This is a genomic window from Streptomyces sp. NPDC016640 (genome assembly GCF_043076215.1).
Taxonomy (GTDB): Bacteria; Actinomycetota; Actinomycetes; order Streptomycetales; family Streptomycetaceae; genus Streptomyces.
This window is the reverse complement of the sequence record NZ_JBIBRG010000017.1, coordinates 115343-171247: the sequence shown is the minus strand read 5'-3', so window position 1 is coordinate 171247 and position 55905 is coordinate 115343. Positions and strand designations below refer to the sequence as shown.

Below are 55905 nucleotides of genomic sequence, written 5' to 3'. Positions count from 1 at the left end.
GGCATCACAGCCGGACCACACCTGGAGCGCAGTCGCTGAGAGGGAGACGTGAATGAAGGTCCGCCGTCCCGAACACCTGGTCATGCGGTGGCTTCCCGAGGGACTGGAGGTCGGCGTCCCGGGGCGGGCGCAGTGGATCAAGCTCTCGGACGATCTGCGCAAGGTACTGGACCGGGCCGGGGACGGAATCGATCTGGATGACCTGGCGGGCGCGTTCGGCCCACGGCACGAGGCCCAGGTGCGCCGGGCGGTGACCGGTCTGCTCCGGCTCGGGGTGCTCGCCGCCGTGGACGAGAACTGCCGGGTTCCGGCCCTGTGGCAGCGTTGGGGTGGCTCGGCGCAGCGCTTCCACGTCGAGGCGCGGGATGTCGACTATCTCGTCGACTCGCCCCGACGGGCCGACGAGGCGGAGGCGATCCTTGCCGAGGGCGACGCCCCCCCGGCGTTCAAGGAGTATGCGGACAGCCCTGTCGTGCTGTTGCCGCGCAGGCCCCTGCCCCTGACCACGCCTGTGGACGACGCCTTCGCCGGCCGTCGTACCCATCGCCGGTTCGCGGACGTCCCCGTCTCCCTCGACCAGCTCGGAACACTGCTCTTCCACAGCTTCGCACCGCACCGGTTCATCGACGGCGGGGACTTCGGGGTGCAGCAGTGCCGGGTGAGCGCTTCGGCCGGCGGCCGTCACGAAGTCGAGGCGTACCTCGTCGTCCACAACGTCACCGGCGTTCCGCCCGGCCTGTACCACTACTCGGTGGTGCGCCATGCGCTGGAACTTCTGGACGACCGAGCCGACCGGGCGCGACTGGCTGACCTGACCTATCACCAGGAGGCCTCGTACCAGGGTGCGTTCACCGTCCTCACCACGGCCGTCGCCAACCGCCTGGCCTGGAAGTACCGTCACCCACGCGCCTATCGCCTGTGGATGTACGACGCCGGGCACTACGGCCAGACCTTCGCGCTGGCCGCCACGGCTCTGGGGCTCGGCCCCTTCCAGACCGTCGCCTTCGCCGACAGTGAAGTGGAGCGGTTTCTGGGTGTCGACCCCGACGAGGAGTTCGCCGTCTATCTGTTGGCCGCGGGGGTTCCGGAGGCGCCCGCCTCCCTGCTCCCTGCCGACTTCGCCTTCCCGGGCCCGGGAGCGGTGCGATGACACAGCGGTTCACCGTGGTTCGTCCCCCGCACCGGGCCCTCTGCCGCAGGAGTGGGTCATGAGTCTGAAGCGCTGTGTCGCACTGCCGCCGGACGAGTTCCGCGCGTCGGTGTTCGGTCACACGTACGTGCACACCCGGGCCGCCGATCTGGCGGGCGACTTCAGCGACCTGTTCTCCCCGCACGCCTTGGAGGAGCTGCTCTCGGGCGGGTTGCGCACCTCTTCGCTACGACTGGTGCGTGACGGCGTGGAAGGTGACGTGACCCGGGGCTGTGTCGCCGAATCGGGTGACGCTCCCGGAACCCCGCCGTTCCCCGACACCGACGGCGTTCGTCACGCGCTCGCCTCGGGACAGACCCTGATCGTGCGCTCCCTGCACCGCTTTCACCCTCCGATACGGCGCTTCGCGCATGAACTGGCGGCCGAGATCGGGCACCCCGTCAAGGTCAACGCGTTCGTCACACCGCCCGGCTCGCAGGGGGTGGATCTGCATTTCGACGTCCAGGACGTGCTGGTCCTGCAGATAGCGGGCGACAAGCGATGGCTGTTGCGTACGCCGCCGCTGCCCGACCCCCTGCCGGCCCACGCCTGGTTCGACGTTCCGGCGCGGCGGCGGGAGGAGATGCGAGCGGCCAGCCGACCGCTCGCGGATCTGGTGCTGCGGGCCGGCGACAGCCTGTACCTGCCGCGGGGGACGATGCACTCACCGATGGCACGGAACACGTTGTCCATCCATCTCACCGTCGCCGTCTCGACGATCACCCGACACGATCTGCTCGCCGAACTCGTGCGCAAGGCGGTCGACGACGACTGGATGCGCGTCGGCATCGACACCGACGGGCTCGTCACCGACCCCGAACTCGCGCGGGACCTGCTCAGGGAAGCCGGCGAGCGGCTCACGGCGCTGGCCGCCGGCGCGGATCCGGAAGACGTGCTGTGGGCGCTTCGCAAAGCGGCGTTCCGGGAACAGACGCCGGAACCCGTGCCTTTTCTGCCCATGCCGGAGGGCATACGGCCGCAGGGTGTTCACCGACTGCGGGCGGGCGTGTACTTTCACACGGCTTCCGTGAAAGATGGAGTTCAGCTGTCGGTGGGAAACCGTCGGGTCCGGCTGCCCGTGTCGGTCTCGCCCTTCCTGACAGCGTTGCACCGTGATCAGGTCGCGGACATGACGGGACTCACCGCGGCCCTGGGCGAGGACAACGCGCGGAAGGTGGTCGCGGCGCTGGTCGACATCGGCCTGCTGCTGCCTCCCTCCGCCGCGCCCTGGCATGCCACCACACCGCAGGAGGCGGTGCAGCCGGACGGCGCACCGGGAAGAGAAAGCGATCCGGACGACTCATGACGGAAGACACCACTGCGGCCGGCCGCGTCGACGAGGACGCGGCAAACAGCGGGAAGTTACGGGATCACCCGCAGTTCCTGCGGATGTGGGCGGGACAGGCCAGCGGGGCCGTCGGCGACCAGGTGTTCCCGGTGGCTCTCAGCCTGTACGTCCTGCATGAGGGAGGCGGTGCGGCGCAGGTCGGCCTGGTGCTGGCCGGCCGCGGCCTGGCCCTGGTGGTGTGTCTGCTGGCCGGTGGTGTGATCGCGGACCGGTTGCGCCGCACCCGCATCCTGATCGCAGCCGACGGTTTTCGCTCGGTCGTCCTGCTCATCACCGCGATCTTCCTCACCTGGCTGCCGCTGGGCTTCCTGCCTCTGATCACCGCCGTGGTCGGCGCCGGCGAGGCCCTCTCCCGACCGGCGTCACGCTCGCTACTGCCGAACCTGCTGCCCGACGGCCTCCTGGAGCGTGGCAACGCCCTGGTCTCCGCGGCGCAGCGAGGCGCGGCCGTCGGCGGTGCGCTGGTCGGAGTGACCACGGTGACCCTGATCGGGGTGCGGCCCGCGTTGCTGGTGACCAGCGCCGTGTTCGCGCTGGCCGCGTTCTGTGTACTGCGGGTGCCGGACTCCAAGCCCTCGGCGACCGCCCGTGCGTCCGTACTCGGTGAGGTGGCCGCCGGGCTGCGGGCCATTCGCCGGCGTCCCTGGGTGATGGCCGTCATGGGCACGGTGTGCCTGCACCTGTTCGCCGGCTCGGCGACCGCGCTCACGCTCCTGCCGATCGTGGCGCGGCGCGACTTCGGCGGCGATGTGGCGTACGGCGTCGTGCTGGCCGCCATGGGGGCCGGCGCCCTCCCGGCGATCGCGCTGGCGGGGCGCTGGCGGCCCAGGGCCCGGGGAGCCGTGTCGATGCTCGCGCTGACCGGGTACGCGCTGGTGCCACTGAGTCTGGCCGCGCCGTTCCCGCTGCCCGTGGTGATGCTCTGCTTCGCGCTGGGCGGCTTCGTGGTCGAGCTCTACTTCGTGTACTGGATCTCCGCGTTGCAACGCGCCTTCCCCGACACGCTCCTGGGCAAGGTCTTCGCCCTGGACCAACTCGGCGCGTACGCGCTCCTGCCGGTCGGATTCGCGCTCGTCGGCCCCATGGTCTCCTGGCTGGGCATGACCGGCACCCTCGTCGCCGGGGGCGCCGTGGTCGCCGCGTCGAGCCTCCTGTGCCTGACCGTGCCCGGCGTACTGCACTTCGAGAACCGCACCGCCTCCTAGGAGGGGTGCCCGCCCGGGGAGTCGCGGTGCCCCGTGTGGCCGGGGCGAGGGGCGCGCCCCGGCCGGGTGGACTCACTTCTCCGGGCGGGACTCGCCGACGGGGAGGGGCCGGGGGTTCCGGCCGGTCCCGGGGCCGCGTGGGTGGACCCTGGCGAACAGGGGGACGCTCCACCGGTCGCACGCCTTCCCGCCCGCGCCCGGGCGGCCCCGGATGCGGGCGGGAAGGTGACCGTCGGCGGGGACGGCGTCCTCGTTGTCGCGCACTCGGACAAGCGGGACGCGGCCCGAACCGCAAGAAGACCCACGGCCACCATCCGCTGCCGGGATTCGTCCCCCACGACCCGGGCGGGACCGGCGAACCCGTCGCCCCCCGCTGCGGGCGCGGAGAACGACTCCGCGCAGTGCGCCGACACCGTCGCGGCGATGTGCCGGCGGTCGGCGGTCATGCGGACCCCCGTCATCCGCAGCAGCGGACGCCCGGTCCCGGCCGTCCGCAGGGCCGGATTCCGGCACGGGCTGCGGGACATCGCCTCACGGGCCTCGGCGGACAGGGGTGCCGTGTCCTGGTGGACGACCAGGTGCGGCGGGGCGGAACGCACGGGCCGCGACGCGGTTGCGGGCGTGGCCGGCATCGGCTGCGGTCCGGCCGGCACGGGGTCCTCGCCGCACCGCAGTCCGTCACGCACGCCACGGACGGCTCCCGGTGCGGTGCCCGCCTTCTCCGCGATGCCACGCAGTGGCGCGGACGGATCCCCGGCGATGAACCGGGCCGCGATCCCCCACCCCTCGGCACTGCCGAGCGGGCGGATCCGGCCTTCGACGGCGTCGAGCCTGCGCTGGTCGGCGGGGCTGCTCGTGCCGAAGCGGGCCTGGGGGCGCGCCGCGGAGGCGGGAGGAACCCCGGCCGCCGCACGGCTGGGGTTCCTCGAGACGGTGAGTGCCGGTCAGCGGATGGAATCGCCCACACCGTGAACCGCTCGCCCACACGCCCGCCGACCGCGCCACATCACGGTCACCGTGGATCGGGAAGGTCAGCGCCGCAGGGTGAGGACGCCCGGCCGCCACGGCAGCCGGTTGTATTCGCCGCCCGCGTCGGGGGCCTTGCCCTGGTAGAGGAACTGCAGGTTGCAGGGGTCGATGGTCATGGTCTGGTCGGGGTTGTTGCGGACCAGGTCACCGTGGCTGATGTCGTTGGTCCAGGTGGCGCCGCTGTTGGCCTTGCCCGCGAAGGGGTTGCCCTCGCTGGCGGCCTGCGGGGTCCACGAGCCGCTGAGGCTGGAGGCCGTGAACGAGCGGAAGTAGCGCCCGTTCGCGCCCATCGCCTCGACGATCATGAGGTACTGGTTCTGGCCCTGGACCTTGTAGACCTGCACCCCCTCGAACAGGTTGGCCTTCGTGTCGCTCATGATCGTCGTGTACGACGAGCCGAAGTTCCCCGGGAAGTTCCCGATCGGCATGCTCGCCCGGTAGATCTTGCCGTTGTCACCGGCGAAGAACAGGTACATGTTCTGGCCGTCGGCGATCAGGGTCTGGTCGATCGGGCCGGTGTCGGAGCCGGAGATGCTCCCGGTGAACAGCGGCTGCGGGGAGGACCAGCCGTTGGGGTTGGTGGGGTCGCTCGACGTGCGGTAGATGAAGGGCCACGCACCCCACTGGTACGCCAGCACCCAGATGTTCTTGGGCGCGAAGTAGAACAGCGTGGGCGCCACCGCGGCCTGGTTCATCCCGGTCTGGCCGGCCGACGCCATGTCCGACCAGTTCGTGAAGGGACTGAACATCATCGAGCCGTACGACGATCCCGACACGTTCGACGCGTAGACCAGGTGCCTGCCGTTGTGCGTCACGGTGGTGAAGTCCTTCACCGCGGCCCACCCGTTCGCCGGCTGCGCCAGCACACCCGTCGACGTCCACCGGTACGTCGAGGGCAGGGAACACGCGCCGTCCGTCGGCGGCGTCCCGGTCAGACCGGTCCACTTCTGGTTGCTGCCGCCGTTGCACGTCCAGATCTGCACCGCCGTGCCGTTGGCCGTACCGGCGCCCGCGGCCTCCAGGCACAGCCCGGACTCCACGCCGACGACCGTGCCGTCGGAGTTCACCCGCCACTGCTGGTTCGCACCGCCGGAGCAGGTCCAGATCTGCACCCGGGTACCGGCCGCGGTGGCGTGGCCCGGAACGTCCAGGCACTTGTCGCCGTACACGGTCAGCTGGCCGGCGTCCGTCGACGTCCACTGCTGGTTGGTCCCGCTCCAGCAGTCGTGGATCTGCAGGTACGTGCCGTCGGTCCGGCCGGCGCCCGGCACATCGAGACACCGGTTCGAGCCGACACCGCGCAAGGCGCCGCTGGCAGCCGCCTGAGCCGGGGTGGCGACGAGCAACGCCGCCAGCGCGGCCAGGGCCGCGACCACGGCGGCGAGCACCGCGGACGGATGCCTGCGGCTGAAACTTCCTCTGTGCATAAGGACTTCCCCAACCTTGAGCAGGTGGTTCCGGTCGGCTTCGTCAGAGGCCGGCCGGACTGTCGGTGCGGTGCGGTGTGCGGCGGTCCGTGAGCACCACGGCGGACCGCTCGTGACGTCCCGCTCCTTCGCGGCCTCCGGAAAGACCGGTGGCGGCCGCCGGAGCGCGACAACGAGGGATCGACTGATGAGTACATGACATATACATGCGGCGGACTCCTTGCGGCTCGGCCTTCGGGGGGCGGCCCGAAGATGCCCTGCTGTGCGGTGGAGCGACTCCGGCGCGTTCGCAATGTCGAACAGAGGTCGAAGTGTCGATCGATCTGAATGATAAGGAGCCGACGAACGACGTCAATACCTCTCGCATGTGTCGCTACAAACATCGAAACATTCCGCATGGCCCATCCGCGAAACAGCGCACGTCACACCGTCAAACGGCCTGTTCGCTCCGCCACTTGGCGTCGGAGCGGAGCGATCTCGCGGACGGCGTCGGCACCCGGTCCGCCGTGTCTCCAGCATCCGTGACACATCGGTTTCCGAACGGCGGCCGAAATTTCGGCCTTTCCCGTCAGGTGACGGGAAAGGGACATCGGGCGTCCGGACGGTCCCGGCGGACGACCGCGCCTCCTCCTCGCGATCGCCGTGCCGACGGTCACCGCGTCCGTGACCGCCCCCCTCCAGCACGCGGCGCCCCGCTTCCACGCCGAGGAACCGCCCGGCCGCGGAGGCGAGGACCTCGCGCTGTACCGGAAGAAGTCCCGGCGGCGTCCGCCGGAGTCGCTGGACGGGCCGCAGGCCCTCACCCGGGGGTCGTGGGGCTGCCGCTGCACACGATCATGCCCAGGGGAGCTCCGGGAGCCCTGGCGTCGCACCGCCCGCAGTCGGGAGGGTGAGGACCATGGTGAGGCCGCCGCCGGGGGTGTCCTCGGCGGTCAGGGTGCCGCCGATGGCCTCGGTGAAGCCGCGGGCGACCGCCAGGCCGAGTCCCACGCCGGCACCGCGCGGGGCGTCGCCGTGGCGCTGGAAGGGTTCGAAGATCCGTTCCTTGGCCTCGTCGGGCACGCCCGGGCCCCGGTCCACGACCCGCAGCTCCACCCGGTCGTGCAGGGCGCTGGCGGTGACCCGCACGGGCCGGTCGTCCGGGCTGTACTTGACGGCGTTCTCCACGATGTTCGCCACGGCGCGTTCGAGCAGCCCGCGGTCGACGGCGATCATGGGCAGGGTCTCGGGGATGTCCAGGTCCACGCTGTCCTCGGGCACGCCGCCGAGGGCCATGGGTACGACCTCGTCGAGGTCGGTCTCCCGGATCAGGGGAACGACGGTGCCGGTGTTGAGCCGGGACATGTCGAGCAGGTTGCCGATCAGCGCGCCCAGCCGGTCGGCGCCTTCCTCGATGCCTTCCAGGAGCTCGGCGCGGTCCTCCTCGGACCATTCGACGTCGTCCGAGCGCAGCGAGGTGACGGAGGCCTTGATGCCGGCCAGCGGGGTGCGCAGGTCGTGGCTGACGGCTGCGAGCAGCGCGGTGCGGATGCGGTTGCCCTCGGCGAGCCGACGGGCGTCCTCCGCCTCGCCGAGCAGCCACTGCCGGTCGAGGACGACCACGGCTTGGGCGGCGAAGGCGCCGAGGACCCGGCGGTCCTCGGCGGGCAGCACGCGGCCGGAGAGGGCGAGTGCCATGTTCTCGTCGATCGGCATGTCCACATCGGCGTCCTCGGGGCGAGCGACGGGCTCGGCCCCGACAGCGCCCACGCAGGTCCAGGGGGCGACCTCGGTGGTCCGTTCCAGCAAGGCGACCGACTCCATGGCGAAGGTCTCGCGGAGCCGTTCCAGCAGGGCGTCGAGGGAGTCCTCGCCGCGCAGGACGCTGCCTGCGAGGAAGGAGAGGGTCTCGGACTCGGCGCGCAGCCGGGCCGCCTGGTGGGTGCGGCGGGCCGCGAGGTCGACCACGGAGGCGACGGAGACGGCCACGCCGACGAAGACGACGATGGCGACGATGTTGCGCGGGTCGGAGATCGTCAGCCGGTGCAGGGGCAGCGTGAAGAAGTAGTTCAGGAGCAGGGATCCGACGGCCACGGACGCGAGCGCGGGGAGCAGGCCGCCGAGCAGGGCCGCCGCGACCGTGAGGGTCAGGAACAGCAGCATGTCGTTGGCGATGCCGATCTCGGGAACGACCTGGCTGAGCAGGAGCGTCAGGAGCGCCGGGCCCACGACTCCGGTGATCCAGCCCCAGATGATGCGCCCGCGTCCCAGCCGGGCCCCGCGGGCGACGGGCAGGCCGCGGCCCTTGGCGACCGCGTCGTGGGTGACCAGGTGGACATCGAGGTCCGGTCCGGACTCCCGGGCGACGGTGGCGCTGACGCCGGGGCCGAAGACGTACTGCCAGGGCTTGCGGCGGCTGACCCCGAGGACGATCTGGGTGGCGTTGACCGCGCGGGCGAACTCCAGCAGGGCGGTGGAGACGTCGTCGCCGATGACGTGGTGGAAGGTGCCGCCGAGGTCCTCGACGAGGGTGCGCTGGACGGCCAGCTCCTTGGGCGAGGCCGAGGTCAGTCCGTCGCTGGCGGCGATGTAGACGGCGAGGACCTCGCCGCCGGCGCCCTTCTCGGCGAGGCGGGCGGCCCGGCGGATGAGCGTGCGTCCTTCGGGGCCGCCCGTCAGGCCGACGACGATCCGTTCGCGGGCCTGCCAGGTGGTGCGGATGTCGTGCTCGCCGCGGTACTCCTGAAGGTATTCGTCGACCCGGTCGGCGACCCACAGCAGGGCGAGTTCCCGCAGGGCGGTGAGGTTGCCGGGGCGGAAGTAGTTGGAGAGGGCCGCGTCGACCTTGTCGGGCTTGTAGACGTTGCCGTGGGCCATCCGGCGGCGCAGCGCCTGTGGGGACATGTCGACCAGTTCGATCTGGTCGGCGCGGCGGACCACCTCGTCGGGGACGGTCTCGCGCTGCCGGACTCCGGTGATCGTCTCCACCACGTCACCCAGGGATTCCAGGTGCTGGATGTTGACGGTGGAGACGACGTCGATGCCGGCCCGGAGCAGTTCCTCGACGTCCTGCCAGCGCTTGGCGTTGCGGGAGCCGGGGACGTTGGTGTGCGCGAGCTCGTCCACCAGGGCGACGGCCGGCCGGCGGGCGAGGACCGCGTCGACGTCCATCTCCGTGAGGGTGGTTCCCCGGTACGCCAGCTCGCGGCGCTCGATCGTCTCCAGCCCGTGCAGCATGACCTCGGTGCGCGGCCGGTGGTGGTGCTCGACGAAGCCGACGACGCAGTCGGTGCCGCGTTCGGCCCGGCGGTGCGCTTCGGAGAGCATCGCGTACGTCTTGCCGACGCCCGGCGCCGCGCCGAGGTAGATGCGGAGCTTGCCGCGTCTCATGGGTCCGACTCGTTTTCCGTGCTGGAGGTGCCTGAGGTGCTGCTGACCGGGCGGTCAGGTGCTGGTCAGGGTTCGAAGCGGTATCCCATGCCGGCTTCGGTGATCAGGTAGCGGGGCTGCGCGGGGTTCGGCTCCAGTTTGCGCCTGAGCTGGGCCATGTAGACGCGCAGGTAGTTGGTGTTCTCCGAGTACGTCGGCCCCCAGACCTCCAGCAGCAGCTTGCGCCGGCTCACCAGGTGCCCGGGGTGCGTGACGAGCAGTTCCAGCAGGTGCCACTCGGTGGGTGTCAGCCGCACGGTGCGTTCGCCGCGCCGGACCTTCTTCGCGGCCAGGTCGACGGTGAAGTCCTCGGTGGTCACCACCGGGACCCGGTCCGCCTGGACGGGCGCCGACTCCCGGCGGGTGGCGGCACGGAGCCGGGCCAGCAGCTCGTCCATGCTGAACGGTTTCGACACGTAGTCGTCCGCGCCCGCGTCCAGCGCCCGGACCTTCTCCTCGGAGGTGTGCCGGGCCGACAGGACCAGGATCGGGACTCCGCTCCAGCCTCGCACGGCCTTGATCACGTCGACCCCGTCCATGTCCGGAAGACCGAGGTCCAGCACGATGACGTCGGGCTTGCGCGCGGCCGCGAGGCGCAACGCCTCGGCGCCGGTGCCGGCCGCTTGGACCTCGTACCTGCGGGCCTGAAGATTGATCTTGAGTGCGCGGACGAGCTGGGGATCGTCCTCCACCACGAGCACCCGGGTCATGGAGGGGCGCAGCCTTTCTTTCGGTGCGGGCACGGCCGGAGCCGGCGGGACGCGGGGACCGCGTCCCGCCGGCTCAGGGTACGTGCGAGGGGGAGATCAGCGCCTGGTCAGGGCCCTGAGCGCGGCGTTGAGCTCGAGGACGTCGACGCGGGGTTCGCCCATGAAGCCGAGGGTGCGGCCCTCGGTGTGGTCCTTGACGAGCCTGCCGACCTGCTTCACGTCGAGCCTGTTCCGCTCGGCGACCCGGTGCACCTGGAGCTGGGCGTAGGCCGGGGAGATGTGCGGGTCCAGGCCGGAGCCGGAGGAGGTGACGGCGTCGGCCGGCACGTCCTCCGGCTCGACCCGGTGGCTCGCCGTGGAGTTGTCGGCGACGACGGCGTCCTTGGCGGCGATGACCTGGGCACAGAGGGTGCCCTCCGCAGCGTCCCTCGTGCACCGGCCGTTGATCGCGCCGTTGTCGGCGGACCGGTTGGTGGCGCCGGAGAGGATCAGCGAGTACTGGGTGTTGACGCTGTTGCCGCCGAGGCCGTTGGAGGGGCGCGGCTGGAACCACCTCAGGTCCGGCCGGGCCGTCCCCTCCGCGTCGTTCGGGTCCTTCTTCGGCAGGTGGTAGCTCTGTCCGATGAGGGAGGAGCCGACGACCCGGCCACTCCCGTCCCTGATCTCGGAGCCGTTGGCCTGGTCGTGGAACAGGACCTGGGCCACGCCGGTGACGGCGAGCGGGTAGAGCACGCCGCAGACGAGCGTCAGCACAAGCAGCGCCCGCAGGCCCGCGCCGATCAGCCGCGCGGTGTTTCCGGGGGTGTTGTTCACAGTCGATCAGCCGATTCCGGGGATGAGGGAGATGAGCAGGTCGATGAGCTTGATGCCGATGAACGGGGCGACGAGACCGCCCAGTCCGTAGAGGCCGAGGTTGCGGCGCAGCATCCTGTCCGCACTGGCCGGCCGGTACCGCACCCCCTTGAGCGCCAGCGGTACCAGAGCAACGATGATCAGGGCGTTGAAGATGACGGCCGAGAGGATGGCCGATTCGGGCGAGGCCAGACCCATGACGTTGAGCTTGTCCAGGCCCGGGTGGGCCACCGCGAACATGGCCGGGATGATCGCGAAGTACTTCGCGACGTCGTTGGCGATGGAGAAGGTCGTCAGCGCACCGCGGGTGATCAGCAGCTGCTTGCCGATCTCCACGATCTCGATGAGTTTCGTGGGGTCGGAGTCCAGGTCCACCATGTTCCCGGCCTCCTTGGCGGCCGAGGTACCGGTGTTCATCGCCACGCCGACATCGGCCTGGGCGAGGGCCGGGGCGTCATTGGTGCCGTCGCCGGTCATCGCGACCAGCTTGCCGCCCGCCTGCTCCCGCCTGATCAACGCCATCTTGTCTTCCGGGGTGGCCTCGGCCAGGAAGTCGTCGACGCCGGCCTCCTCGGCGATGGCCTTGGCGGTCAGGGGGTTGTCACCCGTGATCATGACCGTCTTGATCCCCATGCGGCGCAGCTCCTCGAAGCGCTCCCGCATGCCCTCCTTGACCACGTCCTTGAGATGGATGACGCCCAGGACCCGTGCGCCCCCGGCGTCCTCGACGGCGACCAGCAGCGGCGTACCGCCGGCCTCGGAAATCCGGTCGGTCAGTGTCTGCGCGTCCTCGCAGACCTCGCCTCCCTGCTCTTGCACCCATGCCACGACCGAGCCGGCCGCGCCCTTGCGGATCTTCTTGCCGTCCACGTCCACACCGGACATACGGGTCTGGGCGGTGAACTCCACCCAGGTGGCGTGGGCCGGTTCACCCTGCTGCCGCTCCCGCAGCCCGTACCCCTCCTTGGCGAGGACCACGACGGAGCGGCCCTCGGGGGTCTCGTCGGCGAGCGAGGAGAGCTGTGCCGCGTCGGCGACCTCGGCCTGGGTGGCGCCCTCGACCGGGATGAATTCGCAAGCCCGGCGGTTGCCGAGGGTGATCGTGCCGGTCTTGTCGAGCAGCAGGGTGGAGACGTCGCCGGCGGCCTCGACGGCCCGGCCCGACATGGCCAGCACGTTGCGCTGGACCAGGCGGTCCATGCCGGCGATGCCGATCGCGGAGAGCAGCGCGCCGATGGTGGTGGGGATCAGGCAGACCAGCAACGCGGCGAGCACGGTCATCGACTGCTCGGCGCCCGCGTGGATCGCGAACGGCTGCAGGGTGACCACGGCCAGCAGGAAGACGATCGTCAGGGACGCCAGAAGGATGTTCAGCGCGATCTCGTTCGGCGTCTTCTGCCGGGCCGCGCCCTCGACCAGGTTGATCATCCGGTCGATGAAGGTCTCGCCGGGCCTCGTCGTGATCCTGATGACGATCCGGTCCGAGAGGACCTTCGTACCGCCGGTGACCGCACTGCGGTCGCCGCCCGACTCCCGGATGACGGGTGCGGACTCGCCGGTGATCGCCGACTCGTCGACGGAGGCGACGCCCTCGACGACGTCACCGTCGCCCGGGATGACGTCCCCGGCCTCGCAGACCACCAGGTCGCCGACGCCCAGATCGGTGCCGGGTACCGGCTCCTCCGCGCCGTCCCCCGTCAGCCGCCGGGCCACCGTGTCGGTCCTGGCCTTGCGCAGGGTGTCCGCCTGCGCCTTGCCGCGCCCCTCGGCCACCGCCTCCGCGAGGTTGGCGAAGACCGTCGTCAGCCACAGCCAGGCGGTGACGGCCCAGCCGAACCGGTCGGCCGGGTCCCCCAGCGCCAGCACGGTGGTGACCACCGAGCCGACGAGGACCACGAACATGACCGGCGACTTGATCATGACGCGCGGGTCGAGCTTGCGGATCGCGTCCGGGAAGGACCTCAGCAGTTGCCGGGGGTCGAACAGGCCGCCGCCGACGCGCCCGCCCCCCGGCTCGTGACCGGTGGGCACCTCCTGGTGCGGAGCCCGGGTGGGTGTGGCGGTGCTCATGAGGCGAGCCCTTCGGCGAGCGGACCCAGCGCCAGGGCCGGGAAGTAGGTCAGTCCGGTGACGATGAGGATCGTGCCGACGAGCAGTCCGGCGTACAGGGGTTTGTCCGTGCGCAGGGTGCCCGCGGTCTCGGGGACGGACTTCTGCCCGGCGAGCGAGCCGGCCAGCGCCAGTACGAACACCATGGGCAGGAAGCGGCCCAGCAGCATCGCGATGCCGATGCTGCTGTTGAACCACTGGGTGTCGGCGTTCAGGCCGGCGAAGGCGGAGCCGTTGTTGTGGGCGCCCGAGGTGTAGGCGTACAGAATCTCGGAGAAGCCGTGCGCGCCGGAGTTCGTCATGGAGTCGGCGGGGGTGTCCAGCGACATCGCCGCCGCCGTGAAGCCGAGTACCAGCGCCGGCGTGATCAGGAGGTAGCAGGCCGCGAACTTGATTTCCCGGGTGCCGATCTTCTTGCCGAGGTACTCCGGGGTACGGCCGACCATCAGCCCGGCGATGAACACCGCGATGATCGCCATGATGAGCATGCCGTAGAGACCCGATCCGACGCCGCCGGGCGCGATCTCGCCCAGCTGCATGCCCAGCAGCTGGATGCCGCCGCCGAAGCCCGTGTAGGAGGAGTGGGAGGAGTTGACCGCACCCGTGGAGGTGAGGGTGGTGGCGACCGAGAAGATGGCGGAGGCTCCGATGCCGAACCGGGTCTCCTTGCCCTCCATCGCACCGCCGGCCACCTCGAAGGCCGGGCCCCTGCCCGCGAACTCGGTCCACATCATGAGGATGGTGAAGCCGATCCAGATGATCGCCGTCGTCGCGAGGATCGCGTAGCCCTGGCGCAGGTTCCCGACCATCCGGCCGAAGGTCCTGGTCAGGGAGAACGGGATCACCAGGATCAGGAAGACCTCGAAGAGGTTGGAGAACGGGTTGGGGTTCTCGAAGGGGTGGGCGGAGTTGGCGTTGAAGTAGCCGCCGCCGTTGGTGCCCAGCTCCTTGATGGCCTCCTGCGAGGCCACGGCCCCGCCGTTCCACTGCTGGCTGCCGCCGGTGAACTGTCCGACCTCGTGGATGCCGGCGAAGTTCTGGATCGCGCCGCACGCCACGAGCACGAGCGCGCCGATCACCGCGATCGGCAGCAGGATGCGGACGGTGCCGCGCACCAGATCCGCCCAGAAGTTGCCGAGCTCACCGGTGCGGGAGCGGGAGAAGCCGCGTACGAGGGCCACCGCGACGGCCATGCCGACGGCGGCGGAGACGAAGTTCTGCACCGCCAGGCCGCCGGTCTGCACGACGTGGCCCATGGCCTGCTCGCCGTAGTACGACTGCCAGTTCGTGTTCGCCACGAAGGAGGCGGCGGTGTTGAACGCCTGGTCCGGATCGATCGAGGAGAAGCCGAGCGAGCCGGGCAGGGAACCCTGCAGGCGTTGCAGGGCGTAGAGGAAGAGGACGCCCGCGGCCGAGAAGGCCAGCACCCCGCGCAGGTAGGCGGACCAGCGCATCCCGGCGGAGGGGTGCGCGCCGACGGCCTGGTAGATCCACCTCTCCGGGGCGTAGTGCTTCTCGGACGAGTAGACCCGGGCCATGTAGTCGCCCAGCGGGCGGTACACGACGGCGAGGGCGCCGATCAGGGCCAGCAGCTGGAGCACGCCGGCGGTCTGGGGACCCATCCGCTCAGAACCTCTCCGGCTTGACGAGGGCGAGGACGAGGTACCCCAGCAGGGCGACGGCGACCGCGAGGCCGACGACGTTCTCGGCGGTCACAGCTTCGCCGCCCCTCGGGCGACGAGTGCCACCAGCGCGAAGACCGCGACCGTAGTGGCGACGAAGGCCAGATCGGCCATCGTGAACTCCTGGAATGAGGTGATGAAACGGATTCGGCCGTCTGGCCGAAGAACATCTCACCCCCTCCACTCCGCCGCGTTAAGACACCTTGACGAGGTCCATACGGGTGCTCGGAAACCTTGACGGGATCCTGACGGCGGGGCCCCGGGATGCCGCACCGGCCCTGCGACGGCGGCCAAGGCGCCAGCCGCCCCCCGAACCTGCCCACGGGTCACGACACCGGCGGAACTGCGGTACGTCGACGTCGTCCTGCGCGGTTCCCTCGACGAACGGGCCGGCCATGGATACGGGCGGCGGGGCGGTACCGGCGCTGACGTCGTTGAATCCCAGGGACACGCGCACGGCGAGCCGGGCGGTGCGCTCGTTACCGGTATCCGGGTGGCGAGGTGACAGGGCGTCGCGGCCCGTGGCTGCCCTGCCGGGTGACGGAGCGACTCGAAATGTTCGTAATGTCGAACAATAATCGAGGTGTCGAGCAACCCGCTCGACAGGGAACCGACGAGCGGCGTCAACACCTCTCGCACGCTTCGCTGTCGGCGCCGAAACATTCGTGGTAGCCATAGGGAGAAACGTCACACGTCACACCGGCGAATGGCCGAGTCGCACACACGTGACGCCGGAACGGGGGCGATCCGGCGCGGCCCGAACACCAAAGGGTTCACGTCGACGCCGAAGCGATGGAGCGGCGAACAGACCTTCGGCACCGCACTGCCGCCGCACCGCCGCCCCGCCCGCGGCTACGAGACCCGCCAGCCGGCGCGGCATCACGGATCCGCCGATCGACGGCAGCCGGCGGCGCCGGGAATCGCCGCCCAGCTCACTGGAATTCCGAAAGTTTCGAACGAAGAACAGAAACTTTTTCTGCAGAGAGTATTGACGATGCATCATCAACACCCCAATCATTCCTGTCTGGGAAACCGGCCACAGCTCGGTATTTCGAACCGCATCGGCCTTGAGCAATCCCTGCTGCACTACAGATCCACGCACGACCGCACTGCAGATCCGCGCACCGAAGCACCTGCGCCACCCGTTTCGTCCCGGTGAGGTCCGCACCAGCGCGTCCTGGCTCTTCACGCAGTTGGAGAGGTACCGCGACGCCGCGTGGCGGTCCCCCGGCTGAGCCGCGATGGAGTACCCCCATGCCTGTGTCGAGGATCGTCCCGTCCCATGACCGCGGCGTCCGGTGATTCCGTGCTGCCCGGGCTCCGGCCCGCCCCGCCCGTCCGTCTGCCGAATGGGAGCGGACCACGCCCCCCTGCACTTCGGCCCTTCCGTGATTTCTACCTTGGAGGCACAGTCATGGGCTCGTATGCCCTTCCCGGACCTGTTATCCGCCGGAGGATCCGCGGCCTGCTGTTGGCCCTGATCGTCGGCGTCCTCGGTACGGCCACCGCACTGGTCGCGCCGCCGACCGCACACGCCGCCGAGAGCACGCTAGGCGCCGCAGCGGCGCAGAGCGGCCGCTACTTCGGCACCGCCATCGCCTCGGGCAGGCTGGGCGATTCGACGTACACGACGATCGCGAACCGTGAGTTCAACTCGGTGACGGCCGAGAACGAGATGAAGATCGACGCCACCCAACCGCAGCGGGGCCAGTTCAACTTCACCGCCGCTGATCGCGTCTACAACTGGGCGGTGCAGAACGGCAAGCAGGTGCGCGGCCACACCCTGGCCTGGCACTCCCAGCAGCCCGGCTGGATGCAGAGCCTCAGCGGCGGCACACTGCGCCAGGCGATGATCGACCACATCAACGGCGTGATGGCCCACTACAAGGGCAAGATCGCCCAGTGGGACGTCGTGAACGAGGCCTTCGCCGACGGCAGTTCAGGAGCCCGGCGGGACTCCAACCTGCAACGCACCGGCAACGACTGGATCGAGGTCGCCTTCCGCACCGCGCGCGCCGCGGACCCGGCGGCCAAGCTCTGCTACAACGACTACAACGTCGAGAACTGGACCTGGGCCAAGACCCAGGCCATGTACGCCATGGTCCGGGACTTCAAGCAGCGCGGCGTGCCGATCGACTGCGTCGGCTTCCAGTCGCACTTCAACAGCGGCAGCCCCTACAACAGCAACTTCCGCACCACCCTGCAGAACTTCGCCGCCCTCGGCGTCGACGTGGCCATCACCGAACTCGACATCCAGAACGCCCCGGCCTCGACCTACGCCAATGTGACCAACGACTGCCTGGCCGTCCCGCGCTGCCTCGGCATCACCGTCTGGGGTGTGCGCGACACCGACTCCTGGCGATCGGAGCAGACGCCGCTGCTGTTCAACGGTGACGGCAGCAAGAAGCCCGCCTACGCCGCCGTCCTCAACGCGCTCAACGGCGGCTCCACCACGCCCCCTGCGGATTCCGGGCAGATCAAGGGCGTCGGTTCGGGCCGCTGCCTGGACGTGCCCGGCACCAGCACCACCGACGGCACCCAGCTGCACCTGTGGGACTGCCACAACGGCACCAACCAGCAGTGGGCGTACACCGACGCCGGCGAGCTCAGGGTCTACGGCAACAAGTGCCTGGACGCCGCCGGCACCGGAAACGGCTCCAAAGTCCAGATCTACAGCTGCTGGGGCGGCGACAACCAGAAATGGCGCCTCAACTCCGACGGATCCGTCGTCGGCGTCCAGTCCGGCCTCTGCCTCGACACCGTCGGGGGCGGCACCGCCAACGGCACCCTGATCCAGCTCTACTCCTGCTCGAACGGCAGCAACCAGCGCTGGACCCGCACCTGAGGGGACCTGCCACAAACGAAAGGGCGCATCGATGACGGCCTGCGGTGCGGCTTCCCCCGCCCTTCCTGGAAGACGTCGTTGATGGTCCCGGGTCGCCGCCATGACGGCGGCGGCCCTCGCGACCGGCATGCTCGCCGCGGTGGATCCGGCGCCCGCCGAGGCGGCGACGGTGGACACCAGCGCCTGGGACATCCCGGTCAATCGCAACAGCGGCAAGGTGGTGGAGGCGCGGGACGCCTCCACCACCGACGGCGGCGACGTCGTCCACCACACCGACTGGGGCGGCCCCGGCCAACAGTGGCAGATGATCCGGCGTGCCCTCAGTGGGCAGCTCGGCCCTCCCCGCTCCGCACCGAGCACGAGCGCCGCGCTGCGCTCGTGGAACTCGACGCCCTCGTCGCCGTCTGGCTCGGGATTACCGCCAACCAGCTCGCCGCGATCTTCAGGTCCCGCTACCCGCAGCTGTACGACTTCGAGATGGCCACCTACTTCGATGCCAACGGCCGCAAAATTGCGGCCAGCTCCTTCAGTTACGGCCACGGCCAGACCAAGCAGGACTACCTCGACCTCATGGCCCATTTGGAAGACCCGGAGCGCACCCCGCCCCCCCGATGGCTACCAGGGCCCCTTCTGCAAGGCCGACCGCGAGGCCGAGATGCGGGCGGCGCACGCACACTTCCAGGCACGGTTGGACGCCGAGATCGCCGCCGGCCGCTGGACTCCGCCCGCCCGCGAGAAGGCGAACGCGTAGTCGGTCAAAGCGGCCTGACACAGATCTGCCCCCGGTGCACTACCAAGGCAGACCAGTCGCCTACTGAGCAGCGAAGCCGACGAACGCGGTCCAGGTCGCCGCATCGACCTCAAGGCCACGGCGGGCTACATCCTTGGAGTCGCGTACGTGGACGACATGAGGGCGAACGGCAACCTCGACGCATTGCCCCCCGTCCCCGGTGCTGTAACTGCTCTTGAACCAAGCCAGTTCGGACTTAACTCTCATGTCTCTCCCAGCAACTTCTCTACGTATGCCAGTGACTCACTCGGCGTGAGGGCCTGTGCTCGGAGAATCCCGTAACGGGCTTCAAGCTCCCGGACCTTCGACTGCCCTGAGTAGAGGCGGCTGTCGCCTTGCACCTCCGCATAGGCGATCCTCCGCCCTTCAGGTGTATCGATCAAGGTGAACGGGCCACCCAGTGCCCCGTGATCTTCTCGGTTGACCGGCATGACCTGGATCTCGACGTTCCGCTTATGGCCAATGAGCAGTACCTGCTCCAATTGGCCCCGCAGTACGTCCTTACCCCCAAGAGGCCTCTGGAGCACGCACTCTTCCAGAACGAAGCTCACCAGCGGTGCGGGCCTTCGGGCATAGATCTCCTGCCTCGCCAGACGTGCAACCATGCCTTGCTCGATCCGGTCCTCGTCAAGCAGCGGGCGACGGACGGAGAACACGGCTCGGGCGTACTCCTCGGTCTGCAACAGGCCCGGAACGGCGTACATCTCGTACACATGCAAGCCGACCGCCTCCGCCTCCAACCGCGCCGCATCCCGGAAGAACGCCGGATACTGCGCCCGGGCCACCTCCTCCTTCATCTCCTGGAGGACCCCGCCCGCGTTCAGCACCTCGTCCGCCTGGTCGATGAACCTCGGCGGCGGCACCCGGCGTCCCTGCTCGTACGCGGCGATGGTGGAGACCGAATACCCCGTCAGTGAGCCGAACTCGGGCCGCTCCATGCCCGCCCGCACCCGGAACCGCTTCAACTGCCGCCCGAAGACGCGCAGGATCCCTGACCCGGCCTCCGGTTCGGACTGCCGCTCGCCGCCACCGTCACCGCTGCCTGCAGACCCCTCGTCCACCAGTCCCACCGGTCCGCTCATCCCCGTAACCACCTCCCACGGCCAACGCGGCCCCCGCGCCGGCCGTCACGCTCCGTCCCGCCGACACCCGCACACCGGCCACCTACAGCAACTCTCCGTGTGCGCGCCGTATCTGGTCACGCTAGGACGGCACCGGCACCGTGAGCCACATGAACAGCCCAATCTCCACTCCACGGGTGCACGCCTCCGGCACCGAGGCCGGGACCGCCGGCTCCCGCCACGAGTTCGCGATGGCCTTCACCTCCTCCCCGCGCGGCGCGCGCCTCGCCCGCAGGCTGGTCTCCCACCGGCTCGACGCGTGGGGGCACCCGTACGGCGGCCGGGTCAACGACGCCCTCACCCTGATCACCGCCGAGCTGGCCGCCAACGCCGTGCGGCACGGGCACGTCTCCGGACGGGACTTCCACGTCAGGCTCACCCACGGCACCGGCACCGTGCGCGTCGAGGTCACCGACACCCGGACCGAGCGCGTCCCCGTCCTCTCCGAAGCGGACCCGCCCGGCGACGCGGAGTCCGGCCGGGGTCTGCTGATCGTCGCCGGGCTGGCCACGCGGTGGGCGGTCGCCCCGCGCGAGGGCGCGCCGGGCAAGACGGTCTGGGCGGAATTCGACCTGGCGTGAGACGTGCAGGACTCGGCCATCGGCCACCGGGTTCACGCCAACGGCCGCGCGGGCCAGGCTCATCGGACCGTCACTGTCAGTGCCGGGCGCTAGTGTCGTCCGCCCGGCAAGGAGCCGGTGAACCCAGGGGGAGCACGAACCGCCATGCCCGAGAACCACACCGGATACCGGATCTCCGTCGTCGACGAGGACCCGCTGCGCGCCCGCAAGGACGCGCGCGAACTGCTCGCCGCGCTCGCCGGGGCGGACCCCACGGCCACGCTCGACCTTCCCGGGTTCGGCAGCGTGGCAGGGCTCGGGGACAAGGGCGGGCCGTCCGCCGAGACCGTCGGGCTGCTGCTGAACGCCGGGGCGTTCGTCGCCGCGCTGATCCAGGTGTGGCTGGCGCGGGTCCCGCAGCGCACGATCGTGGTCAAGCGGCCCGACGGGGCGGTCCTGCGCGTCACCGGCAAGGAGGCCCGCGAGGACGACACGCTGATCGAGCGGTTCCTCGCGGACGACGGCGGCGACGGCACGACGGCGGGCTGAGCGACGGTGACCGACAACGACCGCCACGCGTTACTCGTCGGTGTCTCCACGTACGACGACGGGGCGTACCGGGACCTCCCGGCCGTGCGGGCCGACCTGCACTACATGCGGGCGGTGCTGGAGAACACCGAGATCGGGATGTACAACGAGTGCGCGGTGGCCGCCGAGCCGACGCGCGTGGAGATGCTGCACGCCGTCGAGACGTTCCTGGAGGCCCGGCAGGCCAGCGAGACCGCGCTGCTCTACTTCAGCGGGCACGGCGAGTACTGCGAGCAGGACGGCCAGCTGTACTTCCTGACCCGGGACACCGACCCCGCCGACCTGCCGGGCACGGCCGTACCGGCGGAGTTCCTGGAGCGGATGCTCCAGTCCTGCCGGGCCGCGTCCAAACTGGTCCTGCTGGACTGCTGCTCCAGCGGTTCCGTCGTCCAGGGCTGGACCGCCAAGGGCCCGGCGGGGCAGCCGGGCCGGCCCGCGCCGAGCACCCTGCTGCGGCCGACCGGCGTGTACTTCATCACCGCGTCCGACGCCCTCCAGGCGGCCTCCGCGATGGCGCCGCAGGGGTCGGACCTCGGCACCTCCCGGTTCACCGGGGAGATCGTCGAGGGCCTGCGCAACGGCCGGATCAAGGACGGCGGCTGGATCACCCCGGACGACCTCTTCGACTACCTGACCGCACAGATGACCCGCGAGGGGGTGCCGGAGGAACAGCGGCCCACCAAGTCCACGATCAGGGCCACCCGGAGCCTGCCCTTCGCCCGGTCGGTGGCACGACCGGTGCGGCTTCCCGTGCTGCCCCACGACGCCACCGGGGCCGCCCGGCGCTCCCCCGCGCTGCTGAAGGCGCGGGAGACGGCCGAGGCGGACGAACGGGACGGCGTCGACCCGCAGCGGCTGCTGCGCTACTACGCGGACTGCCTCACCGCGCAGGCGGCGGCCGGGATGCGGCCGGACCGGGACGCCGGCCGGAACACGAAGTACTTCCTGCTGGCCCAGGGTGAGGAGACCGTCCAGTCGGGCCGCGGACCGCACATCGTCGCGCCCGGCTCACTACACCGGCTTCCGGCGGGTGATGACGCGGCGCGAGGAGATGCGTCTGACACCGCCCGACGTGCTGATCACCAACTACAAGATGCTCGACCTGCTGCTCCAGCGCGGCGAGGACCGGGGGCTGTGGGAGGGGGCCGAGCCCGCAACGCCGTACGCACCGCGCGGCCCAGTCCCTCGGTCGCCCGGTGGACGGGGTGGTGTTGGGCGTGTGGTTGGTCCCGTGCTCGTGGGGTGGGATGTCGCCGATCGCTGTGTGGAGGTGCTGGTTGTCGAGCCGGTCGGCCCATCCCGCGGTGGCGGGTTCGCCACGGTTGCGGGACCCGCCACGAGGACGGAGCCCGCAACCGGTTGTTCGCCGGACAGAGGTCAGCCGCTGACCGTGATGTTCGAGCTCCCGCTGCTCTGGTAACCCTCGGTGGCCATGATCATGTAGTACCTGAACTGGCCCATGTTCATGCCCGCGCGCGCCCAGGCGTCGAAGTGGTTGCCGGTGGTGATGGTGCCGGAGCCACTGGTCACCTTCGACTGCCGGACGCTCCAGTACTGGTCGAAGGTGCGGGTGCCCTCGACGGAGGGGGCGTTGTACCGCGTCGTCTTGTAGATGTCGTACGTGCCGCCGTCGCTGTAGACGGTGCCCCTGTGCTCGCCGGTGGGCCGGTAGCTGCCCCAGTTGTCGACGATGTAGTACTCCACCAGCGGGTTCGACGTCCAGCCGTAGAGGCAGCCGTAGCCGTTGCCCGACGGGTTGAAGTAGCCGGTGTAGCGGACCGTCCTGCGCCCGCCGGTGTTCCAGCCCTTGCCGGCGACGAAGTTGCCGCAGTTGGTCCACCGGGTGCTGTAACTGCCGCCGCCGTTGAGCGTCATGGAGACGGAGCCGCCGCCGTCGGTCCAGAACGAGTAGTACATGCCGTCGTAGCCGGTCTGGTTGGTGGTGATGGTGGTGGCGGCGTGGGCGGTGCCGGGCAGCAGTAGTCCGGACGCGGTGGCGAGCGCGACCGTGCCGGCGCCGCCGAGGAAGCCTCGTCGGCTCAAGCCGCTGAAGGGAGCGGGGTTCTGCTGGATCCGGTCCTGCTGCGTGCCGTCCTGCTGCATGCGTCCTCCCGATGAAGGCTGGTGGGGGGCGGGCGGCTTCTGCTGCCCGCGGCCTTGCATGGAACACGGCGGGGGTCGCCCGTCGTCGTGCCGCAACGACCGACCGCCGCCCCCGGTCGCATGACGCGGGGGGAACGACGGTCTCCTGTCGTTCGGTGGCCACAGTTTTCGTAGAGTGCCATGGGCCTGTCAACACTTTCGACAGCCTTTCGGAAACACTTCTACCACCTGAAGAGGTCTTGGCGAGTACGTCTCCGCTGTTCAAGCCACCTCTCACGCCAACCGTCGCGAGGGATGGGATGAGATGAGGAAGGTACGCACCGCAATCATGTGCGCGACGTTCGAAACTTTCGGATAGGTGTGGACGCGACTGCTGCGGCCCCACCGGGAAGGACTGCGCGCGAACGGCCTGGCACGAGTCACCGCGTACGACGCGCCGAACGGCCGGAGCAGCGCCTGGAACCAGGACATCAGGTAGGCGGGGGCAGGAGTCGAGGGGCCGGGCAACGCCCGCCCCCGCCCAGGATGTCGCGAACCCACTGACATCCCCGGCACCTTCTGTGGCAGGTTTCCGCGCGCCGGCAGCGGAATCCCGCTCGTGGCCGGATCGCCGGCTGCGCGTTGCGAGGGACGCCGTCCACTCGAACCGCTGCCGGAGAGAGACAGGTCGAGCTCTCCTGGCCACAAAACCGCAGGTCAGACACTCTTGTCAGCTAGCTCCAGGATCGCCACGCACTCCACGTGCGCCGTCATCGGAAAGATGCCGGCCTGAGCGGGGTACAGAAAAGACGAGGTCGGACGCGTTCTTCCGGACCGCTCCCCTGCGCGCGGACGGACCCGACGCCTCGAGTGACCCATTTGCCGGTCGGTCCAAGACGTGCGGCCGGGAGAGCGGGTTGCCCTGTCTGCACGAGCACGCCTGTGCCCAGACGTCAGGTGAACGCCAACGCCCGATGTGCAATGCTTCATCGCCCCTACCACATGCGACCAACGGAAGCCATCTCTCCGTTTCTCCAGTGTGGCTGGTTATGATCGGTACATCACGCCGCGTCAAAGCCGAACCGGACTTCCCCCAGTCCTGAACCCAGGACTGCGTCTGGTCTCGGCGGTCGGGCCGTCCCCCCTGGTTCCCCGCTCTCCGAGGATTGATGTCTCCCATAGAACCCGAAGGCACACGAGGGCAGCCGGCGACTCGTCGGCGGCGTACTCTGCGCCTGCGTACACTGCTCATTTGGCTGGCAATCGTCCCTATTCTGGCGATGAGTGCCCAAGTGGCCATGACCGCACAGCCGCTGGTACACCAGTCAAAGCAACTACGCGCTGATGTGGCAGTCGGTGAGCGGACCGATGTACCCCTGACCAGGCTGATGGTCGAACTGCAGGATGAGCGGACGATGACCGCCACACGGTGGGCGAGCGGCTCCGTGTCCGAGAAAGAGCTGCGCGAGCAGCGCGCGGCCACGGACCGGGCCGCGGACGAGTTCCGCCGGGCGGCGGACGGAGCTCTGGCGGCGACCGGGCGCGAGGACGATCATTACGTCGCGGAGCTGAAGCACAGCCTCGCGGATCTGGCCGCGTTCCGCGAGCGCGCGGACGCGCGCAGCGGGGACGCGGATCGGACGATCGGCTACTACTCCGACCTCGTCGACCGCATCATCCGGGTGTACCAGAACGAGTTCAGCCATGCGGAAGACGCCGAGCTCATCCAGGAGAGCGGCCTGGTCGTCACGGTGTTCACGGTGTCCGAGATGGTGGCACGCGAGACCACCATCCTCGCCATGGCCGGGCCGTCCAGGCGTCTGAGCCCTTCCGGGTTCGCCGAATTCGTCAACTCCGTCGGATCCCAGCGGTACCAGTACGACGAGTGGGTCGCGCCGTATCTGACGGCCGAGGAGAAAGCGGCCTACGACCAGGTCTTCGCCTCGGACGGCTGGAAGACGAAGGTCCGTATCGAGGACGCGGTCATCTCCGACCACCAGAACACCGCGTCCGGCATCGAGCTACCCAAGGAAGCTGACGCCTGGCAGGCCGCGTATGACGAGTTCGCGTCGCGCCTTGACGCGCTCAACGCGAAACAGGGGCGAGCACTGCTCGTGCACGCCGACGCCAAGGCCACGCAGTTGGAGAACGAGGTCCTCTGGCTGATCGCCGGAAACGGCGCAGCCGTCTTTGCCGTCGCGGCCGTCATCGTGCTCACCACGCGCTCCGTGCTCCGCCGCCTGCGCGGTCTGCACCAACGTACGGTGGCCATTGCGGAGGACATGCTGCCGGATGTCGTTGCCCGGCTCCAGCGCGGGCAGCCCGTCGACGACGACGCGCTGCCCGCGGTGAGCGGAGACCGGGACGAGGTCGGACGTATCAGCGACGCGTTCGCCCGGGTCGTCTCCGTATCCGTCGACGGGCATGCGCGGCTCGCGGCCGAGCGTCAGGGTTTCGGTATGTTCGCCGCGGGCATCGCCTCGCGCACCGGAAACCTGGTCAGCCGCCAGTTGGCCCTCACCGACGAACTGCAGGACGCCTTCGGACACGACGAGGAGCTTCTCGCCCGGTTGATGCGATCCGACCAGTTGACGGTGGGTATGCGGCGGCAGATCGAGAACCTGCTCATCCTGGCAGGTGGGGAGATCCCCGATCCGCACACCGAGCCCATGCGCGTCGCCGACCTGCTGCGCGAAGCCGCGGCGGAAGTCGAGGACTTCCGGCGGATCGAGCGCCAGGCCCTGGACGAGATCAGCGTGGCACCGCGGGTGATCAGCGAGATCAGCCACCTCCTGGCAGAACTCCTGGACAACGCCACCCGGTTCTCCCCGCCGCAGTCGAAGGTGATCATCCGTGCCGAACTGGTGACGGACGGGCTGTTGGTCGACATCGAGGACCGCGGGCCTCGGGTGACCGCCGCAACCTACGAGGAGATGAACAGGCGTCTGCACTCGGCCCCGCCGTATTCCGTCCTGGCGGAGAACGCGCACCGGCTCGGACTCTTCGTGGTCGGCCACATCGCCGAACAGCTCGGGGCCACAGTGACGCTGCGCCGCTCGGTATACGGAGGGACGTCGGCCGTGGTGATTCTTCCCGAGGAACTCCTTGTGCCGACCGAACCGGTCCGGGCGGGAAAGGAAGCGCCGCGCGCGGCGGCGATGCCCGCCCCGGCACCGGGCCCGTCCGACGAACGCAAGCCCGAGCTGGTCCTGCACGCGAAGACCGGGCCGGCCGGCCGTAGGACGCCGGAGCGCCTGCCCGAGCGGCCGGTGGAGAGTAAGCCGTCGGTTCCTTCCCTGACACGGAGCGGTGACGCGAAGCCGGCCCTCCCCGAGCGCATCCCACAGGCTCACATCGCCGAGCAGCTCCGCGCGCCGCACGCACCGGAGACTGCCGTCCATCAGGACGCGGCGACACCCGAGGAAGTGGCCGACGCCTGGGCGGACTACGAACACGGGACTCAGACAGTGGAAGAAGAACTCCGACGGGATCAGCCATGACGACAACGAACGACATGATCTACAGCGTCCTGGACAACAACCTGAGCAGGATCGCCGGCATCCAGGGAGCCGTGCTCCTGTCCAACGACGGGATCAAGCTCAGCTCGTACGAGCTGGAACGGGACCAGGCGGAGCGCATAGCCGCCGCGTCCTCCGGCATCGCTTCCACGATGAAGGCGATATCCAGGGAGGTCGACGGCGGCCGGGTGATCCGCCAGCTGGTCGAGATGGACGACTGCTATCTCTGCATCGTCGGGTGCGGGGAGGGCAGCACGCTCATCGTGGTGACCTCCCGCAAGGCGCGGCTGGGGGAGCTGGGCGGTGAAGCCGTGCGCACCGCCCAGGCGCTCGGTGAGTGGCTGAGCACGCCTGATCGCGGCCAGGCGCAGCCGTCGTAATGGCGGACGAGCCCAGGCCGGGAGAGGGAGGCCACCGCCGGACGCGGCTGTACGCGCTGACCGATGGACGTACGGCGGCTGCACACACCGCCCTCACCATGGACACCACGATCACGGCGGTGGCCGTCGCGGACGGCCACGGCGGCCTGCCCAGCGAGTGGCAGGCCATCCTCGCGATGTGCTCGCCTCCGGGCGGCCTGGCGGTCGCCGAGATCGCGGCGCGCATGCACATCCGCCTCACTCCCATGACGCTTCTTCTCGGCGAACTCGCGGATCGGGGGCTGATCGAGCACCGGCCACCCCTGGAAGGGGCCGAGACCACCAATGTCCACCTGCTCATGAAAATTAGGGACAACCTTGCCCGGATATGACGCCCCTGCCCAGGAAGCGGACCCCGTCAAAATCCTCATCGCTGGGGGATTCGGCGTCGGCAAGACGACCCTGATCGAGACGGTCTCCGAGATCGAGCCGTTGCGCACCGAGGAGCGGCTGACGAGCGCGGGCGTCGGCGTCGATGACCTCGACGGCATCGAGTCCAAGGCGGTTACCACCGTCGCGATGGACTTCGGCCGCATCACCCTCACCGACGCACGGGTCGTGCTCTACCTGTTCGGCACACCTGGCCAGGAGCGCTTCTGGTTCATGTGGGACGACCTGCTGAACGGGGCACTCGGGGCTATTGTCCTTGTCGACACACGACGCCTCGACCGCAGTTTCCCGGCCGTCGACTTCTTCGAGAACCGAGGGGTTCCGTTCCTGGTCGCCGCGAACTGTTTCCACGGCGAACAGCCCTACACCGCCGAGGAGATCAGGGCGGCGCTGCATCTGCGTGACCCGAACACACCCATCCACTTGCTCGATGCCCGCTCCCGTGACGACGCGCGCGGGGCGCTGCTCTCGCTTCTGGACATGCTCATCGCCAAAGCCGGGGTCGCGGCGACCGACTGACTTCGGCCTGCCACGTGGTGGCGTGGAGGTTCACGACCGCGACCGTAGACCCGGTGCAGGCCGCCGCCGCGTCGGCCGTCGAGGAATGCCGGCCGGTACCAGCCGTCGTCCTCGTACTCGAACCAGCCGTCGTCGGGGAACGCCTCTCGCGGCACGGCCCGGACTGAGCTGAGCCGGTTCTCGTAGCGGCCCTGAAGCCGGGCATGATTGATCCGGCAGATGGGAAGCACAGCTTTGATGCCTGCACCCCGGAAGTACGCGCCGAGCCGACGGCCGTCCCGGCGACTTCATCGGTGACCGACCCGTCAACTCCGTCATCCAACCTGTTGGACGTCCCACAGCACACCTCCCTGATCAGGAGTGTTGCATCGACCGGTTGAACTCGCCCCGAGAACTGGTTGCCCGTGCGGCGCACGATCGGGGTGCATCCCTTGGCGCCCCAGGTTCGGCCGGTGACCTGGTCGGAACGGATACCGACCTGGTCGGCGAAGAGGACCTCGGCGCCCTCGGCCTTCGCCTGCGCGTGGATCGCCGGCCAGGTCTCCTCCCGCCAGACGCGGACCGCTTCCGGGTTCTGCTCGACGGCCCGCTTGTCCGGGCGCTGGAAGGACATGCCCCACCGGCGCAGGTACTTGCCCACCCCCTGCTCGGTCAGCCGCACCCGGTACAGCTTCGCGATCAGATCGCCCACCCCGGCCCGCGTCCACAGCTGCCCAGCCAGCCCCAGGTCACAGGGACGGTGATCCAGTACAGCCCGCCGGACCGCCTGCTGCTCGACTACGTCGAGGACCTGAGACCGCCAGGAGGAGATCGACCGCCGGTTCTTCGCCATCGCCACCGACCTCATCGGCACCCCCACCGAACTGATCGACGAGACGGGCGACATCGCGTGGCGCACCCGGAGCACGCTCTGGGGCACCACGGCCTGGTCCCGGGACAGCAGCACCTACACCCCACTCCGCTTCCCCGGCCAGTACTACGACCCCGAAACCGGCCGCTACACCTCCCCCGACCCCCTCGGCCTCGCTCCCGCCCCGAACCCCGTCGCGTACGTGCACAACCCGCACACCGTGTGCGACTCTTCGGCCTGCCGTCGTACCCGAACGGCGACGGCCCGGCCGTCGGCGGGTACACCTCCAAAGGCGATGGGCAGGGTCTCAAACGCTCCGCCATGGTGAGCGACGACCAATGGCACTTCAACACCGGCCACGGCTACGACCGGGACCGCGTCGGCCCGGACGGAACCACGAACGATCTGCGGACCGCCAACGTGCTGGTCAAGGCCCGGTGGACCTTGCGGGCCATGAATCGCTCCGGGAGCGGGGACGGGCCGCGCTCTCGGCTCCAATAAGCGTGGGGCCGGCGTGGCAGCTCGCCCCGCCGCTGCGCAGGTGCAGCAGGACGCCCGTACCGGACTCCTTGCCCCGTGCCGATGGGTCCGGTCCACCCGGCCCTCCGCTGAAGAGGTCCGGGAGGATGAGGCTTCCGCTTCGTGCGTCATTTGAGCGTCAAGAATCTCCGAACGAGACCTTGAAGACGTCGCCGATACAAGCGCCTCCCTCATGAATGCGCAGGTCAGGGGGCTCTTGAGGGGCGCCCCGTCCGCTCGAACCGCTGCATGGAGGGAAACAGGTCGAGCCATCCCACCCGGGCCACACAACCGCAGGTCAGGCACCCTTGTCCGCAGGCTCCAGAATCGCCACGCACTCCACGTGCGAGGTCATCGGGAACAGGTCGAACACCCGCAGCGTCCGTACCCGGTACCCCCCGTCCCGGAAGTACCCCAGGTCCCGTGCCAGCGCCGCCGGGTCGCAGGCCACGTACGCGATGCGGCGGGCGCCCAGCGACGACAGGTGCTCCACCGTCTTGCGGCCCGCGCCCGCGCGCGGCGGGTCGAGGACGACGAGGTCGGCCTCCGTGATGCCCGTGCGGGGCAGGACGGACTCGACCTTGCCCTGTTCGATGCGGACGCGGGGGAAGGCCTCGAGGTTGTGCCGGGCGTCCTCGACGGCCCGCTTGCCGGACTCGATGCCGAGGACCGCGCCCTGCTCGCCCACCCGGTCGGCGAGCGCGCCCGCGAACAGGCCGACGCCGCAGTACAGGTCGAGGGCCATGTCGCCCTTGCGCGGCAGCAGGCCCTGCATGACCGCGGTGACCAGGGTGTCCGCCGCCTTCGGGTGGACCTGCCAGAAGCCGCCGTCCCCGACCCGGTGGGTGCGGCCGTCCGCGCGTTCGCGGACGAAGGGGCGGCCGTGGACGCGGTGGACCTGGCCGGAGCGTTCGTCGATGCGCAGGACCGAGACCGGGCGGTCGAGTTCGACCAGGGGCAGGCGGGCGCCCGGCTTGGGGGTCAGGATGACCTGGCGGTCCTGGGAGCCCGTGGCGGCGATCGCCTCGACGGAGTCCATGCCCGTCCAGTCCCGCTTCTCGATGCCCAGTTCGCTGACGCCCTCGGCGGCGATCATGCAGTGGTCGATCGGCTCGACCTCGTGCGAGCGGTGCCGGCGCAGTCCCGCGCGGCCGTCGGCGGTCACGGCGTACTGCACGCGCGTGCGCCACGCCGGGACCTGGCCCGCGGGGACCTTGTCGCCCTCGGCGGGCATCACCGTGCCGTCCCAGCCGGCCTCCTCGGGCGTGAGCCCGGCGAGGTGCTGCAACTGCTCGGCGACGACCTCGCCCTTCAGGCGCCGCTGGGCGCCCGGCTTGGCGTGCTGCCAGTCGCAGCCGCCGCAGCGGCCGGGACCGGCGAAGGGGCAGGGGGCGTCGATCCGGTCCTTGGAGGCGTCCAGCACCGTCACCGCGTCCGCGCGCAGGAACCGGGCTCCCTCCTCGCCCTCCGTCACCCGTGCGACGACCCGCTCGCCGGGCAGCGCGTGCCGGACGAACAGCACCTGTCCCTCGGACGTACGGGCGATGCAGTGGCCGCCGTGGGCGACGGGGCCGATCTCGACCTCGTACTCCTCCCCCACCAGCGATTTCCTCGGTTCTGCCTGCATGGGCGGGGTGACTCCACAACATCGAGAGCGGACGGGCGCGTCGGCCCGTGACAACAGCCCACCAGTCTACGTGGGTGTGGAGGTGTCCTTCGCCCGCTCCGCCGGACCGCGGCGCACCGAGCCGGGTGCGATCCAGTCCTGCCGCTTGCGGGCCCGCTTCTTGGCCGCCTCGGACGATTGGAGCTGGTACGGCACCGACGTCACCATCACGCCCGGGGTGAACAGCAGCCGGCCCTTGAGCCGCAGCGCGCTCTGGTTGTGCAGCAGATGCTCGTACCAGTGGCCGACGACGTACTCGGGGATGATCACGGACACCACGTCGCGCGGCGCCTCGTTGCGCAGGCTCTTGACGTACTCGATCACCGGGCGGGTGACCTCCCGGTACGGCGAGTCGAGCACCTTCAGGGGTACGCCGATGCCACGCCGCTCCCATTCCGCGCGCAGCGCCTTGGTCTCGGCCGGGTCCACGTTGACGCTGAGCGCCTCCAGGGTGTCGGAGCGCATCAGCCTGGCGTATCCGAGCGCGCGCAGCGTGGGACGGTGGATCTTGGAGATGAGGACGACCGAGTGGACCCGGGAGGGCCGCACGCTGTCGTCGCCGGGGACCTCCGGTGCCGCGATCTCCTCGGCCACGCGGTCGTAGTGCCTGCGGATGGCCGTCATCGTCGCGTAGAAGATGCACATGCCGAGCAGTGCGACCCAGGCGCCGTGGGTGAACTTGGTGACGAGCACGACGACCAGGACCATGCCGGTGAAGAAGGCACCGAAGGCGTTGATGGCCCGCGAGCGGATCATGTGCCGGCGTTCGGCGGTCGCCTTCTCGGTGGCCAGCAGGCGGTTCCAGTGCCGGACCATGCCGGTCTGGCTGAGCGTGAAGGACATGAACACGCCGACGATGTAGAGCTGGATCAGGCGCGTGGAGTCGGCCTCGTAGACCCACACCAGCAGGCCGGCGGCGCCCGCGAGCAGCACGATGCCGTTGGAGAAGGCGAGGCGGTCGCCGCGGGTGTGCAGCTGGCGGGGGAGGTAGCGGTCCTGGGCGAGGATCGAGCCGAGCAGCGGGAAGCCGTTGTAGGCGGTGTTGGCGGCGAGGAACAGCACCAGCGCCGTGGCGGCGGCGAGGATCATGAACAGGATGCTGCCGTGGCCGAAGACGGCCTCGGCGACCTGGGAGATCACCGGGTCCTGGACGTAGTCGGCGCCGAGCGGGGCGCCGTCGTGGATCAGGTCCTTGGCCGGGTCCTCCGCCATCCGGACGCCGGTGGCCATGGCCAGCCCGATGATGCCGCAGAACATGGTGACGGCGAGCAGGCCCATCATGGCGAGCGTCACCGCGGCGTTGCGCGACTTGGGCTTGCGGAAGGCCGGTACGCCGTTGGAGATCGCCTCGACACCGGTGAGCGCGGCGCAGCCGGAGGAGAAGGCGCGCAGGAGCAGGAAGACCAGGGCGAAGCCGGCCAGTCCGGGGTGCTCGGGCTTGATCTCGAAGTCCGCGGTCGGGGCCCGCATCTCGTCGCCGAGGACGATCCCGCGGAACGCCCCCCACGCGATCATGGTGAAGACGCCCGCGACGAAGACGTACGTGGGGATCGCGAAGAGCGTGCCCGACTCCCTGACGCCGCGCAGGTTCATCAGTGTCAGCAGCACGATCACGCCGACCGCGCAGGCCACCTTGTGCTCGACGACGAACGGGACGGCCGCGCCCAGGTTCTCGATGCCGGAGGAGATCGACACGGCGACCGTGAGGACGTAGTCGACGAGCAGGGCGCTCGCCACGGTCAGGCCGGCCCGGGGGCCGAGGTTGGTGTTGGCCACCTCGTAGTCGCCGCCGCCGCTGGGGTAGGCGTGCACGTTCTGCCGGTAGGAGGCGACCACGGTGAACATCAGCACGACGACCGCGACGGCGATCCAGGGGCTGAAGTGGTACGCCGACAGGCCCGCGATGGACAGGACCAGCAGCACCTCGCCGGGGGCGTACGCCACGGAGGACAGCGGGTCGGAGGCGAAGACGGGAAGTGCGACACGCTTCGGCAGGAGGGTCTCCCCCAGCCGGTCACTGCGCAGTGCGCGCCCGATGAGGATCCGTTTGGGCACGTCGGTCAGTTTGGACACAACAGAGGATCGTAAGCCCCCGGTCCGGGGGCGGCCCACCCGCCACCCCACATCCGCGCGGCCTCTGCCCACCGGGTGAATCAGCGGGGTGGCCGGGCCCCGGATTCCGCAGGTGGGGACAGTTCCATGGCTATATGACCGAACCCTGTCCGTCTTCCCCCGCGGTTCCCCGGCCGCAGCCGCACCTGGAGGTTCCATGCACCCGACCGCAGAACTGATCGGCGCCGCGGCAGCCCTCCTCGGCCTCGGCATCCTCACCCTGGCGAGCGTGCGCAGCATCACGCGCCGTTGACCGTCCCGGGCAGGCGCTCGCCGGTGCCGCCGGACTCCGCGGAATCGTGACGCCGGAGGCGCGCGGCACGGGCACCGCCAGGACGTCGGTCCCGGTGGTCGTGGTGGTTCCCCTCCCCGTCCGGGCCCCGGATCTCGTCCGGGCCCCGGACACGACCCGTGGCGCCGATACGCCGGAGTGCGGCACGCGAACACGACGGCCGGGCCCCGGAGGGCGTCAGGGGCGCGATCCCCCGGCATGATGTTGCCCTGCGGCCCGCACTCAGGCCGCTGTGTGTTGCCTGGCGAGCCGAGAGAGAGACATGGGCACGGAAGTCATGAGGGCCGCAGGGCCTGCAGGAAGCGCGGTGTAACGCGATGCATATTGTCATCATGGGCTGCGGCAGGGTGGGTTCCGCCCTGGCCCAGACCCTGGAGGAACAGGGGCACACGGTCGCCGTGATCGACCAGGATCCCACCGCCTTCCGCCGGCTGGGCTCCTCGTTCGGCGGCCGCCGGGTCACCGGCGTCGGCTTCGACCAGGACACCCTGCGCGAGGCGGGCATCGAGGAGGCGGGCGCCTTCGCCGCCGTCTCCAGCGGCGACAACTCCAACATCATCGCCGCGCGGGTGGCCCGGGAGATGTTCGGCATCGAGAACGTCGCCGCCCGTATCTACGACCCGCGCCGCGCGGAGGTCTACCAGCGCCTCGGCATCCCCACGGTGGCGACCGTCCGCTGGACGGCCGACCAGATGCTGCGCCGGCTGCTCCCCTCGGGCGCCGAGCCGCTGTGGCGCGACCCCACCGGCGGGGTCCAGCTCGCCGAGGTGCACACCTCCACGGCCTGGGTGGGGCACAGGATCAGCAGGCTGCAGGACGAGACGGGCGTGCGGGTGGCCTTCCTGACCCGGCTCGGTGAGGCGATGCTGCCCAGCTCGGGCACCGTGCTGCAGGAGGGCGACCTGGTGCACGTGATGATGCGCACCGACGAGATCAACCGGGTCGAGGCGGCGTTCGCCAAGGGTCCCGGAGAGGAGGGCGGTCACTGATGAGGGTCGCCATTGCCGGAGCCGGCGCGGTCGGCCGCTCGATCGCGGGCGAGCTGCTGGAGAACGGCCACGAGGTCCTGCTCGTCGACAAGGCGCCGACCGCCATCTCGGTCGAGCGCGTGCCGCAGGCCGAGTGGCTGCTCGCCGACGCCTGCGAGATCACGTCCCTGGACGAGGCGGCGCTCCAGCGCTGCAACGTCGTCATCGCCGCGACCGGCGACGACAAGGTCAACCTCGTCGTCTCACTGCTCGCCAAGACCGAGTACGGCGTCCCGCGCGTGGTCGCCCGGGTGAACAACCCCAAGAACGAGTGGCTGTTCACCGAGGCCTGGGGCGTGGACGTCGCCGTCTCCACACCGCGGCTGATGTCGGCCCTGGTGGAGGAGGCGGTCAGCGTCGGCGACCTGGTCCGGCTGCTGCGTTTCAGCCACGGCGACGCCAACCTGGTCGAGCTGACCCTGCCCGAGGAGTCGGCGCTGGCCGGCACCCAGGTCGGGGACGTCCAGTGGCCGCAGGACACCTCGCTGGTCGCCATCATCCGCGGCACGCGCGTGCTGACCCCGACCGGGGAGGACTCCCTGGAGGCGGGCGACGAGCTGCTCTTCGTGGCCGCCCAGGCCCGCGAGGAACAGCTGGAGGACCTGCTCTCGGTACGCAAGGACGACATGCCCCGCCAGTGACACGGGGGCGCCGGGAACCCGGGCGCCCCCTCCGGCCCGTCCGGCGATCGAGGACGATGCCGTTCGGACCGGAGCGGGGGCCCGGGGACTGGCAGTTCCCGGGGACGGGGGAAGGCCCGCCTACTCGCCCGCCGAAGCCGCGGCCCTGCGCTCCTCCTCCGCGCGCTCCTCGGCTTCCATCTCGGCGAACACGTCGATCGGCGGGGGCGCCTTCGCCAGGAACACCCACGTCAGATACACGGCGAGCAGGAACGGCGGGATCTTCAGCGCGACCAGCACCCAGCCCAGCTGGGTGGTGTCCGCCCACCAGTACAACGGGAAGAGGATCGCGCTCTTGCCGAGCAGGATCAGTCCCCAGGCCCAACTGGCCTTGGTGTAGGCCTTCTTGCGACCGGGGTTACGGGTGCGCCAGGAGAGGTTCTCCTTGAAGACGGGGCCGAGCATCAGCCCGATCAACGGGACACCCGCCATCGCGGTGACGATGTACGCCAGGGCCAGGCCGAGGGTGTAGAGCATGCCCGGCAGGTAGAAGTCCTTGGCGTTGCCGGTCATCATCGCGAAGACCACGCCGAAGGCGACACCGAAGACGCCGCTGAAGGCGTGCTTGACGGTGTCCTTCATCACCAGGCGGACCACGACCATCACCAGCGCCACGGCGAGCGCCGCGATCGCCGACATGTGCAGGTCCTTGTTGATCGTGTAGATGCTGACGAACAGGAGCCCGGGCAGCACCGTCTCGACCATGCCCCGCACCCCGCCGAACGCTTCGAACAGGGCGGCCTCCGTCACCGCCCGGGCGTCGTCCGCGGATGTGTCTTCGGTTGTCGGCTTGTCGAGCGACGTCACCGGCTACTCCCGTCCGAGGGGTCTCAGTTCGTATTTCGGATTGAACAGCACCCGGCGGCCCCGGCTCATCGAGATCCGGCCCGATGCGATCAGCCTGCGCCCCGGCTCGATCCCCACGATGGAGCGCCTGCCGAGCCACACCACGTCCAGCGCGGCGGAGCCGTCGAACAACTCGGCCTCCAGGGCCGGCGCCCCCGCGCGGGGGCGCAGCGTGACCGTGCGCAAGGTACCAGTAACCGTGACGATCTGCCGGTCCCGGCAGTCGCCTATTCGCGTACAGCCCGCGGTCTCGGCGTCCTCGCGCAGCTCCTCCGACTCCAGGTCCTCCTGCGAGGAGGAGAGCCGGTCGAGCATGCGCCGGAACCGGCCTGCCGGCTTCTCGGATCGAGGAACAGCACTCATACTTGAAGCGTACCGGGGTGCACTGACGGTTACGTACCCCCTGCTTCCCCGGTCCGGACCGGCCGCTCCGGCCGCCGCCGCGGGCACCGCCCCGACCTTCACTTCTCGAAGCGGTACCCCATCCTCGGCTCGGTGATCAGGTGCCTCGGTCGTGACGGATCCGCCTCCAGCTTCCGCCGTAGCTGCGCCATGTACACGCGCAGGTAGTTCGTCTCCGTCCCGTACGACGGCCCCCACACCTCCCGCAGCAGCCGCTTCTGCGTCACCAACTGCCCGCTGTTGCGCACCAGCACCTCCAGCAGATGCCACTCGGTGGGCGTCAGCCGTACGCCCTTCCCGTCACGGGTGGCCTTCCTGGCGGCCAGGTCGACGGTGAACCCGTCGGTCTCGACGACCGTGCCGCCCCTGTCACCGGCGGGTTCCGCGCGGCGTACGGCGGCCCGCAGCCGGGCCATCAGCTCGTCCATGCCGAAGGGCTTGGTCACGTAGTCGTCGGCCCCCGCGTCCAGCGCCAGGACCTTCTCGGTGGAGCAGTGCCGCGCGGACAGCACCAGGATCGGCACCCGGGTCCGGCCGCGCAGGTCCCTGATCACCTCGACCCCGTCCATGTCGGGCAGGCCCGGGTCGAGGACGACGACGTCGGGACGGCGGGCGGCGGCCGCGCGCAGGGCACCCGCGCCGTCGTGGGCGGCGTCGACCTCGTAGGAGCACGCCCTGAGGCTGATGACGAGGGCGCGCACGACGGCCGGGTCGTCGTCGACCACCAGCACACGCGTCATGAGAGCTGCCTTTCCGGTTCCGCGGCGGGTACGGACCTCTCCTCCGGGCCGTGCGGCAGCACCTCGGTACGGGGCCGGCCGTGGGGTTCCACGGAGGCGGCCACGCGGTCGGTGCCGCGCCCGGCCCGGCGGTGTGCCTCGCGGGGCGTCGCGCACGTCCTGCCGACGCCCGGTGCCGCACCGGGGTGGATCCGAAGCCTGCCGCCCGCCATGGCCCTCATTGTCATCCGGTCGTCCTCGCCGCGGAGCCGAACCGGCGGGTCCGCGACGGGCGGCGTGCCGGTACCGGAAAAGTGTGTGGACCGTTCCCGGCGCGGCTCCGGTGCCGTACGGCTCGTGCACGTCCTCGACGCGCGCCGTGGTCCCGGTGACCGCCTCACCCGTGCGGCCGCCCTCCCCCGTGGACCGGGCGCCGGTGTCTCCGTCCGGCGCCCGGTGGATCAACGGTCAGGCGGGGTTGTCGCCGTGGGTGAGGGTCTCCCGGGCGGCGAAGAGGTCGTTGGTGCCGGAGGGGCGGGTGCGTTCGGTCAGCGCCCGGGTGCTGCTCATGGCGTGGCCGAGGCGGTTGTGCAGGGCGTTGTGACCGACCTCGGTGACCGGGCCCGGGCCGAGGTGCGGGGAGCCGCCGCACAGCCCGCCCGGGACGGCCGCGCCCTGTTCGTACGTGGCCTGGAAGCGGTTCGGGTCGGCGTACTTGCTCGCCGTCATCCGGTCGAGGGCGCCCTTCCAGGGCCGGGCGCCCTCGTCGGCCTTGCTCCGCGCGAAGTCCAGCCGACTCCGGGAGACGGTGACGCCCGGGTGGACGAAGGCGGCGGGGGCGGCGTCGGCGCGTTCGGCGTCGGGGTGGAGCACCAGGGTGGCGGCCGGTGCCGCGGTGGGGAGGGCGGGCAGGGCCGTGCGGCCGCCGCGGCGGCGGCGTGGGAGACAGATGACACGTGAGGGCCAGCCGTTCCCGCATGCGGACATCAGGCGTCTTCTCGAACGCCCGGATGGCCCGAGACGGTAGGTACAGACCAATACGGCGTCAAGGGTCCGCGCACGCCGCAGGGCCGCACCCCGCCGGGGTGCGGCCCTGCGGACCCTGTGTGACACGGCCCCGCGGGCCGACGGTGAGCGGCTAGCGGACCTCGGTGATCTCCGGTCCGCGCTGGAGCTGGCCCATGCCGCCCGCGAACCGGGAACCCTCCTCCTGCTGCACGTTCTCGGGAACCATCTGGGCGTCGTTCGGCAGCTTCAGGACGATCGGGTCGCGGGGCGCCATCGGGCCCTCGCCGCGCACCACCACGGTGTCCCGGAAGATCTGCTCCAGCAGCCCGGCGGCCCCCGGCTGCACCGCGCCTTGGCCCGAGATCACCCCGCGCAGGAACCAGCGGGGCCCGTCCACACCGACGAACCGCACGACCTGGAAGCCGCCGGTGCCGTCCGGCAGCTGCACGGGCACCTGGGCGCGGAGCTCCCAGCCCAGCGGGCCCTCGACCTCGTCGATGATGCCGCCCTGCTGGGTGATGCCGCTCGCGATCTCCTCGCGCACCTCGCCCCAGATGCCCTCACGCTTGGGCGCGGCGAAGGCCTGCAGCTGGATGGCGCTGTCACGCAGCACGACGGTGGCCGCGACGATCGCGTCGCCCGCGACCTCCACCCGCAGTTCCATGCCGTCGACACCGGGCACGAACAGGCCGCCCAGGTCGACCCGGCCCTCACCGGGTTCACGGACCTCCGTGCTGTCCCAGGGGCCGTCGGGCCGCGGCGCGGGCTCGAGCCTCAGCCGCTCGGCCGCCTTGTCCGCCTTGCCCGCCTCAGCGTCGACACCGTCGACGACCTGCTCGGCCTCGCCGGCCGCGCCCTCGGCGGCATCCTTCTTCTTGCGACGTCCGAACACGTCACTGTCCTTCCCGGTCGGATACGACCGAAGCGTATCGATTCCCACCCGTCGCGCCGCCCACGGCGGCCTGAACGCTTGTGCCGTTCTCGCCTTCCACCGAGGCGTGCCCGCCGGTGGACCCGAAGCCCCCCTCGGCCCGGGCCGAAGGGGGAAGCTCCGTGACCGACACGAAACGGACCCTCTCGACCTGCTGGACGACCAGTTGGGCAATCCGGTCGAAGCGCTCGAACCGCACGGTCTCGCGCGGGTCGAGATTCACCACGATCACCTTGATCTCCCCACGGTACCCGGCATCAACCGTCCCCGGGGCATTCACCAGGGCGACGCCGCAACGGGCGGCCAGACCGGATCGCGGGTGCACGAAGGCCGCGTACCCCTCGGGGAGGGCGACAGACACCCCGGTGGGCAGCACCGCACGCTCACCGGGAGCCAGCTCGCAGGCCTCGGTGGTCCGCAGGTCGGCCCCCGCGTCACCGGGGTGCTCGTACGCCGGGAGCGGTACACCGGGGTCGACACGCCTGATCAGCACCTCGAGTGCGCCGGGACGGGACTCGTTCACGGGTTCACCTCGAAGGCACGGGCACGGCGGACCTGGTCGGGGTCGCTCAGGGCGGCCCGGATCTCCTCCTCGCGGCCGTGGTCGACGAAGTGGTCGACCGCGACCTCGATGAACAGGGCGTCGGCGCGGACCGCGACCGGACCCTCGGGGCCGCCGATGCGCCCGGCGGCGGTGCAGTAGATCTTCCGCCCGGCCACCGCCGTCACCTCCGCCTCCAGGTGCAGCACGGTGCCGACGGGTACGGGCCGCACGAAGTCGGTCTCCAGCCTGCCGGTCACCGCGATCGTGCGCAGCAGCCAGTTGAGCGAGCCGAGCGTCTCGTCCAGGGCGGTGGCGAGCACCCCGCCGTGCGCCAGTCCCGGAGCGCCCTGGTGGGCGGACTGCACGGTGAACTCGGCGGTGATCGAGACGCCCGCGCCGGCGCGGGCCTCCAGGTGCAGCCCGTGGGGCTGTTCGCCGCCACAGCCGAAACACTGGCCGTAGTGCGCGCCGAGGACCTCGCCGGGCGCCGGGGCGTCCGGGTGGCGCACCGGTTTCACGGCGTCGGCCGGGGGCTGAAGAGCTGCGGAAGTACCACTCACAGCCGCAGACCTTACCCGCCCGTCCGTCACCCGCCGCAGCCCTCCCCGGACGTGCTTCGCGCCGGCCGCCCTGAGTGCGGCGACGCCCCGGCACCGTGCCAAGCTTGGATTCATGCAGCCCTCCGCCGCCCCGTACGAAGAACGCCTCACCGCCCCCCGCTCCTGGTGGCTGATCTCCTTCCTGGCGGGGGTCTCCATGGCGCTGGTCCTGCTGCCGTTCGGCACGCTGCCGATGCTCGGCGGACTGGCCGGCGGCACCGCCGTCGCGGCCGTCGCGGCCGGCTCGTACGGCTCGGTGCGGATCCGGGTCGTGGGCGGCCACCTGATCGCGGGCGAGGCGAAGGTCCCGGTGTCGGCGCTGGGCGAGGCGGAGATCCTGGACGCCGACGAGGCCCGGGCCTGGCGCACCCACAAGGCGGACCCTCGCTCCTTCATGCTGCTGCGGGCCTACATCCCCGGCGCGCTGCGCGTGGACGTCACGGACCCGGCGGACCCGACGCCCTACCTCTTCCTGTCCACCCGTGAGCCGGAGCGACTGGCACGGGCGCTGCGGGCGGCGAAGGACGGCGCGGACGCCGCGTAGGGCCGGCCCTCGGGCGCCGCACGGCGCGGTCCCCGGACGCCGCCGCACGGCGCGTGACGGTGTGACGGTGTGCGGGGCCACACAGCGCGTGCCGGTGCGCGGCGGCCAACAGGACGTGCCGGCGTGCGGACGCCGCCCAGCGCGCGACGTCGTGCGGGCGGCGCGCAGGGCGGACGGGAGACATCCGGCGGGAGCCCGGGAGGGCGCGGGCGCGAGGCCGGGGTGCCCGGGAGGGCGTCGTCAGGAGCCCGGTGAGGACGTCCTCAGGGGCCGCGTCCTCACGGGCCGTGACGCCCGTCGCCCTCGTCGCCTCCACCGCCCGTCGCCCGGTGGCCTCCGAGTTCCTTCAACGCGTCCTCGGGCAGCGCGTCCTGCGGGCGCTCCAGGGCCGGGAGCACCGGCAGCGCGTCCCAGGGCACCTGGATTCTGCGCAGGTCCTCCCGGATCCGCAGGGCGAGTCTTCTGGTGTCCCGGCGGTTCATGGCGGCGCCCACCGCGGCTCCCACCATGAAGGGCATCAGGTTCGGCAGGTTGCGGACCGTCCGCTTCATGATCCGCTGGCGCAGTTCGCGCTTCATGCGGCTGTTCAGGGCCGCGTTCACGGCCGAGGGTCCGGTCGCCTCGATCCCGCGCTCCTCCGACCAGGAGTTCAGGTACACGGTGCTGCGCCGGGCGAGGTTCCCGGCCGGTCGCACGCCGTAGACCTCGTGGAGTTCGGCGATCAGCTTCAGCTCGATCGCGGCGACGCCGGTGACCTCGGCGGCCAGCTCCGCCGGCATCGCCGGCGGCACGGGCATCGCCGCCGCCGCGCCGACTCCGGCCCCGACGGTCGCCGTGGCCTTCGCGGCACCCGTCACGAGCCTGTCGGCCAGTTCCTCGGGACCGAGCCCGGGGAACTGCCGGCGCAGCGTCCCGAGATCCCGTACGGGCACGCGCGGGGCGATCTCCACGATCCGGTCGGCCAGGAAGGCCAGTCCCGCACGGGCGCGGACGCCGCCCCTGCGGGCGCCCTCCCTGGCCTTCGCACGGAAAACGGCGGCCCGCCGGTGCGCCACTGGCGCGGTGACCTCCAGGGAATCCGGGAGGTCACCCCGGTCGGCCGCCGATCCGAGCGAGGCCGCCCCGCTGCCGGTTGGGCCCCGCTCCTGGTCACGCGTGTCGTGCTGCGGGCCCTGCCGAGGCCCTGAGTCCGCTCCCCTCGCGAGGAAGCGGCGCTTCCGTGGAGGGGTCGAGCCAGTCACGGCCGACCCCGCCTCAGTCGCAGTCGCGGCAGATCGGCTGGCCGTTCTTCTCGCGGGCCAGCTGGCTGCGGTGATGGACCAGGAAGCAGCTCATGCACGTGAACTCGTCCTGCTGCTTCGGCAGGACCCGGACGGCCAGCTCCTCGTTCGAGAGGTCCGCTCCGGGCAGTTCCAGGCCCTCGGCGGCCTCGAACTCGTCGACGTCCACGGCGGAGGCCGACTTGTCGTTCCGTCGGGCCTTCAGTTCCTCAAGGCTGTCCGAGTCGACGTCGTCGTCGGTCTTGCGTGGAGTGTCGTAGTCGGTTGCCATATCGCTCTCCCCCTCTGGGTGTATGCGGTGCCTTCAGCGCACGTAACGCGTGAGAGGCCGGACTTGTGCCCGACCTGAGGCGGAGATTTTGCCTCACATCAAGGTCTGTTACTCAATCGACACCCAACCCGACTCCTCATGAGTGATCGGCTTGGACGGCGATGGGGACCGTACACGGTCCGAATACCGCACTTCAAAGGCGCCCCACCGTGTACTTCCCGTGATCAGGGCCCCTGAAAACCGGGACTTTCCCGGCCTTTCGGCCGCCCGCATGATCACTCAGCGTGGGACGCCGGGAAATCGACCCTGTGATCGATCACACATGGAAATACCGGAGAGGTGCCCCGGAGATTGCGCGCGAAGCGAACGCCCGGGGCGCCGGGGCATGATGTCAGATCGGCAGGGTGACGCGCATCACGAGCCCGCCTCCCTCACGTGGCTGGGCGTAGACGTGCCCGCCGTGGGCCCGTGCCACCGACCGCACGATGGACAGCCCCAGGCCGACGCCCTTGTCACTGCCGGTGCGCTCGGTGCGCAGCCGGCGGAACGGCTCGAAGAGATTGTCGATCTCGTACGCCGGGACGACCGGCCCCGTGTTGGACACCACGAGGACCGCCTGGCCGTGCTGGACCCGGGTGGTCACCTCGACCCAGCCGTCCGCCGGCACGTTGTGGCGCACGGCGTTCTGCACCAGGTTCAGGGCGATCCGCTCCAGCAGCACGCCGTTGCCCTGGACGACCGCGGACTCGTGGGTTCCGCGGATCTCCACGCCCTTGGCCTCCGCCTCGGCGTGCACCTGGTCGATGGCCCGGGTGGCGACCTCGGCGAGGTCCACGGGTTTTCGTTCGACGATCTGGTTGTCGCTGCGGGCGAGCAGCAGCAGGCCCTCGACCAGTTGTTCACTGCGCTCGTTGGTGGCCAGCAGCGTCTTGCCGAGCTGCTGGAGCTCCATCGGGGCGTTCGGGTCGGAGAGCTGCACCTCGAGGAGGGTGCGGTTGATCGCCAGCGGGGTGCGCAGCTCGTGCGAGGCGTTGCCCACGAAGCGCTGCTGCGCGGTGAAGGCCCGCTGGAGCCGCTCCAGCATGTCGTCGAAGGTGTCGGCCAGCTCCTTCAGCTCGTCGTCGGGGCCGTCCAGTTCGATCCGGCGGGACAGGTCGGAGCCGGCCACCGCACGGGCGGTGCGGGTGATGCGGCCCAGCGGCGACAGGACCCGGCCGGCCATGGCGTAGCCGAAGGCGAAGGCGATGATCGCGAGACCGAGCAGGGCCAGCAGCGAGCGGCTGAGCAGGTTGTCCAGGGCGACCTGGCGCTGACGGTCGATGCAGTCGCTGATCGCGGCGTTGAACTCGGCCAACGACAGGTTGCCGTTGTCGACCACCGGGCAGTCGCTGCTGGCGACCTTGAGATCGGTGAAGTAGACGATCTTGTACAGCGGCTGGCTTCCGGTGCGCAGTGCCTGGGCGGCCAGCAGGTAGATGATCGACAGCAGGAGGATCCCGGCGATCAGGAACATGCCGCCGTACAGCAGCGTGAGACGTATGCGGATGGTCGGACGCAGCCACGGGAAGGGCGGGTCCAGTTTTCTCGGGTCCCAGGTGGGCTTGGGGGGCGCCGCGGGGGGTGCGGGTGTGGCAGCCATCGTCCATCAGATCCGGTATCCGGAGCCGGGCACGGTCACGATGACCGGCGGCTCGCCCAGCTTGCGGCGCAGGGTCATCACGGTCACCCGCACCACGTTGGTGAACGGGTCCGTGTTCTCGTCCCAGGCCTTCTCCAGCAGCTGCTCCGCCGAGACGACCGCGCCCTCGCTGCGCATGAGCACCTCCAGGACGGCGAACTCCTTCGGCGCGAGCTGGACCTCCTTGCCGTCGCGGAAGACCTCGCGGCGGTTGGGGTCGAGCTTGATCCCGGCGCGTTCGAGGACGGGCGGCAGCGGCACGCTCGTGCGCCGCCCCAGGGCGCGCACCCGCGCGATGAGCTCGCTGAACGCGAAGGGCTTGGGCAGATAGTCGTCGGCGCCGATCTCCAGGCCCTCGACACGGTCGCTGACGTCGCCGGACGCCGTGAGCATCAGCACGCGCGTGGGCATGCCGAGCTCGACGATCCTGCGGCAGACGTCGTCACCGTGCACGAGGGGGAGATCACGGTCGAGGACGACCACGTCGTAGTCGTTGACGCCGATGCGCTCCAGGGCGGCCGCACCGTCGTACACGACGTCGACGGCCATGGCCTCCCGGCGCAGCCCGGTGGCCACCGCATCGGCGAGCAGTTGCTCGTCCTCGACGACGAGTACGCGCACGTCGTTGTCCTTCCTCAGGTCCCGCCCGGGCGACGCCGAGGGCGCGCGCGGGCGGGGGTGCCGGTGGGTGTGTCGCCTCCATCCTGCCTTTTTCGGCCATAAGTCGGCGGTAAGGCGGAGGGACCGACGGCGGCGGCCGGTGGCGGGCGGCTGCGGGACCGTGGAACGTCCGGGCGAACGGGGCGGGAATACGAGATTTTCTGGTGCGATCAGGTTTCCGCGGAAGTGAGCTTGGGGAGGACGGGTTTTACATCCCACGATCACGCTCTGCATGTACCGCACCACCATGCGGTGCGTTCCAGTCCGCTTCCGCAGAGCGGGCGTGGATGTCCGGCACCGTCGCCGCCCGGCCGAGCGGCGCCGGGCATCCGTCTCGGACGTGATCGTCCCTTCCCGAACGGCACACCCCCGTGCCACCGACCCAGGACGAGGGGGCGCAGCATGGACGCATTCACCGCAGGACTTCTGCAGCGCATAAAGGCGACCGAGTCCGATCTGTCGCGGGCCCGCGACGAAGGCGACGACTTCCTCGTCGACGTGGAACAGGGCGAACTCGACGACCTGCGCCGTCTCGCCGTCGAACACGGCGTGGAGGTCGGCGCGCTCAGCGTCTGACCGGCTCGTACGAGGCGGGCCCCGGCGAATCCAGCGCCGGGGCCCGTTCGTCCTGCTCCACGCCTCGGCGGGCCGGTCAGTCGTGCCAGGCGCCGAAGTCCTCGAGGAGCCGCTGGAGGGGCTCGAAGACGCCCGGGGTGGCCGCGACGGTGAGGTCCCAGGAGGGGCGGTCCCCGGGGCGTCCACCGGTCAGCGCGCCCGCCTCCCGGGCGATCAGGTCACCGGCGGCGAGGTCCCAGGGGTGCAGTCCGCGCTCGTAGTAGCCGTCGAGCCGCCCGGCGGCGACGTCGCACAGGTCGACCGCGGCCGAGCCGCCGCGCCGGATGTCCCGCAGGAGCGGGATCAGCCGCTGTGCCACGCCGGCCTGGTGGGTGCGGACGTCGGCGACGTAGTTGAAGCCGGTCGAGACCAGGGCCTGGTCCAGGGGCGGCGAGGGGCGGCAGGTCAGCTCGCGCTCGCCCTCCCAGGCACCGGTGGCCCACGCGCCTGCGCCGCGCACCGCGTGGTACGTCTCGCCGCGCAGGGGCGCCTCCACGACCCCGGCCACGGTCTCGCCGTCCTGTTCGGCGGCGATCGAGACGGCCCAGGTGGGCAGGCCGTACAGGTAGTTCACCGTGCCGTCGAGCGGGTCGATCACCCAGCGGATGCCGCTGCTGCCCTCGGTGGAGGCGCCCTCCTCGCCGAGGAAGCCGTCCTCCGGGCGGCGCTCGGCGATCAGGGTGGTGATCAGCTTCTCGGCCGCGATGTCCATCTCGGTGACGACGTCGATCGGGCTGGACTTGGTCGCGGCGACCGCCAGGTCGGCCGGGCGGCCGTCCCGCAGCAGCTCGCCCGCGCGGCGGGCCGCCTCCCGGGCCAGGTCCAGCAGTTCCGCGTGCAGGGGGTCGGTCACGGGGCTCCTCATGCGTAGGGGCTGTCGGCGCCCGCGGCGGCGGGACGCGTGGCGCGGGCCGGACAGCAGCCCACGGGGCAGAGGTCGTGGCTCGCGCCGAGCGCGCCCAGGGCGCACGGCGTGACGTCCTGCCCGCGCTCGGCGGCGGCACGCTCCACGATCAGCTCGCGGACGGCCGCAGCGAACCGCGGGTCGGCGCCGACGGTCGCGGAACGGCGCACCGGCAGCCCCAGCTCCTCCGCCTTGGCCGTGGCCTCCGTGTCGAGGTCGTAGAGGACCTCCATGTGGTCGGAGACGAAGCCGATGGGGGCCATCACCACCGCCGGGACCCCGGCCGCGTGCCGCTCCTCGAGGTGGTCGCAGATGTCGGGCTCCAGCCACGGGATGTGCGGGGCACCCGAGCGGGACTGGTAGACGAGCTGCCAGGGACGGTCGACGCCGGTGCGCTCCGTGACCGCGTCGGCGACCAGCCGCGCCACGTCCAGGTGCTGCGCGACGTAGGCGCCGCCGTCGCCGTGGGCCTCGACGGGGCCGGAGGTGTCCGCGGCGGAGGTGGGGATCGAGTGGGTGGTGAACGCGATGTGCGCGCCGTCCCGGACGTCCTCGGGGAGGCCGGCGAGCGACCGGACGACCCCGTCGATCATGGGCTCCAGGAACCCCGGGTGGTTGAAGTAGTGCCGCAGCTTGTCGATCTTCGGCAGTTCCAGGCCCTCCGCCTCCAGGGCGGCGAGGGCTTCGGCGAGGTTCTCGCGGTACTGGCGGCATCCGGAGTAGGAGGCGTAGGCGCTGGTGGCCAGGACGAGGATGCGGCGGTGGCCGTCCCGGACCATCTCGCGCAGGGTGTCGGTGAGGTAGGGCGCCCAGTTGCGGTTGCCCCAGTAGACCGGCAGCCGCAGGCCGTGCCCGGCGAAGTCCTCGCGCAGCGCGTCCAGCAGGGCGCGGTTCTGGTCGTTGATGGGGCTGATCCCACCGAACAGGAAGTAGTGCTGCCCGACTTCCTTGAGGCGTTCCTTGGGGATGCCGCGCCCGCGCGTCACGTTCTCCAGGAACGGGACCACGTCGTCCGGGCCTTCGGGGCCGCCGAAGGAGAGCAGGAGCAGGGCGTCGTAGGGGCTGGCGTCGAGCACGTCTGGCATGCCTCCGATCCTGCCACCCGGCGCCGCCGGCCGGGACACGGCGGGGGGTGACGGCGGCTGCGCCGCGGTGACCGCCGGTGCGTGGGGGTGAGGCCGCCAGTAATATGTACCGACTGCGGTCGCGCCTTACTGAGACCTTCGGAGATCCCGTGCCCAGCCCCTACCGCGCCCTGTTCGCCGCTCCCGGCAGCAAGGCCTTCTCCGCCGCGGGGTTCCTCGGCCGGATGCCGTTGTCCATGATGGGCATCGGCGTGGTGACGATGATCTCCCAGCTCACCGGACGGTACGGACTGGCCGGCGCCCTGTCCGCCACCCTCGCGCTCGCCGCGGCGGTGGCGGGTCCGCAGGTCTCCCGCCTGGTGGACCGGTACGGACAGCGGCGGGTGCTGCGTCCGGCGACGCTGATCTCGCTGGCCGCCGCGGCGGTGCTGCTGTTCGCCGCGCACTACGACTGGCCGGAGTGGGTGCTGTTCGTCGCGTGCGTGGGCGTCGGTTGCGTGCCGAGCGTCGGCGCGATGATCCGGGCCCGCTGGGCGGCCCTGTACCGGGGCACCCCGAAACTGCACACCGCGTACTCCTTCGAGTCCGTGGTGGACGAGATCTGCTTCATCTTCGGGCCGATCGTCTCCATCGGGCTGTCCACGGCCTGGTTCCCGGAGGCCGGCCCGCTGCTCGCGGCGTGCTTCCTGGCGGCCGGCGTCTTCTGGCTGACCGCGCAGCACGCCACCGAGCCCGCGCCGCACCCGCGCGACCACGGGAGCGGCGGCTCGCCGCTGCGCTCCACGGGTCTTCAGGTCCTGGTCGCGACGTTCGTGGCGACGGGGGCGATCTTCGGCGCCGTGGACGTGGTCACCGTCGCCTTCGCCGAGGAACAGGGCCACAAGGCCGCCGCCAGTGTGGTGCTGGCCGTGTACGCCCTGGGCTCCTGCGCGGCCGGCGTCGTGTTCGGGCTGCTGCACTTCGCGGGGGCGGCGGAACGTCGCTGGTTGCTGGGCGTGTGCGCCATGGCCGTGAGTATGATCCCACTCCTACTGGTCGGGAACCTGCCGTTTCTGACCGTGGCGCTGTTCGTTGCGGGTCTGTCCATCGCTCCCACGATGATCACGACGATGTCCCTCATCGAGCAGCACGTACCACGCGCGCAGCTCACCGAGGGCATGACCTGGGTGAGCACCGGGCTCGCGGTCGGGGTCGCGGTCGGCTCCTCCGCGGCCGGCTGGGTGATCGACGCGGCCGGGGCGCGTGCCGGGTACGGGGTCCCGGCGGTGGCCGGGGCCGTCGCGGTCGCGGTCGGTTTTCTCGGGTACCGCCGGCTCAAGCGGCCGGCACCGGGTCGGGGAGGCTCCGTTGGGCAGCACGGCGAGCGCGAGGAACGGCACGTGGCGTAACTGGGGAGGCACCGCCTCCGCCCGCCCCGCGCGGGAGGTCGCGCCCGCCTCCGTCGACGAGCTGGCCGCCGCCGTACGCCGGGCCGCCGAGGAGGGCCTGCCGGTGAAGGCGGTCGGTACCGGGCACTCCTTCACCGCCATAGCCGCCACCGACGGCGTGTTGATCCGCCCTCATCTGCTGACCGGCATCCGCCACATCGACCGCGCGGCCGGCACCGTCACGGTCGGGGCGGGCACACCGCTCAGGAGACTCAACGTGGCCCTCGCGCGTGAGGGCCTGTCGCTGACCAACATGGGCGACATCATGGAGCAGACGGTCTCCGGGGCCACCGGCACCGGCACCCACGGCACCGGCCGCGACTCCGCCTCCCTCGCCGCCCAGATCCGCGGTCTGGAGCTGGTCACCGCCGACGGTTCGGTGCTCACCTGCTCCGAGGGGGAGAAACCGGACGTCTTCGCCGCCGCCCGCGTCGGTCTCGGTGCCCTCGGCGTCGTCACCGCGATCACCTTCGCCGTGGAACCGGTCTTCCTGCTCACGGCCCGCGAGGAGCCGATGCCCTTCGACCGGGTCTGTGCCGAGTTCGATCAACTGCACGCCGAGAACGAGCACTTCGAGTTCTACTGGTTTCCGCACACCGGCAACACCCATACCAAGCGCAACAACCGCAGCGCGGGCCCGGAGCGTCCGGTACCGCGGCTCAGGGGCTGGCTCGAGGACGAGTTCCTGTCCAACGGGGTGTTCCAGGTGGCCAACTGGGTCGGCCGCGCGGTCCCCGCGACGGTTCCGGCCATCGCGCGGATCTCCAGCAAGGCGCTGTCCGGGCGGACCTACACCGACCTCCCCTACAAGGTGTTCACCTCGCCGCGCCGGGTGCGCTTCGTGGAGATGGAGTACGCCCTTCCGCGCGAGGCCCTGGTGGAGACGCTGCGGGAGCTGAAGGCCATGGTCGACCGCTCACCGCTGCGGGTCAGCTTCCCCGTGGAGGTGCGCACCGCGCCGGCCGACGACATCACGCTCTCCACGGCGTCCGGCCGCGACAGCGCGTACATCGCCGTCCACATGTTCAAGGGCACCCCCTATCAGGGGTATTTCACCGCGGCCGAGCGCATCTTCACCGCGCACGAGGGGCGGCCCCACTGGGGGAAGATCCACACGCGCGACGCCGACCACCTCGCCCGCGTGTACCCGCGCTTCGGGGAGTTCACGGCGCTCCGCAACCGCCTCGACCCGGAACGCCGGTTCCGCAACGACTACTTGCGGAGGGTTCTGGGCGCCTAGAGGATTCATTCCGTTTGCGGTGACTGCGTGAAGTTCTTCACGTTCAAGATCGACGACACCGGGTAACGGCGGCCGAGTCCCGCCCCTTGCCAGAAGTCGGGCGGCGCGCCAATCCACGCACGTGGCCCAAATGGAGTACTGTGGCGAGCCCTGGGTTCCGGTCTCCCGTCAGGGTGCCCGGAACCCCCGGGACCGCCGGGAGGGGGCTGGGTGCACAGGGTGACGCGGTTGGTCACTCAGCGTTGCGAATGGGTAACCGTGCCATAACGGCGATCCCGGGCCCGTGCCCGACACGCCGGGCAACTCGGCAAGGTTGTGGCAGGCTGCACCCGGGCAGGCCACACTCGACTAGCGGAAGCAGCGACGCACGTGACGTCGGCAGGCACCACCCGGGAGGTCCCCATGCCCGAACTGCGTGTCGTGGCCGTCTCGAATGACGGCACACGGCTGGTGCTGAAGGCTGCGGACAGCACGGAGTACACGCTTCCGATCGACGAACGGCTCCGCGCCGCCGTGCGCGGCGACCGTCCCCGCCTCGGCCAGATCGAGATCGAGGTGGAGAGCCATCTCCGCCCCCGCGACATCCAGGCACGTATACGAGCCGGCGCGACCGCGGAAGAGGTCGCCCAGATGGCCGGCATCCCCGTGGACCGCGTACGCCGTTTCGAGGGCCCGGTCCTCGCCGAGCGTGCCTTCATGGCCGAGCGCGCCCGCAAGACGCCGGTCCGCAGACCCGGTGAGAACTCCGGTCCCCCGCTCGGCGAGGCCGTGCAGGAGCGATTGCTGCTGCGCGGCGCGGAGAAGGACACCGTCCAGTGGGACTCCTGGCGCCGCGACGACGGCACCTGGGAGGTGCTGCTGGTCTACCGGGTCGCCGGTGAGCCGCACTCGGCGATCTGGACGTACGACCCGCCCCGCCGGCTCGTCCAGGCCGTCGACGACGAGGCGCGCTCGCTGATCGGCGAGTCCGACGACCTCGCCGCGCCCGAGCCCAGCTTCCCGTTCGTCCCGCGCATCGCCCGGCTGCCGCGCGACCGTCCGCTGGACCGTTCCGGCGACCGCGAGCGGCTGGGCCTGCCCGCGCAGGCGTCCGAGCCCGCCGACGAGTCCATCGCGGCCACGGCCTCGGCCGAGCGGGACTCGCTGACCAGCCTGCTGGAGGCGGTACCGAGCTTCCGGGGCGACCTGGTGGTCCCGGAACTCGCCCCCGAGACCCCGCCCGAGGAGCCGGACGCCGAGTCCGAGGCGGAGGAGCCGCCGGCCCCCGCGGCCTCGGCCGGGTCCGCCTACGCGGACGTCCTCATGCCGCGTTCGGTCGGCAGCCACCGGGACCGCCTCGTCGGTTCGACCGATCGTCAGGCGGAGGCGGACGGCGTCCGTCCGGGCCGCCGTGCGGCGGTGCCGAGCTGGGACGAGATCGTGTTCGGGACGCGGCGGAAGAAGCAGGAGTAAGCCGTTCGGGCGGTCCCCGCCCACGGCCGGTTGACGAGACACCGACGCGTGAGGGGCGCTCACCGTGGGGTGAGCGCCCCTCACGCGCTGCCAGGCGCCGCGCTCGTTCGGTCTACTGCGGGTCCGGTCCCACCGCGACCGGCCGCCGCGGGTCCGACGACCACTCCGACCAGGACCCGACGTACAGCGCCGCCGGGATGCCCGCGACCGCCAGTGCCAGTACCTCGTGCGCCGCGGAGACGCCCGAGCCGCAGTACACGCCCACCGGTGAACTCCGCGACACGCCGCATGCCGTGAAGCGGGCGTGCAGTTCCGCGGCGGACAGGAACCGGCCGTCGGGGCCGACGTTCCCCGTGGTGGGCGCCGAGACCGCGCCCGGGATGTGCCCGCCGACCCGGTCGATCGGCTCCACCTCACCGCGGTACCGCTCCCCCGCGCGGGCGTCCAGCAGCACCCCCGAGCGCGCCAGCGCGGCCGCACCGTCGGCGTCGAGCAGCCCGGCCGCCCCCGGCGCGGGGACGAAGTCGCCCTCGGCCGGCTGCGGCACCGCCGTCTCCAACGGTCCCTCCCAGGACGGCAACTGACCATCGAGGACCCGCACGTCCGGGTGACCCGTCCAGCGCAGCAGCCACCACGCGCGCGCGGCCCCCCAGCCCATGCCCCCGTCGTACACGACGACCGGCGTCCCCGACGACACCCCCGCCCGCCGCATCGCGGCGCCGAACACCGCGAGGTCCGGCAGCGGATGGCGTCCGCCCCCGCCCGGCGCGGACGCCAGCTCCTCGTCCAGGTCGACGAAGACGGCGCCGGGAAGATGCCCGGCCTCGTACGCGGCCCGTCCGTCGAACGGCGCCGTGGCCGTGCTGAGCTGCCAGCGGACGTCGAGCAGGACCGGCGGGTTCGCGCCCGCCAGCGCGCTCGCGAGCTCGGATGCGGAGATGATGGCGTTCATGGTCACCATCCTCGCGTACGGGGGTGGCCGAGTCGCCCGGGTCCCGCTACTCTGCTCGGCCGGGCCGGACCGGTCACCAGGAGTACGGAATCGGCCACGTACTGTGCCGGCGTCGGCGCGGCGATGAACCGCCGGGCGGACGCGACGCCGCCCCGCAGGGGGCGAGAGGACGACGGCCACCGCACGGGCGGCCGAGAAGAGAGTGACGATGACCGACGCACGGGGCGCCCGCCCGAACGGCGAGGCGCCCGCTCGGCACACACCCGGCACACCCTGCCGGGTGAGCCTCATGGTGCACGGACTGGGCACGACCGAGGAGTTCTACGGGGCGCTGTTCGGCTGGGAGTTCCGGCCCGGCCCCCAGCAGCCCGGTCCCTCCGTCCGCGCCCTGCTCGACGGGCAGGAGGTGGCCGGCATCGGCAGCCTGCCGCCGGAGCGCTGTCCGCGACCCGCCTGGACGCCCTGGTTCGCCTCGGACGACGTGGACCTGACGGCCGAGGCGGTGCGGTCGTGCGGCGGCACGATCGGCGTGGGCCCGCTGGACGCCGCCGGCGCCGGGCGGCTGGCGATCGGCTCCGACCCCGGCGGTGCCGTCTTCGGCATCTGCCGGGCGTCCGGGCCCTCCGGCACCGGCGTCACCGGCGCGCCGGGCTCCCCCGCCTGGAACGAGCTGACCACCTACGAGTCCACCCACGTGACCAAGTTCTACGCGGCCGTGTTCGGCCACGAGACGGAGCCGGTGGCCTCCGCCGACCTCGACCACGTCACGCTCCACCTGAACGGCCGCCCGGTGGCCGGCGTCCGCGGGGTGGGCAACGCCCTGCCCCGGAACCGGGGCGCGCACTGGATGACGTACTTCACCGTGACCGACACCGACGAGGCGGTGGACCGGGTCGTCCGCCTGGGCGGCCAGGTCCTGGAGCCGGCCCGCGAGAGCGACCGCGGCCGTGCGGCCACGGTCGCGGACCCGCAGGGGGCGAGGTTCGCACTGTTGCAGGGGCCGCGCTGAGGAGCCCTCAGGAGGACGACACCGGCAGCACGTCCGGGGACAGCGCCGCCGCGCGGGACGTCGCGGCCGTCATGCGGCGCCGGTGGTGACGGCGGCACAGGACCTCGTAGCCGACCTCGTCCGCGGAGCCGGTGACGTCGCCGACGACCACCTGGGCGCCCTCGACGACCATGACCCCGCCGACCGTGCGGGCGTTGTGCGTGGCCCGGGCCCCGCACCAGCACAGGGCCTCGACCTGGAGGACCTCGACGCGGTCGGCGAGTTCCACCAGGCGCTGGGAGCCGGGGAACAGTTTGGAGCGGAAGTCGGTCGTGATGCCGAAGGCGTAGACGTCGAGTTCCAGGTCGTCCACCACGCGCGCGAGCTGGTCGATCTGCTCCGGGGACAGGAACTGCGCCTCGTCCGCGATGACGTAGTCGGCGCGCAGGCCCTTGGAGAGGTGGTCGACGAGATACGCGTACAGGTCCGCGCCGTCGCCGACCTCCACCGCGTCCGTGACCAGGCCGAGGCGGGAGGACAGCTTGCCCTCGCCGGCCCGGTCGTTACGGGTGAAGATCATGCCGGTCAGGCCGCGTGCCGAACGATTGTGCTCGATCTGGAGAGCCAGCGTCGACTTCCCGCAGTCCATCGTTCCGGAGAAGAACACCAGTTCGGGCATGGGGGGTCGGGCACCTTTCGGCAGGAGTCGCGGGCAAAGACTCAGGAGCGTACTTCGAGCAGCGGGACCAGCTGCTCGGCAGGGGTCATCGAACCGTGGTTGCCGACCATCGCCGACTCCCTCGGCTCCCGCTCGGAGGCGATCAGCAGGACGTCGTCCCGCGCGGCGGCGACCACGTCACCGATCCGGGGGTACACGCGCTCGTCCACGGCCGGGCCGAACCAGCCCGCCTCGATCGCCTCGTCGCGCGAGGCCACCCAGAACTGCTCGCCGAGCACCTCACGCCAGCAGGCCAGCACGTCACTGGCGGCGCCGGGTACGGCGTAGACGTGCCGGGCGCGGCCCTCACCGCCGAGCAGGGCGACGCCCGCCTTCAGCTCCCAGTCCTCGTCGAAGTCGATGCGGTGCTGCTCGTCGAAGGGGACGTCGACCATGCCGTGGTCGGCGGTGACGTAGAGGGCGCTGCGCGGGGGCAGCTGTTCGGCCAGGCGCTGGACCAGGCGGTCCACGTACATGAGCTGGCCGCGCCAGGTGTCGGAGTCGACGCCGAAGCGGTGGCCCGCACCGTCGACCTCGGCGTAGTACGTGTAGACCAGGGAGCGGTCGGCGGCGGCCAGTTGCTCGGCCGCGAGGTCCATGCGCTCCTCGCCGGACAGCCGTCCGTGGAAGGTCCCGCCACTGAGCGCGATCTTGGTCAGCGGGGTGTTGGCGAAGGCCGGGGAGGACACCTGGGCGGCGTGCACTCCCGCGCGGTGGGCCAGCTCGAACACCGTGGGGTACGGCTGCCAGGCACCCGGCGGGGTCCACGGCTGCCAGCGCAGCTGGTTCATCAGTTCGCCGGTGCCGGGATCGCGCACGGTGTAGCCGGGCAGGCCGTGCGCGCCCGGCGGCAGACCGGTGCCGACGGAGGCCAGGGAGGTGGCGGTGGTCGCCGGGTACCCGGCGGTGATCGGACGGCCGGTGCCACCGCGCGAGGCGGTCAGCAGGGACGTCATGAAGGGGGCTTCCTCCGGGTGCGCCTTCAGCTGCTCCCAGCCCAGTCCGTCGATCAGGAACACGCAGTTCCGGTCGGCGGGCGCCAGTTCGGCGATCGCGGCGGTCGTACCGGGGACACCCAGGCCGGCGGCGAGCGTGGGCAGCAGGTCGGCGAGCGAACCCGTGCCGTATTCGGGCAGGGGTGCGGAGTCGACGGAGAGAGGCTGCGGGTACAGGTCCCGGGCGGCGGTGTGCGCCGGAGGCACGGGCTGCGTGGCGGACGTGGGCCGCGCGGGGCGTGCGGGCTGCGCCATCAGTGCGTCGGATCCGCGGTCGCCTCGGAGAGGGCCTGCGCGAAGGTGAGGGCCTGGCGCACCGTCTCCGGCCCGTCACCGGCCTCGCTGACCCGCAGGCTCAGGTCGTCGGCCGTCGAGTTGCCCGTGTAGCCGTGGTCGGCCTCGCAGTTCGGGTCGCCGCAGGCGGCCGGCTCCAGGTCGATGCGGGCAACGGCGCCCCAGCCGATGGTGAGCACGATCTCGCGCGGCAGCGTGCCCGGCGTGTACGACTCGGGGTTGGCGACCACCCTGCTGACCACGATGGACGAGATCCGGCTGAGCTTGACCGACTCCGTGGACGTGGTGGCGTACGGCGTCGGCGAGGTGCTGTCCGCGGCCTGCTCGTCGGTGTGGCTGACGATGAAGCGGTTGCCGGTGAGGACGAGCACGGTCACATGCCGCCGCACCTCGTTCTGGTCGAACGTCGTCTCCTGATGGACCAGGTACGACCGGACGGGCTCGCCGCCCACGGCGGCCTCCACCGCCTCGGCCACGAGGGCCGGGTAGTAGCCGCTGCGCTCGATCGCCGCCCGCAGCCCCTGGGTCGTCGTACTGGTCTTGGCCATGACGCCCATCCTACGGGGGACCACCGGCTGCGAGGCACCGCTCATCTCACTCCGCGAGCGGCGGGTCCGCCCTCAGTACGCCGGGAGGGTCCGCGGGCCGAGGTCGTCGCGGGCGGGGGGCGGGGCCAGGCGTACGGAGGCGCCCAGGACGCTCACGCCGTGCGGGGCGACGACGACCGGCTCCAGGGTGACCGCGACGACCTCCGGATGGTCGTCGACCAGCCGCGACACCCTCAGCAGCAGTTCCTCCAGGGCCGGGGTGTCGAC

The 55905-nt window shown here is 71.0% G+C and carries 52 protein-coding genes and 4 pseudogenes (1 of these 56 running past the window's edge); 24 read left to right on the top strand and 32 right to left on the bottom strand.

Annotated features, from left to right (window positions below; translation table 11 throughout):
• Window positions 1–52 precede the first annotated feature (52 nt).
• The 4 genes and pseudogenes from ACF07S_RS29330 to ACF07S_RS29315 form a co-directional block, all read left to right on the top strand.
• Window positions 53–1150: a SagB/ThcOx family dehydrogenase gene (locus ACF07S_RS29330; RefSeq protein WP_391975574.1), complete on the top strand. Its 1098-nt coding sequence runs from the start codon at window positions 53–55 to the stop codon at window positions 1148–1150.
• Window positions 1151–1277: 127 nt separating this feature from the next.
• Entirely contained in the window at window positions 1278–2495 is a 1218-nt protein-coding gene (locus ACF07S_RS29325) for a JmjC domain-containing protein (RefSeq protein WP_391966158.1), read from the top strand.
• Window positions 2492–3742 (top strand): MFS transporter, encoded by a 1251-nt coding sequence (locus tag ACF07S_RS29320; RefSeq protein ID WP_391966159.1) that lies wholly within the window; start codon window positions 2492–2494, stop codon window positions 3740–3742. Before ACF07S_RS29325 ends, ACF07S_RS29320 begins: the two co-directional genes overlap by 4 nt.
• A 204-nt stretch (window positions 3743–3946) precedes the next feature.
• Window positions 3947–4110: pseudogene (locus tag ACF07S_RS29315) on the top strand (IS1380 family transposase); the annotation flags it as partial.
• 663 nt (window positions 4111–4773) lie between these two features.
• Here the strand turns inward: ACF07S_RS29315 and ACF07S_RS29310 are convergent.
• The 7 genes from ACF07S_RS29310 to kdpF form a co-directional block, all read right to left on the bottom strand.
• Complete coding sequence (locus tag ACF07S_RS29310) at window positions 4774–6198, bottom strand: non-reducing end alpha-L-arabinofuranosidase family hydrolase (protein WP_391966162.1); 1425 nt, start codon at window positions 6196–6198, stop codon at window positions 4774–4776.
• An 834-nt stretch (window positions 6199–7032) separates the two neighbouring features.
• The gene (locus ACF07S_RS29305) at window positions 7033–9567 is read right to left on the bottom strand and encodes an ATP-binding protein (protein WP_391975573.1); all 2535 of its coding nucleotides are present in this window, start codon (window positions 9565–9567) and stop codon (window positions 7033–7035) included.
• A gap of 65 nt (window positions 9568–9632) precedes the next feature.
• On the bottom strand, window positions 9633–10316 hold the full coding sequence (locus ACF07S_RS29300; protein ID WP_391975572.1) for a response regulator: 684 nt from the start codon (window positions 10314–10316) through the stop codon (window positions 9633–9635).
• Between the two features lie 96 nt (window positions 10317–10412).
• On the bottom strand, window positions 10413–11129 hold the full coding sequence (locus ACF07S_RS29295) for a potassium-transporting ATPase subunit C (protein WP_391975571.1): 717 nt from the start codon (window positions 11127–11129) through the stop codon (window positions 10413–10415).
• 6 nt (window positions 11130–11135) lie between these two features.
• Window positions 11136–13238 (bottom strand): potassium-transporting ATPase subunit KdpB, encoded by a 2103-nt coding sequence (gene kdpB, locus ACF07S_RS29290; protein WP_391975570.1) that lies wholly within the window; start codon window positions 13236–13238, stop codon window positions 11136–11138.
• Complete coding sequence (gene kdpA / locus ACF07S_RS29285) at window positions 13235–14899, bottom strand: potassium-transporting ATPase subunit KdpA (RefSeq protein WP_391975569.1); 1665 nt, start codon at window positions 14897–14899, stop codon at window positions 13235–13237. The genes kdpB and kdpA overlap by 4 nt, the downstream gene beginning before the upstream one ends.
• Window positions 14900–14903: 4 nt before the next feature.
• Window positions 14904–14993, bottom strand: coding sequence for a K(+)-transporting ATPase subunit F (gene kdpF, locus ACF07S_RS29280; protein ID WP_391966168.1), 90 nt, complete (start codon window positions 14991–14993; stop codon window positions 14904–14906).
• A 672-nt stretch (window positions 14994–15665) separates the two neighbouring features.
• Here kdpF and ACF07S_RS29275 point away from each other — a divergent pair.
• The 3 genes from ACF07S_RS29275 (at window position 15666) to ACF07S_RS29265 (ending at window position 18555) form a co-directional block, all read left to right on the top strand.
• Entirely contained in the window at window positions 15666–16118 is a 453-nt protein-coding gene (locus tag ACF07S_RS29275) for a hypothetical protein (RefSeq protein WP_391975568.1), read from the top strand.
• A 255-nt stretch (window positions 16119–16373) separates the two neighbouring features.
• The gene (locus ACF07S_RS29270; RefSeq protein ID WP_391975567.1) at window positions 16374–17804 is read left to right on the top strand and encodes an endo-1,4-beta-xylanase; all 1431 of its coding nucleotides are present in this window, start codon (window positions 16374–16376) and stop codon (window positions 17802–17804) included.
• Between the two features lie 100 nt (window positions 17805–17904).
• Entirely contained in the window at window positions 17905–18555 is a 651-nt protein-coding gene (locus ACF07S_RS29265) for an RICIN domain-containing protein (RefSeq protein ID WP_391975566.1), read from the top strand.
• A gap of 60 nt (window positions 18556–18615) precedes the next feature.
• Here ACF07S_RS29265 and ACF07S_RS29260 read toward each other — a convergent pair whose 3' ends face one another.
• Both ACF07S_RS29260 and ACF07S_RS29255 read right to left on the bottom strand, forming a co-directional pair.
• Window positions 18616–18801, bottom strand: coding sequence for a DUF397 domain-containing protein (locus ACF07S_RS29260; protein WP_391966171.1), 186 nt, complete (start codon window positions 18799–18801; stop codon window positions 18616–18618).
• Complete coding sequence (locus ACF07S_RS29255) at window positions 18798–19676, bottom strand: helix-turn-helix domain-containing protein (RefSeq protein ID WP_391966172.1); 879 nt, start codon at window positions 19674–19676, stop codon at window positions 18798–18800. The genes ACF07S_RS29260 and ACF07S_RS29255 overlap by 4 nt, the downstream gene beginning before the upstream one ends.
• Window positions 19677–19825: 149 nt before the next feature.
• Between ACF07S_RS29255 and ACF07S_RS29250 the strand changes: the two genes are divergently transcribed.
• From ACF07S_RS29250 to ACF07S_RS29240, 3 genes and pseudogenes are all read left to right on the top strand, one after another.
• Complete coding sequence (locus ACF07S_RS29250) at window positions 19826–20296, top strand: ATP-binding protein (protein WP_391975565.1); 471 nt, start codon at window positions 19826–19828, stop codon at window positions 20294–20296.
• Window positions 20297–20440: 144 nt separating this feature from the next.
• Complete coding sequence (locus ACF07S_RS29245; RefSeq protein WP_391966174.1) at window positions 20441–20824, top strand: hypothetical protein; 384 nt, start codon at window positions 20441–20443, stop codon at window positions 20822–20824.
• Window positions 20825–20830: 6 nt separating this feature from the next.
• Window positions 20831–21490 (top strand): annotated as a pseudogene (locus ACF07S_RS29240) (caspase domain-containing protein); the annotation flags it as partial.
• A gap of 750 nt (window positions 21491–22240) precedes the next feature.
• On the opposite strand, the gene ACF07S_RS29235 reads toward ACF07S_RS29240, so the two are convergent.
• Entirely contained in the window at window positions 22241–22966 is a 726-nt protein-coding gene (locus tag ACF07S_RS29235) for a glycoside hydrolase family 11 protein (protein ID WP_391966175.1), read from the bottom strand.
• Between the two features lie 1277 nt (window positions 22967–24243).
• Between ACF07S_RS29235 and ACF07S_RS29230 the strand changes: the two genes are divergently transcribed.
• From ACF07S_RS29230 to ACF07S_RS29215, 4 genes are read left to right on the top strand one after another with little or no spacing between them, the layout of a single operon-like run.
• A complete protein-coding gene (locus tag ACF07S_RS29230) occupies window positions 24244–26445 on the top strand; it encodes a nitrate- and nitrite sensing domain-containing protein (protein WP_391975581.1) in 2202 nt (733 codons plus the stop codon).
• Window positions 26442–26843, top strand: a complete 402-nt coding sequence (locus ACF07S_RS29225) for a roadblock/LC7 domain-containing protein (RefSeq protein ID WP_030826382.1) — start codon at window positions 26442–26444, stop codon at window positions 26841–26843. Before ACF07S_RS29230 ends, ACF07S_RS29225 begins: the two co-directional genes overlap by 4 nt.
• Window positions 26843–27214 carry a DUF742 domain-containing protein gene (locus tag ACF07S_RS29220; RefSeq protein ID WP_391966176.1) on the top strand — a complete coding sequence of 124 codons (372 nt, stop codon included), beginning with the start codon at window positions 26843–26845 and terminating at the stop codon, window positions 27212–27214. The genes ACF07S_RS29225 and ACF07S_RS29220 overlap by 1 nt, the downstream gene beginning before the upstream one ends.
• Window positions 27201–27791, top strand: coding sequence for an ATP/GTP-binding protein (locus ACF07S_RS29215; protein ID WP_391966177.1), 591 nt, complete (start codon window positions 27201–27203; stop codon window positions 27789–27791). The genes ACF07S_RS29220 and ACF07S_RS29215 overlap by 14 nt, the downstream gene beginning before the upstream one ends.
• On the opposite strand, the gene ACF07S_RS29210 is transcribed toward ACF07S_RS29215, so the two are convergent.
• Window positions 27757–28737 carry a winged helix-turn-helix domain-containing protein gene (locus ACF07S_RS29210; RefSeq protein WP_391975564.1) on the bottom strand — a complete coding sequence of 327 codons (981 nt, stop codon included), beginning with the start codon at window positions 28735–28737 and terminating at the stop codon, window positions 27757–27759. The two genes, ACF07S_RS29215 and ACF07S_RS29210, sit on opposite strands and share 35 nt — an antisense overlap.
• Between ACF07S_RS29210 and ACF07S_RS29205 the strand changes: the two genes are divergently transcribed.
• A complete protein-coding gene (locus ACF07S_RS29205; protein ID WP_391975580.1) occupies window positions 28622–28969 on the top strand; it encodes an RHS repeat-associated core domain-containing protein in 348 nt (115 codons plus the stop codon). The genes ACF07S_RS29210 and ACF07S_RS29205 overlap by 116 nt on opposite strands.
• Window positions 28966–29142 (top strand): hypothetical protein, encoded by a 177-nt coding sequence (locus ACF07S_RS29200; RefSeq protein WP_391975563.1) that lies wholly within the window; start codon window positions 28966–28968, stop codon window positions 29140–29142. The genes ACF07S_RS29205 and ACF07S_RS29200 overlap by 4 nt, the downstream gene beginning before the upstream one ends.
• Before the next feature lie 316 nt (window positions 29143–29458).
• Here the strand turns inward: ACF07S_RS29200 and ACF07S_RS29195 are convergent, their stop codons facing one another.
• Window positions 29459–30787, bottom strand: a complete 1329-nt coding sequence (locus tag ACF07S_RS29195; RefSeq protein WP_391975562.1) for a class I SAM-dependent RNA methyltransferase — start codon at window positions 30785–30787, stop codon at window positions 29459–29461.
• A 66-nt stretch (window positions 30788–30853) separates the two neighbouring features.
• A complete protein-coding gene (locus ACF07S_RS29190; protein ID WP_391975561.1) occupies window positions 30854–32899 on the bottom strand; it encodes an APC family permease in 2046 nt (681 codons plus the stop codon).
• Window positions 32900–33547: 648 nt separating this feature from the next.
• On the opposite strand from ACF07S_RS29190, the gene ACF07S_RS29185 reads away from it, so the two are divergent.
• Both ACF07S_RS29185 and ACF07S_RS29180 read left to right on the top strand, forming a co-directional pair.
• Window positions 33548–34219, top strand: a complete 672-nt coding sequence (locus tag ACF07S_RS29185; RefSeq protein ID WP_391966187.1) for a potassium channel family protein — start codon at window positions 33548–33550, stop codon at window positions 34217–34219.
• The gene (locus ACF07S_RS29180; protein ID WP_391966188.1) at window positions 34219–34899 is read left to right on the top strand and encodes a potassium channel family protein; all 681 of its coding nucleotides are present in this window, start codon (window positions 34219–34221) and stop codon (window positions 34897–34899) included. The genes ACF07S_RS29185 and ACF07S_RS29180 overlap by 1 nt, the downstream gene beginning before the upstream one ends.
• Window positions 34900–35019: 120 nt before the next feature.
• On the opposite strand, the gene ACF07S_RS29175 is transcribed toward ACF07S_RS29180, so the two are convergent.
• The 8 genes and pseudogenes from ACF07S_RS29175 to ACF07S_RS29140 form a co-directional block, all read right to left on the bottom strand.
• Window positions 35020–35745: a DUF3159 domain-containing protein gene (locus tag ACF07S_RS29175; RefSeq protein ID WP_391975560.1), complete on the bottom strand. Its 726-nt coding sequence runs from the start codon at window positions 35743–35745 to the stop codon at window positions 35020–35022.
• A gap of 3 nt (window positions 35746–35748) precedes the next feature.
• Window positions 35749–36147: an OB-fold nucleic acid binding domain-containing protein gene (locus ACF07S_RS29170; protein ID WP_391966190.1), complete on the bottom strand. Its 399-nt coding sequence runs from the start codon at window positions 36145–36147 to the stop codon at window positions 35749–35751.
• Window positions 36148–36245: 98 nt separating this feature from the next.
• A complete protein-coding gene (locus ACF07S_RS29165) occupies window positions 36246–36926 on the bottom strand; it encodes a response regulator (RefSeq protein WP_391975559.1) in 681 nt (226 codons plus the stop codon).
• An 11-nt stretch (window positions 36927–36937) separates the two neighbouring features.
• Window positions 36938–37138: pseudogene (locus tag ACF07S_RS29160) on the bottom strand (hypothetical protein); the annotation flags it as partial.
• A 235-nt stretch (window positions 37139–37373) separates the two neighbouring features.
• Window positions 37374–37601, bottom strand: a pseudogene (locus ACF07S_RS29155) (hypothetical protein); the annotation flags it as partial.
• A 442-nt stretch (window positions 37602–38043) separates the two neighbouring features.
• Window positions 38044–38805 carry a DUF3710 domain-containing protein gene (locus tag ACF07S_RS29150; RefSeq protein ID WP_391966192.1) on the bottom strand — a complete coding sequence of 254 codons (762 nt, stop codon included), beginning with the start codon at window positions 38803–38805 and terminating at the stop codon, window positions 38044–38046.
• Between the two features lies 1 nt (window position 38806).
• Window positions 38807–39367: a dUTP diphosphatase gene (gene dut / locus ACF07S_RS29145; RefSeq protein WP_391966193.1), complete on the bottom strand. Its 561-nt coding sequence runs from the start codon at window positions 39365–39367 to the stop codon at window positions 38807–38809.
• A complete protein-coding gene (locus ACF07S_RS29140) occupies window positions 39364–39948 on the bottom strand; it encodes a PaaI family thioesterase (RefSeq protein ID WP_391966194.1) in 585 nt (194 codons plus the stop codon). Before ACF07S_RS29140 ends, dut begins: the two co-directional genes overlap by 4 nt.
• Before the next feature lie 112 nt (window positions 39949–40060).
• Between ACF07S_RS29140 and ACF07S_RS29135 the strand changes: the two genes are divergently transcribed.
• Window positions 40061–40531, top strand: coding sequence for a DUF3093 domain-containing protein (locus tag ACF07S_RS29135; protein ID WP_391966195.1), 471 nt, complete (start codon window positions 40061–40063; stop codon window positions 40529–40531).
• 278 nt (window positions 40532–40809) lie between these two features.
• Here the strand turns inward: ACF07S_RS29135 and ACF07S_RS29130 are convergent, their stop codons facing one another.
• The 4 genes from ACF07S_RS29130 to ACF07S_RS29115 all read right to left on the bottom strand — a co-directional run bounded on the left by ACF07S_RS29130 (window position 40810) and on the right by ACF07S_RS29115 (window position 44381).
• A complete protein-coding gene (locus tag ACF07S_RS29130) occupies window positions 40810–41772 on the bottom strand; it encodes a hypothetical protein (RefSeq protein ID WP_391966196.1) in 963 nt (320 codons plus the stop codon).
• Window positions 41773–41785: 13 nt separating this feature from the next.
• Complete coding sequence (locus ACF07S_RS29125; RefSeq protein WP_003993510.1) at window positions 41786–42082, bottom strand: DUF4193 domain-containing protein; 297 nt, start codon at window positions 42080–42082, stop codon at window positions 41786–41788.
• Window positions 42083–42473: 391 nt separating this feature from the next.
• A complete protein-coding gene (locus ACF07S_RS29120; RefSeq protein WP_391975558.1) occupies window positions 42474–43721 on the bottom strand; it encodes a sensor histidine kinase in 1248 nt (415 codons plus the stop codon).
• 6 nt (window positions 43722–43727) lie between these two features.
• Window positions 43728–44381: a response regulator transcription factor gene (locus ACF07S_RS29115; protein ID WP_007387794.1), complete on the bottom strand. Its 654-nt coding sequence runs from the start codon at window positions 44379–44381 to the stop codon at window positions 43728–43730.
• A gap of 441 nt (window positions 44382–44822) precedes the next feature.
• Between ACF07S_RS29115 and ACF07S_RS29110 the strand changes: the two genes are divergently transcribed.
• Window positions 44823–44996, top strand: a complete 174-nt coding sequence (locus ACF07S_RS29110) for a hypothetical protein (RefSeq protein ID WP_391966198.1) — start codon at window positions 44823–44825, stop codon at window positions 44994–44996.
• Between the two features lie 76 nt (window positions 44997–45072).
• Here the strand turns inward: ACF07S_RS29110 and ACF07S_RS29105 are convergent, their stop codons facing one another.
• On the bottom strand, window positions 45073–45888 hold the full coding sequence (locus ACF07S_RS29105) for an inositol monophosphatase family protein (RefSeq protein ID WP_391966199.1): 816 nt from the start codon (window positions 45886–45888) through the stop codon (window positions 45073–45075).
• Window positions 45889–45896: 8 nt separating this feature from the next.
• Window positions 45897–47024, bottom strand: coding sequence for a ferrochelatase (locus tag ACF07S_RS29100; RefSeq protein ID WP_391975557.1), 1128 nt, complete (start codon window positions 47022–47024; stop codon window positions 45897–45899).
• Window positions 47025–47173: 149 nt separating this feature from the next.
• On the opposite strand from ACF07S_RS29100, the gene ACF07S_RS29095 reads away from it, so the two are divergent.
• From ACF07S_RS29095 to sepH, 3 genes are all read left to right on the top strand, one after another.
• A complete protein-coding gene (locus ACF07S_RS29095) occupies window positions 47174–48412 on the top strand; it encodes an MFS transporter (RefSeq protein ID WP_391975556.1) in 1239 nt (412 codons plus the stop codon).
• Window positions 48372–49691: a D-arabinono-1,4-lactone oxidase gene (locus tag ACF07S_RS29090; protein WP_391975555.1), complete on the top strand. Its 1320-nt coding sequence runs from the start codon at window positions 48372–48374 to the stop codon at window positions 49689–49691. The genes ACF07S_RS29095 and ACF07S_RS29090 overlap by 41 nt, the downstream gene beginning before the upstream one ends.
• Window positions 49692–50093: 402 nt before the next feature.
• Complete coding sequence (sepH, locus tag ACF07S_RS29085) at window positions 50094–51143, top strand: septation protein SepH (RefSeq protein ID WP_391975554.1); 1050 nt, start codon at window positions 50094–50096, stop codon at window positions 51141–51143.
• A 112-nt stretch (window positions 51144–51255) separates the two neighbouring features.
• Here sepH and ACF07S_RS29080 read toward each other — a convergent pair whose 3' ends face one another.
• Entirely contained in the window at window positions 51256–52095 is an 840-nt protein-coding gene (locus ACF07S_RS29080; RefSeq protein WP_391975553.1) for a sulfurtransferase, read from the bottom strand.
• Between the two features lie 208 nt (window positions 52096–52303).
• Here ACF07S_RS29080 and ACF07S_RS29075 point away from each other — a divergent pair, with 208 nt between their 5' ends.
• Entirely contained in the window at window positions 52304–53104 is an 801-nt protein-coding gene (locus ACF07S_RS29075; RefSeq protein WP_391966205.1) for a VOC family protein, read from the top strand.
• A gap of 7 nt (window positions 53105–53111) precedes the next feature.
• On the opposite strand, the gene ACF07S_RS29070 is transcribed toward ACF07S_RS29075, so the two are convergent.
• The 4 genes from ACF07S_RS29070 to ACF07S_RS29055 all read right to left on the bottom strand — a co-directional run.
• Window positions 53112–53762 carry a thymidine kinase gene (locus tag ACF07S_RS29070; protein WP_391966206.1) on the bottom strand — a complete coding sequence of 217 codons (651 nt, stop codon included), beginning with the start codon at window positions 53760–53762 and terminating at the stop codon, window positions 53112–53114.
• A gap of 41 nt (window positions 53763–53803) precedes the next feature.
• Window positions 53804–55051 carry an alkaline phosphatase family protein gene (locus ACF07S_RS29065; RefSeq protein ID WP_391966207.1) on the bottom strand — a complete coding sequence of 416 codons (1248 nt, stop codon included), beginning with the start codon at window positions 55049–55051 and terminating at the stop codon, window positions 53804–53806.
• Window positions 55051–55638, bottom strand: coding sequence for a DUF5998 family protein (locus ACF07S_RS29060; RefSeq protein WP_391966208.1), 588 nt, complete (start codon window positions 55636–55638; stop codon window positions 55051–55053). The genes ACF07S_RS29065 and ACF07S_RS29060 overlap by 1 nt, the downstream gene beginning before the upstream one ends.
• 72 nt (window positions 55639–55710) lie before the next feature.
• Window positions 55711–55905, bottom strand: partial view of a GNAT family N-acetyltransferase gene (locus tag ACF07S_RS29055; RefSeq protein WP_391975552.1) — the 3' end only. 2790 nt of this gene lie beyond the right edge of the window; 195 of the gene's 2985 nt are visible here — the last part of the coding sequence; its start codon lies beyond the right edge, outside the window; the stop codon is at window positions 55711–55713.

Excerpts from the sequence above, each read along its gene's own strand:
- ACF07S_RS29330 (WP_391975574.1), top strand. The coding sequence starts at position 53 with ATGAAGGTCCGCCGTCCCGAACACCTGGTCATGCGGTGGCTTCCCGAG.
- ACF07S_RS29320 (WP_391966159.1), top strand. The coding sequence starts at position 2,492 with ATGACGGAAGACACCACTGCGGCCGGCCGCGTCGACGAGGACGCGGCA.
- ACF07S_RS29310 (WP_391966162.1), bottom strand. The coding sequence starts at position 6,198 with ATGCACAGAGGAAGTTTCAGCCGCAGGCATCCGTCCGCGGTGCTCGCC.
- ACF07S_RS29305 (WP_391975573.1), bottom strand. The coding sequence starts at position 9,567 with ATGAGACGCGGCAAGCTCCGCATCTACCTCGGCGCGGCGCCGGGCGTC.
- ACF07S_RS29300 (WP_391975572.1), bottom strand. The coding sequence starts at position 10,316 with ATGACCCGGGTGCTCGTGGTGGAGGACGATCCCCAGCTCGTCCGCGCA.
- kdpB (WP_391975570.1), bottom strand. The coding sequence starts at position 13,238 with ATGAGCACCGCCACACCCACCCGGGCTCCGCACCAGGAGGTGCCCACC.
- kdpA (WP_391975569.1), bottom strand. The coding sequence starts at position 14,899 with ATGGGTCCCCAGACCGCCGGCGTGCTCCAGCTGCTGGCCCTGATCGGC.
- ACF07S_RS29275 (WP_391975568.1), top strand. The coding sequence starts at position 15,666 with ATGGCCGAGTCGCACACACGTGACGCCGGAACGGGGGCGATCCGGCGC.
- ACF07S_RS29270 (WP_391975567.1), top strand. The coding sequence starts at position 16,374 with ATGGGCTCGTATGCCCTTCCCGGACCTGTTATCCGCCGGAGGATCCGC.
- ACF07S_RS29265 (WP_391975566.1), top strand. The coding sequence starts at position 17,905 with ATGACGGCGGCGGCCCTCGCGACCGGCATGCTCGCCGCGGTGGATCCG.
- ACF07S_RS29260 (WP_391966171.1), bottom strand. The coding sequence starts at position 18,801 with ATGAGAGTTAAGTCCGAACTGGCTTGGTTCAAGAGCAGTTACAGCACC.
- ACF07S_RS29255 (WP_391966172.1), bottom strand. The coding sequence starts at position 19,676 with ATGAGCGGACCGGTGGGACTGGTGGACGAGGGGTCTGCAGGCAGCGGT.
- ACF07S_RS29250 (WP_391975565.1), top strand. The coding sequence starts at position 19,826 with ATGAACAGCCCAATCTCCACTCCACGGGTGCACGCCTCCGGCACCGAG.
- ACF07S_RS29245 (WP_391966174.1), top strand. The coding sequence starts at position 20,441 with ATGCCCGAGAACCACACCGGATACCGGATCTCCGTCGTCGACGAGGAC.
- ACF07S_RS29235 (WP_391966175.1), bottom strand. The coding sequence starts at position 22,966 with ATGCAGCAGGACGGCACGCAGCAGGACCGGATCCAGCAGAACCCCGCT.
- ACF07S_RS29230 (WP_391975581.1), top strand. The coding sequence starts at position 24,244 with ATGACCGCACAGCCGCTGGTACACCAGTCAAAGCAACTACGCGCTGAT.
- ACF07S_RS29225 (WP_030826382.1), top strand. The coding sequence starts at position 26,442 with ATGACGACAACGAACGACATGATCTACAGCGTCCTGGACAACAACCTG.
- ACF07S_RS29220 (WP_391966176.1), top strand. The coding sequence starts at position 26,843 with ATGGCGGACGAGCCCAGGCCGGGAGAGGGAGGCCACCGCCGGACGCGG.
- ACF07S_RS29195 (WP_391975562.1), bottom strand. The coding sequence starts at position 30,787 with ATGCAGGCAGAACCGAGGAAATCGCTGGTGGGGGAGGAGTACGAGGTC.
- ACF07S_RS29185 (WP_391966187.1), top strand. The coding sequence starts at position 33,548 with ATGCATATTGTCATCATGGGCTGCGGCAGGGTGGGTTCCGCCCTGGCC.
- ACF07S_RS29180 (WP_391966188.1), top strand. The coding sequence starts at position 34,219 with ATGAGGGTCGCCATTGCCGGAGCCGGCGCGGTCGGCCGCTCGATCGCG.
- ACF07S_RS29170 (WP_391966190.1), bottom strand. The coding sequence starts at position 36,147 with ATGAGTGCTGTTCCTCGATCCGAGAAGCCGGCAGGCCGGTTCCGGCGC.
- ACF07S_RS29165 (WP_391975559.1), bottom strand. The coding sequence starts at position 36,926 with ATGACGCGTGTGCTGGTGGTCGACGACGACCCGGCCGTCGTGCGCGCC.
- ACF07S_RS29135 (WP_391966195.1), top strand. The coding sequence starts at position 40,061 with ATGCAGCCCTCCGCCGCCCCGTACGAAGAACGCCTCACCGCCCCCCGC.
- ACF07S_RS29125 (WP_003993510.1), bottom strand. The coding sequence starts at position 42,082 with ATGGCAACCGACTACGACACTCCACGCAAGACCGACGACGACGTCGAC.
- ACF07S_RS29120 (WP_391975558.1), bottom strand. The coding sequence starts at position 43,721 with ATGGCTGCCACACCCGCACCCCCCGCGGCGCCCCCCAAGCCCACCTGG.
- ACF07S_RS29110 (WP_391966198.1), top strand. The coding sequence starts at position 44,823 with ATGGACGCATTCACCGCAGGACTTCTGCAGCGCATAAAGGCGACCGAG.
- ACF07S_RS29100 (WP_391975557.1), bottom strand. The coding sequence starts at position 47,024 with ATGCCAGACGTGCTCGACGCCAGCCCCTACGACGCCCTGCTCCTGCTC.
- sepH (WP_391975554.1), top strand. The coding sequence starts at position 50,094 with ATGCCCGAACTGCGTGTCGTGGCCGTCTCGAATGACGGCACACGGCTG.
- ACF07S_RS29080 (WP_391975553.1), bottom strand. The coding sequence starts at position 52,095 with ATGAACGCCATCATCTCCGCATCCGAGCTCGCGAGCGCGCTGGCGGGC.
- ACF07S_RS29075 (WP_391966205.1), top strand. The coding sequence starts at position 52,304 with ATGACCGACGCACGGGGCGCCCGCCCGAACGGCGAGGCGCCCGCTCGG.
- ACF07S_RS29070 (WP_391966206.1), bottom strand. The coding sequence starts at position 53,762 with ATGCCCGAACTGGTGTTCTTCTCCGGAACGATGGACTGCGGGAAGTCG.
- ACF07S_RS29065 (WP_391966207.1), bottom strand. The coding sequence starts at position 55,051 with ATGGCGCAGCCCGCACGCCCCGCGCGGCCCACGTCCGCCACGCAGCCC.
- ACF07S_RS29060 (WP_391966208.1), bottom strand. The coding sequence starts at position 55,638 with ATGGCCAAGACCAGTACGACGACCCAGGGGCTGCGGGCGGCGATCGAG.